We start from the raw sequence: 51270 nt of genomic DNA on the forward strand, positions 1-51270 counted from the left end.
ACGATCGGCTTGTCGAAGTCGCCATCCTTCATGCCGGTGGCGCGCCACAGGGCGCGGGCCCCGGCCATGTTGCGGCCGTGGGTGGTTGTGCGGGAACGATAGGCAGGCATGATGGGCAGATCTCGCGAACGTTCGTGGAAATGCGAAATCGTACATAATGCGAGCATCAATACCCAGTAGGGGAGGAAGCGTTCATGAAATTCGAGGTCGAGAACATCAAGTGCGGCGGCTGCGCGAGCTCCATCCGCAAGGGCCTGATGCAGGTCGAAGGCGTGGAATCCGCCGAGGTGGACGTCGAGAACGGGGCCGTGGAGGTCACCGCGCCGGAGTCCGCCACCGACGCGATCCGCGAGAAGCTGGCCCACATGGGCTACCCGGAGGTCGGCTCGGTGTCCGGATTGCGCTCCGCCGGCGCCAGGGCGAAATCGTTCGCCAGCTGTGCCGTTGGCCGCATGAGCGGGGACAAGTGACCCCGTGATGAGTCGCCGGCCGGCGCACGCCGGATTCGCGCATGGCATGGCCGCGTTCGGGCTGGCGGCCCTGCTGGTGTTCGGCGGCCCCGCCGCCGCGCAGAACACCGCCCCCTCCGGCCTGCCGGAAACCGCCCTGGAGATCGGCGGCCGGACACTGACGGTGGAGATCGCCGCCGACGATGCCAGCCGCCGGCAGGGTCTGATGTTCCGTGACGAACTCGCGGAGGATCGCGGCATGCTGTTCGTCTGGGACCGCGCCGACCGCCGGGCGATGTGGATGCGCAATACGCTCATCCCGCTGGACGTGGCGTTCATCGACGGTGACGGCGAGATCACCAACGTCGAGACCATGGCGCCGGAGACCACCCGCATGCACTGGTCGGCGGCACCGATCGAATACGCACTGGAGGTCAACGCGGAATGGTTCGCGCGGCACGGGATCGAGGCGGGTGACCGCATCCCCGGCCTGGACGCCGCGCGCGAGGAGGCTGCCCGGGGCCGCTGAAGGCCACGCCGGGCGCCGACCTGGCCCCGCGCATCGCCGCCGGAATCGACTCAAGCCACCGGGGACGAGGCCATGGCTCGTCCGCCATATCGCGCAACTTGTCGCCCAACCGGATCGTCCAATCGTATTGCGAGGGAGCCGCGTGAACCCGCCAGACCACCCAACCCGCCCGCATCCCGCACGTCGTGCCCCGGCTCCGGGGGAACTCGCGTGGTTCCGCGACGCCGTGCCATACATCGCCGCGCACCGGGGCCGCACGATGGTCATCGCACTGGCCGGCGAGGCCGCGCAGGCAACGGAGTTCCCGGCCCTGATGCGGGACATCGCCAAGCTGCACGCACTGGGCGTGCGCGTGGTGCTGGTGTACGGGGCACGCCCGCAGATCGAGGCGCGCCTGGCCGAACGCGGCCTGCAGCCGCAGTACGCCGAGGGTCTGCGGATCACCGATGCCCCGGCGCTGGATGCCGTGCTGGACGCGGTCGGCCGCCTGCGGCTGCAGATCGAGGGCCTGTTGTCCCGCAGCCTGGGCCAGCCGGGCACCGGCAACGCACGCCTGCGGGTGGCCGGCGGCAACTTCGTCACCGCCCGCCCATTGGGAGTGCGCGACGGGGTCGATTTCCATTACACCGGCGAGGTGCGCGGGGTGGACATCGCCGCGCTCACCGCGCTGCTGGATCAGGAGCAGGTCGCGCTGGTCTCGCCGCTGGGGTATTCACCCACCGGCGAGGTCTTCAACCTGTCCGGCGAGGAGGTCGCGACCCGCGTGGCCATCGCCCTGGACGCGGACAAGCTGATTTTCCTGACCGAGGCCGGCGTGCTCCGCGGGCCGCAGGACGACGTGCTGGATCAGCTGACCGTGCCCGCCGCGGAGCGCATCCTCGCCGAACGCGACGACCTGCCGCAGGAACTGGCCAGCCACCTGCGCAGCGCAGTGGATGCCTGCCACGCGCGCGATCTGCGGGTCCACCTGGTCGACCGGCGCGACGACGGCGGGCTGCTGACCGAACTGTTCACCCGCCAGGGCATCGGCACCCTGGTCTCGCGGGAGCCGCTGGAGCGCCTGCGCCCGGCGACCCTGGACGATGTCGGCGGCATCCATGCGCTGCTGGAGCCACTGGAGGCCGAGGGCGTGCTGGTGCACCGCGCCCGCGAGCACCTGGAACTGGAGATCGACCGCTTCCACGTGCTGGAGGTCGACGGCCTGATCATCGGCACCGCGGCGCTGTACCCGTTCGGCGACCACGCCGCGGAGATCGCCTGCCTGGCGCTGCACGCCGAATACCGCGGCCACGGCCGGGGCGACCGGCTGCTGACCGCGATGGAAGATCTGGCGCGCGAACAGGGGGTTCGCCGGGTATTCGTGCTCACCACCCGCACGGCGCAGTGGTTCCAGGAACGCGGTTACGCCCCCGGCAGCGTCGACGACCTCCCGCCGGAGCGCCGCCAGCGCTACAATCAGGCGCGCAACTCGCGGGTCTTCACGCGCGAGCTGGAGGGCTGACCCGGGGCAACGCCGGGCTCAGCGGCCGCGCGCCTCGTCGCGCTCATGGGCCTCCTGCGCGGCCACGCTGAGGGTGGCGATGGGACGGATCTCCAGGCGTTCGAGGCCGATCGGCTCGCCGGTCTCCTCGCAGTAGCCGTATTCGCCGCGCTCGATGCGCGCCAGCGCCTCGTCGATCTTGGTCAGCAGCTTGCGCTCGCGGTCGCGGGTGCGCAGCTCCACGCCGGCATCGGCCTCGTGGGTGGCGCGGTCGGACGGGTCCGGCTCCTGCCAGGTCTCGGTGCGCAGATGCTCGAGGGTCTCTTCCGACTCGGCGATCAGCTCGGCCCGCCACGCCTCGAGTTTGCGCCGGAAATAGTCCAGCTGGCGCGGATTCATGTAGGGTTCGTCCTCGGAGGGACGATAGTCGGGATCCACCATGTTGCACCTCCGGATCGTGGCCCGAGCCACGGGCCCGCCACAACGGGTAAACCTGCACTAGAACACATGTGCCGGACTCAGTACAGACCGCCAGACCACGGGGATCGAACATGCACGAACCGCTGCGCCTGATCCAGGTAACCGACAGTCACCTGGGGACCGAGCCGGGCCCGGTGCGCGCGGGCTACCCGGACAGCGACCTCGCATTGCGCCACGTCCTGGAAACCGCGCGGGCGCGGGAAGGCCTGCCCGACCGCCTGCTGCTGACCGGCGACCTCGCCGAGAACCCGTCGCCGGAGACCTATGGGCGCCTGAAGGCACTGCTGGACGAAACGGGACCCTGGCCCACCAGCGCGCTGGCCGGCAATCACGACGACGCACGCGAACTGGCGGTGACCCTGGAGTCGGTCGGCCACGCGGTCCATCGCAGCGAAGGCCTGGGCAGCTGGCAGCTGATCGCCCTGGACTCCTCGCAGCCCGGAGGGCCGGCCGGCCATCTGTCCGACGCCGAACTGCAGCGCCTCGAGGGTGCCCTCACCGCGCACCCGGAACGCCCGGCCCTGATCGCCGTACATCATCCGGTGGTACCGGTGGGCAGCCCGTGGATGGACGGCATGGGCCTGACCAATGCCGACGCGCTGTTCGCCGTGCTCGACCACCATCCGCAGGTGCGGGCCTGCGTGTTCGGCCACGCGCACCAGGTGGTCGACACCTTTCATGGCGACGTCCGCCTGCTCGGCTGCCCCGCCACCTGCGTGCAGTTCCGCCCCGGGGCCACGGAATATCAGCTCGACGATGATCCGGACACCGGGCGTCCGGGTTACCGCGTGCTCGAACTCTATCCCGACGGCCGCCTGGACACGCGGGTCGAGCGGCTGCCTGCGCCGCCCGCCTGAGGGCCGCATGAGCGCGTCTTCGGTGCCGGAGGATACCCGCGCCGCCGCCCTGCAGGCCTGGCTGGCGCAGCGCCCCGGGTGCTTCGAGGGGCTGCAACTGCTGCGCGCGGATGCCAGCTTCCGCCGTTATTTCCGCGCGCGACGCGACGGTGAGCCGGTGGTCATCATGGATGCCCCGCCGGAACGCGAACCGGTGGCCCCGTTCCTGCGCATCGCCCGTCTGCTGGAGGCCCTCGGCCAGCGTCCGCCACGCATCCATGACGAGGACCCGGACGCGGGGTTCCTGGTGCTGGAGGACCTCGGCGACCGCACGTTCACCCGGGCACTGGCCGAGGGCGAGGACGAGAAGGCCCTGTATCAGCGGGCCATCGACCGGCTGGCCGACCTGCACCGGGCCTGGCCACAGCGGCCTGCGGAGGCCACACCCGCACTGCCCGCCTACGACACCCCGCGCCTGCTGGACGAGGCGCGCCTGTTCATCGACTGGTATGTCCCGGAACAACAGGGCCATCCGCCGACGGAGGCCGCCCGAGGCGCCTGGGAAACGGCCTGGACGCAGACCCTGGACGCCCTGCCGCGCCTGGAGCCCACCCTGGTTCTGCGCGACTTCCACGTGGACAACCTGATGATCCCGCCGGAAGGCGCGGGCTGCGCGCTGCTGGATTTCCAGGACGCGGTGCTCGGGAGTCCGGCCTACGATGTGGTATCGCTGCTGGAGGATGCGCGGCGCGACGTTTCACCCGCAGTCGCGCGGGAGGCCCTCGCGCGCTACCTGCAGGCCACCGGGTGGCCCGATGAGGCCTTTCGGGTGCATTACCGGGTGCTCGGGGTCCAGCGAGCGATCAAGATCCTCGGCATCTTCACCCGTCTGGGCCGGCGCGACGGCAAGCCCGACTACCGCCGCCACGAACCGCGCCTGCAGACGCTGGTGCGGCGCGGACTGGCCCACCCGGACCTGGCCCCGGTGGCGGACTGGTTCCGCCACCACATGCCGGAGGATCCCGCCGCACCCGGTGACGTCGGGGACGAAGGCGCATGATGCGGGCCATGATCCTCGCGGCCGGGCGCGGCGAACGCATGCGACCGCTGACCGACGAATGCCCCAAGCCCCTGCTGGAGGCCGGCGGCAAACCGCTGATCGTCTGGACCCTGGAACGCCTGGCCCGCGCGGGGTTTGGCGAGGTCATCATCAACACCGCCCACCTGGGTGAGCAGATCCCCCGGCGGCTGGGCGACGGTTCGGCCTTCGGGCTAAAGATCCGCTATTCGCCGGAACCCGCCGGCGCCCTGGAAACCGCCGGCGGCATCCGCCAGGCCCTGCCCCTGCTGGGCCCCGAAGCCTTCCTGGTGATCAACGGCGACATCTGGTGCGACCACCCGCTCGTACCCCCCTCGCGGCTGCCCGGGGCCATCGAAGAACACGATGCCCCACTGGCCCATCTGGTGCTGGTGGACAACCCGCCGCAGCATCCCGACGGGGACTTCGCGCTGGGCGCCGACGGCCGCGTCACCACCGACACCGGCCCGGGTCGCCTGACCTTCAGCGGCATTGGCTGGTATCACCCGGCCCTGTTCGCGTCGCTGGAACCGGGCTGCCGCCCGCTGGGCCCGGTGCTGCGCGAGGCGATCGCGCAGCACCGGGTGAGCGGCGAACACTACACCGGAGACTGGCGGGACATCGGCACGCCGCAGCGCCTCGCGGCGCTCGACCGCGATCTCGCGACCACGGATCAGGGCTTGATGTAGGTGAACCCCTGACGCTGCAGGCGGTAGAGCTCAGTGATGCCGCTGCCCACGACCTCCTCGCGAATCACGTCGTGCAGGTCGCCACGCTCCAGCCCGCGGACCTCCATGGAACGCCGACTGACCAGGAACCTGAAGCCCTGCAACCGCAGGGTGTCGATGCGGATGGCGGTGGCGGTGTCCATGGACTCCGCCTCCAGCAGCCGCACCCCCTCGCCGTGCAGAACGATGCGCACGTCGGCCGCGTCGCGCTCCGACTCGGCCAGATGCTCCTTGAGGTAGCGCAGGACATTGGAGAAATGAGCCCGGTCAGCAGAATCCAGGTGGTAGACCACACGTGCGACCGGGGTATCGCCGTCACTTCCCGCCCCGGCTGCCGGGCCGGCCGACAGAAGGGCCGCAAGCAGCAGGAGCGGGCCTGCCCACCATGCGGAACGCCGGATCGGCGCAAGCGCTCGTGAAGGAATCACTCCACGCTCCCGCCACCCCGGCTCAGACCTTGATATAGATCCAGCCTTCCGCCTGGCGGCGGGCTGCCTCGGCCACGCCCGAGTCGATGCGCTCGGCCTGCGGCAGGATATCGATCCGCGGCTTGCCCTCCTCGCGCGCCAGACGCCCCAGGGTTTCGCTGCAGGCGGTGAAACGCAGACCGGAGTGTTCCCGGCTCAGTGTCGCCACGCGATCCGGGAACGGGGCCCGATCGGCACGCAGCATGTTCATGGCCTTGTTGTGCACCACCACCTGAACGTTGAGGTTCCGGCCATCGCGCGCGGCCTCGTCGAACATCGCCTCGATGTCGTCCAGCAGCTCTTCCATCGCGACCCGGTCGGCGTCATTGACATGCAGAAGGATCTGATCGGTCTCGCTGGCTGCATGGACCGGCTGCGGTGCGGCGGCTCCGCCCGCGGATTCGGCTTCCGCCATCTCCGTGAACAGGGCGCTGACGGTGTCGTCGAGCTCGGGCACCCCCTGGCCTTCGGACGCCGTCGCATGGGCTGCGGAGCCGGTCCCGGCCCCGTCCACGAACCAGCCGGCGTCACGGGTCACCTCGTAACCGGCCACCGAGCCCAGCACCAGGGCCACGACACCGGCGGCCACCGATGAGAACCAGCCGGTACGCCGGGGACCACCCCTCGGCGAGCGGAGCAATCCCGCACCACCGGAGCGGCCGCCGGCACCGCCGTGGTCATCCTCCCCGCTACGGTAATCCCGGGCCGGCGGTTCCACGTCCTCGTACGCCATCGCCACCAGCTCCTTGAGCTGGTGCATGTCACAGACCTCACGGCTCAGGTGCGCGCTGGAGGCAATCGCCTGCAGGGTCTGCAGCCGGTCCTCCGGGGAGAACTCGCCATCCACGAAGGCATTGAGAATCTCTTCGCTCGGACGGTCCTGCGCCTTGAGTCGGTCTTCAGCCATTCTGGCTCCTTACTACCCTGAGTTGCGGCCCCTCTTCGGCGGGTTCCGCGGCAATGCCCGTCGCCGCTTCAGCCTCCGGGACCTGCTGTTGTTCCAGCAACTGCTTTTTCAACTGCGCCCGGGCCCGGCTCAGGCGGCTCATTACGGTACCGATCGGGACATCCAGCACCTCGGACACCTCCGCATACGCGAAGCCTTCCAGGTCCACCAGGGACACCACCTGCCGGTGGTCGGAACTCAAACGGGCCATCGCCCGGTGCACATCGGACACCCGGCGGTCACGCTCCGTCTGCTGCTCCGGGCAGTCCTCGCAGGCCAGCTCCATGTTGTCGACGTCCACCGTGTCTTTCTGCCGCCGCCCCCAGTCGCGGTAGCAATTGGTCATGATGCGGAATACCCATGACTTCAGTGCGTTTTCGTCCTGCAACGACTTCAGCCGGGTGAGGGCCTTCATCATGGCCTCCTGCACCAGATCGTCGGCCAGCGCACCGTCGTGACACCACGCATAGGCCATGCGGTACATCTGCGGTCGCAGGTCGCAGACCTGCTGGCGCAGCCGCCTTTGAGCGAACCAGGTCGCCATTGTTCTGTCTCCTCACATCCTGCAGGCCGTCTGTGCGGCCCTGCTTGTTCTTGTACCCTGTAGGACGTCGTCCCCGGGGGCGCTATTCCCGGTCTCCGGGCCGGGCTGCCGCGCGCACGCGACACACTTCTTCAGTCAAGGATACGCAATGCCCTTCGATCCGCAACAACTCGAGGCCTCTTTCGCCTTTGACCCGGACACCACCGCGGATCTGCGCGAGCGCTGGGCGCAACTGATGAACGACGCGGTATGGGCCGATCTCAAGACCGGCACCATCGGCGCGGTGCCCCGCCTGCGCAAGCGTCTGCTGGAGCTGGGCGAGAACCTGCGGTCCATGCTGTCCGATCGCGCCTGGATTCCGCACGAGCGCGAACGGGTGAAAGGGGCGATGGCCGCCAGCCTGAACCTGCGTGACAGCCTCAACCAGACCGACCGCGCGGCGAAACTGCTCAACGGCGGCGAGGATTTCGAGCGCTTCGAGGCCGACTACCTGGCCTTCCGCAAGGCGCTGCTGGCGTTCATCGAACACCACGAACAGCTCTGGGGAGACCTGCTGGAATCCCTCTACGACGACAGCCCGGACGCGGAAGAGGACTGATCAAGTGGGCGAGGAGATCGGGTCCGAGTGCTTCACCCCGGAGGATCGCGAGCGATTCCGCCAGGCCCTCGACCGCGAGACCGATCTGCTGCTCGCCTGGCTGGACACCCACCGCGATACCCCACGGGGCCCGACCACCCTGGGCTTCGAAATCGAGGCCTGGCTGTGCGACGCCGAGGGCCGGGCGCTGGCGGAGAACGATGCCTTCCTGGAGGCGATGGACAGCCCGCTGGTGTCACGCGAGCTCGCACGCTTCAACGTGGAACTGAACACCAGCGTGTTCACCGCCGGGCCCGGCAGTTTCACCGCGATCCTGCAGGAATTGCGCGACACGGTGAAGCGCGCGGGGCGAGCGGCGGCGCGCTTCGACGGGGGCGTACTGATGGCCGGCAGCCTGGCCACCCTGCCCCCGGAAGCGCTGGGACTGCACCACATGTCGCCCCAGGCACGCTTTCGCGCACTGAACGAAGCGGTGCTGGAGAACCGCGCCCGACGCCCGCTGCACGTCGACATCCGCGGTCGCGAACACCTTCAGCACGACCACGACGACGTGATGCTGGAGTCGCTCGCGACCTCCTTCCAGATACACATCGGCAGCGCCCCCGGCGAAGCGCATCGCAGCCTGAACGCCGCCATGGTGGCCAGCGCGCCGGTACTCGCGGCCGCGGGCAACACGCCCTATCTGTTCGGGCACGACCTGTGGGAGGAAAGCCGCATCCCCCTGTTCGAGCAGGCGGTGGAAAGCGGTGGCTTCGCCGACTCGGCCCGCGGGCCGATCCGCCGGGTGACCTTCGGCAGCGGCTATCTTCATGACTCGGTCGGCGAGCTGTTCCGCGAGAATCGGGATCATTTCCCGGTCATGCTGCCAGTCGACCTGCACCACCCGCCGGAGGATCTCGCCCATCTCGCGCTGCACAACGGCACCATCTGGCGCTGGAACCGGCCGATCGTCGGCACCGATGCCGGGGGCCGGCATCACCTGCGCGTGGAGTTTCGCTGCCTGCCCGCCGGCCCCTCGCTGATCGACATGCTGGCCAACGCGGCCTTCGCCCTGGGCCTGATCGAATGGCTGCGCGATGCCCCCGGGGACGGCACCGCCGGCACCCCGTTCGCCGAGGCCCGCGACAACTTCTATCATGCCGCCCGCGAAGGCCTGCACGCCCGGCTGCGCTGGGGCCATGCGGACCCGCTCCCGGCACCGCGCCTGATCCGGCACCAGCTGCTGCCACGGGCCGCCGAAGGCCTGGAGAACCTGGAGATCGACCCCGGCGAGCGCGACGCACTGCTGGGCATCATCGCCGCGCGCGTGGACAGTGGCCAGACCGGAAGCGCCTGGCAGCGTCGCTGGGTCGCGCAACACGGACGCGACTGGGCCGGACTCGTCCGCGCCTATCGCGGCTGGCAGAACACCGGCGCCCCGGTACACACCTGGGGCCTGTAACCCGAGATACCGAACCATGCCGCAAGACCGACCCGCGATCCGCGAATATTTCGAGCTGCCCGACGGTTTCCTCGACGCCACACCGCGCACCCTGAGCCAGATCGTGCCGGAGCCGGCTCTGATCCACCTGGCCGGCCGGCGCGAACCGGCCGTAGCCGTGGTGCTCCTGCTGCACGGCAATGAACCGGTGGGTCTGCATGCCATCCAGCAGCTGCTGCGCCACTACACCCACCGCGAGCTGCCGCGCGCGCTGACCCTGGTGATCGGCAACCCGCAGGCCGCCGCGCTGGACCAGCGTCACCTCGACCAACAGCCGGACTTCAACCGGATCTGGCCGGGCACCGAACAACCGGGGTCACCCGAGGCGGAGGTCTTCGACCGACTGGTGACCCGGCTGCGCGAGCGGGGGCTGTTCGCGGCCATCGACCTGCACAACAACACCGGGCGCAATCCGCACTATGCCTGCATCAATCGCCCCGACCCGGCGTTCATGCAGCTCGCCGCCCTGTTCGGACGTACGGTGGTCTACTTCACCCGCCCGCGCGGCGTCGCCTCCATGGCCCTGGCGGAGCTGGCCCCGTCGGTCACCCTGGAATGCGGGCATCCGGACGATACCGCCGGGGTGCAGCACGCCTTCGAGATGGTGGATGCGGTGCTGCACCTGAGCACCTTCCCCGGCCACCCGCCGGAGCGCGACGCGATCGACATCTACCACACGGTGGCGCGCGTGCGGCTGCGTCCGGGGATGCGGGCAAGCACCGGAACGGATGGGGACATCCGCCTGGAACCCGATCTGGACCGGCTCAACTTCCAGATGTTGCCGGCCGGTTCCTGTCTGGTGCGGCGCCGGCCGGAAGTGGACGACCCGCTGGTGGTTACCTCGGAGGACGGTGCCGAGGTGACCGGTCTGTATCTCGAAACCCGGGGGGAAGAAATTCGCCTGCGGCGCGACGCGATGCCATCGATGCTGACGCTCGACAGCCGGGTCATCACCCAGGACTGCCTGTGCTATCTGATGGAGCCCATGGACATGGAGGCGCTCGCCGCAACCGCCGGCTGAGGGAGCAGCGCCCGCGCGCGACAATCAGGCGTCGCGATCGATCCGCTCGACGATCTGGGCGGGGCGGTCACCCTTGCGGTAGTTCGAAAGATCCGCAGTGGTCTCGGCAAAGGCCTTTTCGCGGGCCTCTTCGGTCTCGTACCAGCGACAGGCCTCCCAGTCGGGACCCAGCAGATGCGGCATGCGGAAGGTCGCGTCCTCGGGCATGCGAATGCGAATACCGTAACGTTTCATGGTTCAGGCCTGCGCGGGTAGTGGAATCAGCGGCGCCAAGTGTAGCCATCCCCCGGAATCGCGGCAATATCGGCCCGTGCGCGGCCGCCCCAGCTTCAGAAACGTCCCGTCACCACCCGGTTGCGCCCCTCCTCCTTGGCCCGATAAAGGGCCTGGTCGGCCCGCAGCAGCAGACGCTGCCGCGTATCCCCCGGCTTCCAGGCCGTGACACCAAAGCTCAGAGTGACCGGCCCGATGCCCTCCCCCGGTCCGGTCTCACGATGCGCGAACGCCTCACGCAGTCGTTCGGCCAGGGCCGCTGCCTCGTGCAGATCGGTCTGCGGCAGCAACAGAACGAATTCCTCGCCGCCCCAGCGGGCCGCCCGATCGGGCCGGCGCAGCTGTGCCATCAGCTCCCGGGTCACCTCGATCAGCACGCGATCACCCGCCTCATGGCCATGGGTGTCGTTCACGGCCTTGAAATGATCGATATCGCAAAGGACCAGCGCACAACTGTTGCCGTAGCGCTGGGCCCGCTCGATCTCCTCGTCCAGGAATGCCTCGAACTTCAGCCGGTTGTACAGCCCCGTGAGATGGTCATGCGTCGCCTGGCGTTCCAGCTCGCGGGCCTTGGCCGAGATCTCGTCCAGCGCCACCTCCAGCGCGCGGGTACGCTCCGCCACCCGCCCCTCCAGACGATCACGCTCCCGGCGCAACGGCGCCAGCCCCATGCGCTCGATGGAATACCACAGGATCAGTGCGAACAACAGGACACCGAAGCCTCCCCACATCGTCAGGGAGACGCGCAGGTTGTCCACCGCAGAACGCACGTCGGGAGTCACCACCTCCATCCGCAGCAGGACGGACCGATCACGCCCGTACTCCACCCGCTCCTCGAGATGGAAGCGGGGCACCCCGGACTCGGGCGACGGCCCGCCGTAGTCCAGCCAGGTGTAGTTGCCGTTCCCGCTCTCGACCACCAGTCGATGGACGTCAGGACGCCCCTCGGCATAATTACGGAGGAAACGCTCCAGCACGGAATAGTCGCCGCGCGCCAGGCTCTCCCGCGCGAACCCGCCGATCACTTCCAGCTCCGACTGCCCGGCTTTTCCAGCCTGCCGCTCCAGCAGCACCCTCTGCTCATTGAGCACCAGCAGAAGCCCCATCAAAGTAAAGAGGCTCAGGACCAGAAGTAACACCAGAGGCAGGCGCCAGATTCGCAGCCGGTTGCGGAATCCGCGGCCGGGAACCTGCGGCGCGTTCACCGTGTCACCTCCAGCATTTCCCGCAGTCCGCGATATTCTTCCGCCGTGCCGGGGACGAACTCCGCCACATTGCCACCCAGCGCCGCGAACACCGCAGGGCCGTCCGCATGTCCGGACAGGCCGATCAGGATCGCACTCCATTGCTCCCGGCGTTCGGCATCAAGCCCCCGACGGGCCACAAAGGGATGCCGTGGCACCGCGGGCGTGTACGCGAGCGCCCGCAGCCCGCGCCCTTCGAAACGTTCGAACATTTCCTCGCGCATGGCCGCCACGTCCGCATCACCGAGGAGCACGGCCGAGGCCGTATCGAAATGGTTGCCGAAGAACTGCTTCTGCCCGAGATCGTCCGCGGCCACGCCCGCCCGCTCCAGCAGGGCCATGGGCATGCGATACCCCATGGTCGAATCCACGTCGACAAAGGCTACCGAATGCCCCGCGACCTGCGCCAGGGTCTCGATTACATGATCCTCACGCACCACCAGCACGCCACGGAAACTCGCCCCGCTGCCCAGCACCTCGCGCGCCAGCACCGGGTGCTCCCCGTGGGTTTCCCACAGGCGCACGAACCCCGCCGGCCCGATGTAGGCCAGATCGACATCCCCGTCCCCGACCGCCCGCACATGGGCACCATAGGAATTCGCCACATGCAGCTCGAAGGCCTCCCCGGTCTCGGCGGACAGGTGATCCACCAGCGGCCGGAACCGCTCCATCACTTCGGTGGTCGCGACGAAGGGATGTACGCCCAGCCGCCAGGGTGCGTCCTCTCCTGTCTCCGCCCCGGCGGCCGTGGCCAGTCCGAGCAAAAGAGGCAGGAGCCACCCGCGCCGCGGACGGACACGCCACCTCATTCCCGACCCCGTCTCACCGTCCCGTACGCACCCCTCCCCGCGTGGCAAACGCGCCAAAGATCATGCCGCAATCGCTTCCGCTCATTCTGCACGCCACCGGCTGTCCGTACCCTGACCCGGAGCAGCCCCTCGTCACCAACCCGGTTCGCCGAGCAATCCGGGGGGGGGTTAGCGCCTCCCGTCCGGGCTTCCCGCCTTCCAGTCCAGGTAACCTCTGATCAATGTACACGTTCGCGTTGGCAGCCCGGGTTTTCTGACACCACCCGCGAGGGGTAACGCGGACCAACTCCAGCAGGAAAACTGACGGCCGAGTGGCAGACGCAAGTTCCGGGAGAGAGGACAGGAAAAGAAGGGGGAGGAGACGGCACAGTCCCTGCAGGCCCCCGCAAGCCACGGCGGGGACCAGGCAGGAGCCTGAATGTCGGAGCGGATGTGGGCACGGGGCTGGTGCATACCGTGAAGGGGACGGCGGCGAACGTCTCGGACGTGTCGCAGGTGCCGGACCTGCTCCACGGCGAGGAAGACAGCCTGCATGGCGATGCCGGCTACATCGGTGCGGAGAAGCGGCTGGATGGGCATCGCCCCGAGACCCACATCGCGCGCAAGCGTGGCACCGTGCGCGCAATGCCGGAAGGCCCGGCGCGCGAACGCGTGCGCGCCGCCGAACGGCACAAAACCTGCGGACTGCGGACGCTAAGCCACGGGCGATCAGGGTGCGACGAGTGCCAGGCGTCTCTGGAGCTCGGCGGCATTGTCGGAGGCAATCCTGCGAAACGTGGAGCTGACGCGGGTGTCATCCGCCACGGTTTGCCAGTAAGCGATGGCGGTGTGGCAGGCGGCGACCCACACGCCATGTTCACGGGGTAATGGCATGGCGGGATCGAATGTCACTCGCGGGAGTTCGCCCCCCGGGAGCGGCGCGTACGCCATCGGGAGCATATCGTAGACCGGGCACAGGATGAGCCGGCCTTCCTCCGGGCGAAAGGCGAGGTTGCCCGGGTGCATGTCGCTATTGGAGATCAGCCGGCCGAACCAGGTGATGTGACGGATGGCTGTAACAGCTTCCGCTGCCAGCAGACGCTTGTCGGCGAGCCCCTGGGCCAGGCTGTCCCATGCCGAAGGCGTATGGCCGAGCAAGACCGCGTTCACGGTCTCCAGCGTCACCACCGGGCTGCGGCCGAACAAGCCGTGGCGATCGAAGCGCTCGACTTCCAGAAACGTTCGGCCCTGATGCTGAAGGATGCGGCCGGGAGGGGTTTGCACGCCGGGGAGCGCGGAGGCCGCCTGGAGTGCCAAATGCTCCGCCACCAACAGATCGGACCAGCGCTGCACGGTCGTGGAATCATCGGCACCGGAGAATTTCACGATGACATGCGGCGTGTTGCTGTCCTGCAGATCCCGTAGGGCGGTGAACTTCGGGAATTCACCCGCAGCGCTGGAGCCCGCAAGGCCCAGCGAGACGGCCTCCTCCGCCGCCTTCACGTACATGCGTTCGATATCGTCCGCCTTGAGGATTGCAGGCGGGTCCAAGCGGGCCTTCTGCCAGGCCTGGAACGCGGCATCGCCGACAATCAGGTTGCCCGGGAGATCGGACCCCACGCGACTCAGAACCCACAGGATATCGTCGTCACTCCAGGTATCGGGATTGGGCGACACCGCAAGGGTGTCCTGGAAGCGATGTGCCAGCTGGCGTCCGAGATAGCCCTGGGGGCGTATGTCGTACAGCGGATATGGCAGCCCGTCCCACCACCCATCGAGGGTCTGGTCATCATCCTCCAGAGGCCAATCCGAGCCATCGAAATCAGCATGACAGCCCTGCGGCTGGATGACCGAGAGTTCCGTGAGCTCGTGCGGCTGGCCGGCCTCGTCAATCGCACGGATGGGGAGGGGCGAGAGATCGCCTCGCAGGGCTCGGCGCAGAGCGTAGCGAGTGCGCCGGGCCCGGCCGGCGGACAGAACGGGCTCAGTCGTCTCCTGCAGCAGGCGGTGCAGGGTGGGAACCGACAGCCCCAGTTCGCGGGCAAGATCAGCCGCGCGCGCCGGGGCGAATTTCGCAAGCGCCAGGCCGAGCTGCTGATGCGCCGCTTGTCGCTTGCTCCTCATCCGAACCCGCCCAATTGAAATGATTATTGAGAAGATACTAACTCATTAAGGGTTTGATATATATAGTTTCAAAAGCCCGCCAAAGCATGTACTGCAACAATCCCATGGCCGAAGCGAGCCCTGGCCAGGAGGGGTCCCGACCTGCCGCGTTAGATCAACGATCGGGCATGCCGAGAATGGCCGCGACCACCCGCTCCTCCGCAGAGCTTTGAAGCGGGAGGCTGGCAAACGCCTCCAGTACCTCGGGGCCAAGCTCCGACTCCGCCTCAATGAGTTCCTTGCGCAGATCCCGCAGGCGAAGGACCCCCCGGCGCTGCTGGGTCAGGCGGCGATACCAGTAGGGACGGATGAGCTCCAGCCAGCGATTGGCAAGCGCCTCCCAATCCGGTTCTCCGCCCGTCAGCGTTTCCGGCTTGCGTTCCAGTAGATTGCGCAGAGCGAGATAGGCGTCAAGGCGCACTTGCTCCCTCTGGCGGGCCGCCTCCTCGCAAAATCCATTGAGGACCCTGGTCATCTCTTGCAGGGCGCGTTGCTTGCGCAGTGGTAACTGCGCCCGTTCGGCCTCCGGGAGGCGCTCGGAAAAGTGCGCCAGCCACCTCGCGGCCGAATCGTCGATTTCACCGTTGGGCGGATCCGGCGCCAGTCGCTCGCGCAGCACCGCGGCCACCTTGTCCAACGAGGTCGTTGCCTCGGCATCCGGGCCCGAGAAGAAGAACCAGCGCGGCGCCCGGTCCGCACTGCCGGCCAGACAGAAGAAGGCCCAGACGGCGTCGCTGGCCACCACGCTGACCCTTGAGAGCACCCGTACGGAGCACTCCCGGTAATACTCGTAAATATCCGGTTCGACCAGGGCACTCGAACCTTCCACCAGCCCGCGCACCGCGGCAAACGCATCATGCGGTTCCGCTTCCTCGATCGAACGGGCCGTACGCTCGTATTCGCGGATCAGGGTGTCGGCGTCAACGCTTTCCCGGGACTGCTGCTGCAGGTCTTCCGGCAACGGGAGATTGGTCCCGAGGAGTTCCGTCACCGCGCCGACTCGATCCAGGAATCGAGCATCGGCACTGAGAGCAAACTCCTCGGCATCCCCGGGCCACCAGACTTCGACCTCGGCATGGGGGCTGTCGAGACGATCGACGCGTCCGGTTCGCTGTTCGGCCACGCGTATCACCGAGGGCATGTCGAGATGAACCAGCGCCGAGGCCGCCTGCAGGTTCACCCCTTCGGACAGGCTGTCCGAACACAGCGCCACACCGGTCTGCTCGTCGCCACCCGGCCGAAACGCACGGAGTACCGCCTGGCGGCTTCGCTCATCGCTGCCCGTAGCCTGCCAGATCTCGACGCCCGGCAGCCGCTCTTCGAGCTGGACGCTCAAGGCCGCACGCGAAGATCGCAGGGCCGCCATGACCCGGTAGCGGACCAGCTTGTGAGGCCCGAGCAGCAGGTTGTCGCGATACTGGTCCTCGGTGAGTCCCTGCTGCCTTTGTACGGCGCTCAGTTCCAGGACCGCCGGAACCTGGACCACGCCGAAGAGCTGATCGAGAAGCTCCCGGATCCGACCGGCGCGTTCACGGTCGGCAGCCGGTTCGTTCAGGGAATAGCTGTACGAGCGGTGCTCCGGATAGCGGCAGGGCCGGCCCGTGTGATCCCGATAGGCCCCGGGCGCGCGATCAATCAGCGCATTGAACATGCGCTTGGTACGGCGAATGGTGAATGTCCGGATTTCATCGCGCAGCTGGGCAGCCTCGTCCTCGCCCAGACCGTGCCAGCGACCGGGACGATTGACCCGTTCCAGGGCCTTCAGCGTGCTCGGCTGCAGGTTGTCGGCACCGAGCAGATCCGCAATCCGGACCAGGTCATCGACATTCCGGTTGATCGGCGTAGCGGTGAACAGCAGAACGTCATCGGCAAGGTGATTGGTAAACAGCCGCCGTGTCCTGCGCGAGCGGCGATTGTGGAAATTGTGGCACTCGTCCACGGCCAGCAGGCGCGCCCGCCTCAGGGCATCATCCAGCTGCCATGCCTTGCGGCTGCCGTGACTGAGAAGGCCAACCGAAAAGACATCCAGCGCGGTGTCGGCCCGGGAGGCCTCCCGCTCCCACTCCTCCACGACGGTCGAGGGTGCAATCATGACCGAGCGGGGCATCCCGCCCACCCCCTGGATCCGCGCCTGCTGCGCCCGCAGAAGATGCGCACCCATGCGCGTCTTGCCCGACCCCGTCGCATCCGCAATCAGCACCGCTCCCTGACGGTCCAGCAGATACAGCGCCTGTGCGATCCCTTGGCGCTGGGCCGGCCACAGCGCACGGAAAGCCTCGCGGTCGACCTGCTGCAGAAAACCCTTCGCCCAGTCACCCTCCAGCAGCTCCCCGCAGGCGCGGGCCAGCGCATCGCGCCACCCGACGACATGCAGCAGACGCTCGAGCAGCGCCAGCAACGCATCGGTGTAGTCCTCTCCAAAAGACCAGAACTGTTCGGCCAGCGCCGCGGCCTCGCGGTAACGCCTCGGTTCACCCGTTGCAGTGAACCGCGCATTCGCCTCGTGCTGACGTTCCAGCCCGTTCCGGCTGAAGTTGCTCGAGCCCAGCGTTACCGCCCCCGCCCCAAGATAGATCTTGGCGTGCAGTGGCCGCTGCGTGTCGGGCCAGTACCGCGCCTCGACGGCGCCCTCGCGTAGTCGCTCCCGAAAATGGATCAGCCGGGCCGACAGGCGCAGGGCGATTCCTCGATCCAGCCAGTACTGCTCGACTTCCTCGGGGAAGCTCGGCGCCTTCAGACTGCGGTGACCTCCCTCCCCCACGCTCGGCTCGTTACCCAAGAGAATGCGAAGGGGCCGAACCTCCCCCAGGTCACTCTCCAGACGAACGAGCTCTTCAAGCGCCCCGTAGCCCGTCACCACCAACGGCGAGTCCGCAGACACAAGGTCCGCAATCACCCGTTCGCGCACCGTCCGCCCGTCAACGTTCAGCGGGAAACGATCCGGCGGTGGCCAGACACCCTGCCCCTCGCGCGACTCTTCCGGGAAGTCGCTAAAGAGATCAGCGGTGCGCGCCGTATCCGGAAGGGGATCGCGAAACACAGTGACCCCGTTCTCGGCACCGAAGCGCGGAACAGGTCCTGATGAAAGGGGAGCTATCTCGGCGGTGGCCACGCACGATGGCGTGGCTGCACGAAACGGTGGGAGACCTTCAGCGAAGCCCCGGGCACCGAATGGGCACGGTGCCCAAACGAGAAAGGGGCTGCCGAGGCAACCCCTTGAATTGGTGGTGGCTACGCCCTGATTCGAACAGGGGACCCCATCATTATGAGTGATGTGCTCTAACCAGCTGAGCTACGTAGCCACGCGGGATGCGGATTTTCCCGGGGCAGGCCGGCGAAGTCAAGGCCCCGGAAGCGGGCCCGGCACCTCAGATCTGCAGCCGTTCGACCACCCGGCCATTGGCGAGGTGCTCTTCCAGGATCTCGTCGATGTCGCGCTCGTCCTGGTAGGTGTACCAGACCCCTTCGGGATACACCACGGCCACCGGACCCTCGTTGCAGCGATCCAGGCAGCCGGCGGTGTTCACCCGTACCTGCCCCTTGCCGTGGATGCCCATCTCCTTGGCCCGGTTCTTGGCGTACGAGCGCATCTCGGTCGCCCCGTGATCCTCGCAGCAGTTGCCGTCTTCCCGGCAGTTGGTACAGAAGAAGATGTGCCGCTGGTAGTAGCCCATGCGATGCTCCCGGATCAAATCGGCTTCATCATACTGTGTCCGGCCGGTTCAGCGAAAACGCCAGACCAGGCTGACCTCGCTGATGGTGTCGGTGTTTTTCTTCCCAGGCTCGACATCGGTGTTGTGCTTGACGGTGAAGCTGGTCCGCAAAGCCATGCGGTCGGTCATGTCGGCGGTCAGGGCGAGGATGTTCTCGACCTCGGTGTTGTCCCGACCGCTGATGATCAGCAGCTCGTCGGTCAGACGCGCACTCTGGCTGATGTCCCAGCGCAGGTTGCCCCCGATCCGGCCGACCGCGTCGGTGTCGGACTCCCCGGATTCGGCCAGGCGTGCCTGGCGGGCGCCGACGCCGATCTCGCCATCCAGTCGCACGCGCTCGCGATCCACCAGACGCCGGCCGTAACCCACGGTCTGCGAGGCCTGATAGTCATAGCTGCTGAAACGGTCGCGTTCGTAACGCAGCGCGCCGAACACGTAATCGTGTTCCGCCAGACGCCGGTCAAGCTGGTACCCCGCGACGTAACGCTGCCCCGTGGTCTCGCGGTCTTCCTCGGTGAACAGCGCGTCGCCCCGCAGCCGGTTGCGCCACAACTCGGCGGTATGCTCGGCGCGGATCCGACCGCTGGCGGTGGCCGACTCGGTATTCCCGGTCGTCAGCGAGGCCCCGGCCTCCAGCGTGGTTTCCCATCCCTCCGCATCCCAGGCCTGAGCTTGCGAGACTGGTATGCTGACAAGCATGACGGAAGACAACAGTACGGCGGCGGAACGCGGTACACGCGACAACATGGGACCCTCCGGGTCAGCAAACGGGCCCGGGACCCTAGCAAAGCCGCTGGGGAGCTCCGACCTACCCCCGAAGTACACGGGGCTTTCGGCGGTGGATCAGTGCGTGCACTGCGGTCTGTGCCTGCCCCACTGCCCCACCTACGAACTGCACCGGCAGGAAGGCGACTCCCCGCGAGGTCGCCTGACCCTGATGCAGGGCCTGGCCCGCGGCGAGCTCGATCCGCAGTCACCCCGCCTGCGCAGCCATCTGGAAGGCTGTCTCGGCTGCCGCTCCTGCGAGGCCGTGTGCCCGGCCGGAGTCCCCTTCGGTGCCCTGATGGATCGCACCCGCGAAATCCTCCTTCAGGAATCGGACGAGCCGGAGGGCGCCCCGCTGCCCATGCCGCGCATGCTGCACGACCGCCTGCTGGGATCGCCCCGGCTGCGGCGACTCGCCGGCCTCGGGGCCCGGGCCGCCGCACGGCTGCCGCGCGCCGGGCTCCCGGGACTGGACGCCACCGTGCGCCGGGCCCTGGAACATGCGCGCCCCAGCCTCGCCCCGCCTCCGCGGCTGCGCGCCGACGGCCCGCCCGACGCGGTCGACGTGCTGCTGTTCACCGGCTGCATGGACGCCTTCTTCACCGGGCCCGACCTGGAAGCGGCCCTGACCGTCCTGCATGCGCTGGGTCTGAAGGTGGGCATCCCCTCCTCCCGGACCTGCTGCGGCGCCCTGGACCGACACGCCGGACGACCCGCGGCGGCCACGGAACTGGAGCGGCACAATCGCGAAGCCTTCGGTGCGGCCGAGGATGGCCCGCCGGTGATCGTCCTCGACAGCGGCTGCGAGGCGACCCTGCGCGAGGCCGCTGACAGCTTCCCGGGGACCCGCGCGACCAGCCTCACGCGCTTCGTCGCCCGACACCTGGAGGAACACGGCCCGCCCCGTGAAGGCTGGCGCGAAGAGCCGGTGCGCGTCGCCCTGCATCGTCCCTGCACCCAGCGGAACGTCACCCGCGAGGGCGAGATCCTGCCGACGCTGCTGCGCGGCCTGCCCGGCGTGACCCTCACCGGGACCCCGTCCCTCCCCAACTGCTGTGGCGCGGGTGGCACCGCGATGCTCGCCTGGCCGGAACAGGCCGATGCCCTGGGGCAGCAAACCCTGCAGGCCCTGGGCACGGAGGCTCCTGACTGCATCGTCTCCGGCAACGTGGGCTGCCGGGTGCATCTGCGCGCGCTGCAGCCGCAATCGCCTGAAGACCCGCCGCTGCTCTCCCCGGCCCGTTTCCTTGCGGGGCGCCTCGCGGTAACCTGAGACAAAGCCCATACCCGAGCGCCCGCCATGCGCCGACTCTCCCCGCTGGATCATCTGATCACCCAGGCCGACGCCCTCGTCAAGGTCGTCTCCGGGCATGCCCGCTCCACCGGCCGCCCGTCGCCCGGTGGCGACGAACCCGGTCCGATGCTGGACGACCATGACCGTCAGGAAACCGGGCGCCTGATGCGGGTCAACCATGCCGGCGAGGTGGCCGCCCAGGGGCTCTATCAGGGGCAGATGCTCACCGCCCGTACCCCGGCGATCCGCGCGCAGCTGGATCAGGCGGCGCGCGAGGAAGGCGACCACCTGCACTGGTGCGCGCGGCGGGTTCACGAAATGGGCATGCACACCAGCCTGCTGACGCCCTTCTGGTACGTGAGTTCGCTGGGCGTGGGTGCGCTGGCCGGACTGTCCGGGGACCGCTACAGCCTGGGGTTTGTCGACGAGACCGAGCGCCAGGTGGAGCAGCACCTGGACCGGCACCTGGACCGCCTGCCGCCGTCCGACACGGTGTCGGCACGCATCCTCGAGCAGATGAAGCAGGAAGAGGTGGAACACGGGGCAAAGGCCATGGCGATGGGGGGCCGGACCCTGCCGTGGCCGGTGCGCAGCGTGCTGATGCCACTGACCTCGAAGATCATGACGCACACCGCCTACCGGATCTGAGCCCGGTTTCCCCGGGCCGGGCATCCCCGCGGCGCGTCAGCTTCCGCGGCTCATGTTCTTGCCGTAGAAGATCTCCATCATCTCGTGCTTGAGCAGCTTGGCGATGCGCTTGGCTTCCTTCGCCGAGTAGTCGTCCTTGCCCAGGCCGAACAGATAGTTGTCCAGATCGAAGTCCTTCAGCACCATCTTCGTGTGGAACAGGTACTCCTGGTACACGTTCACGTCCACCATCTGGTACTTGTCCTTGGTGTCGCGCGACAGGAAGTCCTGGATGGAGTTGATCTTGTGATCGATGAAGTGCTTCTTGCCGCGCACGTCCCGGGTGAACCCCCGCACCCGGTAGTCCATGATCACGATGTCCGACTCGAAGCTGTGGATCAGGTAGTTCAGCGCGCGCAGCGGTGAAATGCGCCCGCAGGTGGACACGTCGATATCCGCGCGGAAGGTCGCGATCCCGCCCTCCGGATGGGCCTCCGGATAGGTATGCACGGTGATGTGGCTCTTGTCGAGGTGACCGACCACGGTCTCCGGCAGCGGTCCCGGACCCTCGGTGTAACCGATCTGCTCGGTGGCCACCGGCTCCTCGGAGATCAGCATGGTCACCGACGCGCCCTGCGGGTCGTAGTCCTGGCGCGAGATGTCGAGAATGTTGGCACCGATCAGGTGCGCCACGTCCGTCAGGATCTGCGTCAGACGCTGGGCGTTGTAGGCCTCGTCGATGTAGGCGATGTACTCGTCGCGATGACGATCGCCCGACGCATAGCAGATGTCATAGATATTGAAGCTCAGGCTCTTGGTCAGGTTGTTGAAGCCGTGGAGCTTGATCTGCTTCTTGTGACGCGACATGGCGTACCCTCTTGCCCGGGCCGTAAGGAGCGGCGAATTGTAGAGACATCACGCGGCGAGTCAACGGCTTGCACCCGCCAGCGGCTCAGCGCGGAGCCGGCCCTTCCACGATCTCGAAATCATGGGTCACGCGGGCCGACGCCCCCAGCATCATCGACGCCGAACAGTATTTCTCGGCGGAGAGCTGTACCGCCCGTGCGACGTGCTTTTCCGACAGATCGTTCCCGTACACCCGGAAATGCACATGGATGTCGGTGAAGACCTTCGGCACCTCGTCGGCGCGGGTGCCGTCGATGTCCACCTGACAGTCGAGCACATCCTGCCGCGACTTCTTCAGCATCGCCACCACGTCGAAACTGGTGCAGCCGCCCAGCCCCAGCAGCAGCATCTCCATCGGACGCGCCCCCAGGTTGCGTCCGCCGGCGTCCGGCGCGCCGTCCATCACCACCGCGTGGCCGCTGTCCGTCTCGCCGACGAAAGCCACGCCGTCCAGCCATTTCACTCGTACTTGCATGTCCCGTCCTGCCCGATGTTTTTGTGAACCCGTCGAAGCAGAATCGTCACCGAACCACCCGCCGGGTGCATTACACTCTCGTGGACTACACTTTAACGTGTTCTCCCGATCGAACCGGTAATCATGAGCAAGCCTTCCCCAGCCCAAACAGCCATGCCCAACCATTCTCCGGCGATGGAACGCCTGCTGGAACACTGCCAGCGCCGCCACTATCCGCGCCGGACCACCGTGATCCAGGCGGGCACGGTACCGGACACGCTGTACTACGTACTCGGCGGCTCGGTCTCTGTCCTGGGCGAGAACAACGGCCACGAACTGGTGCTGGCCTATCTCAACCGGGGCGAATTCTTCGGCGAGCTCGGGCTGTTCGAGGATGATCCGCGCAGCGCCACGGTCGTCACCCGCGAGGACACCGACACCGCGGAGATCCCCTACACCCGCTTCCGCGAGCTGGCGATGCGCGACCCCGAGATCCTGATGCTGCTGACCCGACAGATCGCGGCCCGGCTGCGCCAGACCTCGCGCAAGGTCATGGACCTCGCCTTCGTCGATGTCACCGGCCGCATCGCGCACACCCTGCTCGACCTCGCTCAGCAGCCCGACGCGATGACCCACCCCGACGGCATGCAGCTGCGCATCACCCGCCAGGAACTGGCGCGCATCGTTGGCTGCTCGCGCGAGATGGCCGGCCGCGTGCTCAAGGAACTGGAAGAACGCGGCCTGATCAGCGCGCACGGCAAGACCATCGTGGTCTACGGCACGCGCTGATCCCGCAGCCCCGGCTCAGCCCTCGCCGCGGAACAGCCGCCCGAGGGCTGCGCCCGGATCCTCCTCGCGCATGAAGGCCTCGCCCACGAGGAACGCATTCACGCCCGCATCGCGCATCCGCTGCACGTCCTCGACGCTGTGGATGCCGCTCTCGGTCACCAGCAGCACGTCTTCCGGTACCCGGTCGAGCAGCTCCAGGGTGGTCTCCAGACGCGTCTCGAAACTGCGCAGGTCGCGGTTGTTGATGCCGATCAGGTCCGCACCCAGGCGCACCGCACGCTCCAGTTCCTCGGCGTCGTGCACCTCCACCAGCGGATCCATGCCCAGCTCGCGGGTCAGGAAGATCAGTTCGCCCAGGTTGGTGTCATCCAGCACCGCCGCAATCAGCAGCACCGCATCGGCCCCCAGCACGCGCGCCTCGTAGACCTGATACAGGTCGATCACGAAATCCTTGCGCAGAATCGGCAGCTCGCAGGCCACGTGCGCCGCACGCAGGTCACCGTCGCGGCCCTTGAAGAAGCTCACGTCCGTCAGCACCGACAGGCAGGTGGCCCCGTGCTCGGCATACGAGCGGGCAAAGGCATCCGGGTTGAAGTTCGGACTGATCTGCCCCTTGCTGGGGCTGGCCTTCTTGATCTCGGCGATCACCGCGGCGCGCCCGGCGTCGATGTCCGCCTGCAGCGCGGCGCGAAAACCGCGCGGCTCCTCCGCCGACGTCAGCCAGCCACGCAGTTCGCGCAAGGGCTGCACATCGGAGCGCTCGATCAGTTCCTCACGCTTGCGTTCGAGGATCCGCTCGAGGATATCGGGGGTGTCGTCACTCATGTTTCAACTCTCCTTTTGTGCCAGCCGCGTGGAGACGGCCTGCAGCTGTTCCAGTCGTTGGCGGGCGGCGCCGCTGTCGATCACCTCGGCGGCCCGGCGTACGCCCGCCTCCAGGCTGGGCGCTCCGCCGCCCACGAAGATCGCCGCGCCGGCATTGAGCAGGACGATGTCGCGCGCGGGTCCCGGCGTACCCGCCAGCACGTCGCGCAACATCGCCGCCGAGGCCGCCACGTCGGCGACCCGCACGGTGTCCAGGGCGGCCGTGGTCAGGCCGACATCCTCCGGCCGCAGGGTATATTCCGTAATCTCGCCGTCGCGCAGTTCCGCCACCCGGGTCGGCGCGCCGATGCTGATCTCGTCCAGCCCGTCCTCGGCGTTCACCACCATCACGTGTTCGGAACCCAGGCCCTTCAGGGCCTCCGCCAGCGGTCGCAGCCAGTCCGCGGAGAACACCCCCAGCACCTGGTTGGGCGCACCGGCCGGATTGGTCAGCGGCCCCAGCACGTTGAACAGCGTGCGCACGCCGAGCTCCCGGCGCGGCCCGATCGCATGGCGCATCGCCCCGTGATGGGCCGGGGCGAACAGGAAGCCGACCCCGACCTCTTGGATGCAGGTCGCCACCGCGTCGGGGCCCAGCTCCAGGCTTACGCCCAGGGTTTCCAGCACATCGGCGGAGCCCGAACGCGAGGACACCGACCGGTTGCCGTGCTTGGCCACCCGCACCCCGGCGGCCGCGGCCACCAGTGCCGAGGCGGTGGAGATGTTGAAGGTCCCGGAGGCATCGCCCCCGGTCCCGCAGGTATCCACCAGGCCGGCGCGCGGGACGTCCACCCGCGTCGCCAGTTCCCGCATCACCCCGGCGGCGGCGCGGATCTCGTCGATGGTCTCGCCCTTCATCCGCAGGGCGACCAGCAGGCCGCCGATCTGGGCATCGGTGGCCTCACCGCCCATCACCGCGCGCATCACGGCGGTCATCTCGTCGGCGTCCAGGTCCTGGCGTTCAACCAGCTTCGCAATGGCTTGGGGCAGGGTCACGTTCGTTCTCCGGCTGCTGGGCGGTCAGGGATCAACGGGGGCACAGTTTAGGGAAACGCGCGGCTTTACGCAGGTCGAACGGCCGCCGGGGCGCGCGGCACGTCGCGCGGACCGCCGCCCAGCCACCAGATCAGCGCCCCGACCGACCACACCACCAGAGCCCCCGCCACCAGGTGGCGCGGATCATCATCCAGATGGTCGACCAGGAACAGCGTCAGCAATGCACTGATGCCCAGCTGCACGAAGGCCTGCATGGCCGAGGCCATGCCGCGTGCCCCGGGGTAGCAGTCCAGCGCCAGCAGGGTCAGCGACGGCATGGCCGTGGCCAGGGCGAAACTGTACAGCGCGAACGGCCCGGTGATCGACACCACCGGTCCGTCCAGCCAGGCACCGACCCCGATCAGCACCAGGGCCGTTCCGCTCAGGCCCAGGCCGATGCTCACGGCGGCCTGCGGCGTCAGGCGCGCGGCCGTGCGTCCGGCCACGAACGCCCCCAGCAGCAGCCCGGCCACCAGCGGCAGGAACAGCCACCAGAAATCGCGTTCGTCCCCGCCCAGATGCTCGTAGATCAGCGTGGGCGAGGCCGCAATGAAGATGAACATCGCCCCGAACATCGCCGCGTGCACCCCCACCGGCCGCAGGAATCGCGGGTTGCGCAGGGTCCGCAGATAACCCTGCACGATCGCCGGCGGCCGGCTGCGCACCCGCCCGACCGGGGGCAGCGTCTCCGGCAGGAACGCCCGCGCCGCCAGCAACAGCACGCCGCCATACAGCGCGAGAAAGGCAAACACCGAGCGCCAGCCAAAGCCGGCCTGCAGCCAGCCCCCGATGATGGGTGCGGCGGCCGGCCCGATGGAGAACACCATGGTCACCAGGGCAAAGACCCGGCGCGCATCGGTGGGGTCGAAACGGTCGCGCACCAGCGCCCGTCCGACCACCACCCCGGTGGCCGCCGCCAGGCCCTGCAGGATGCGCAGGGTCACCACCTGCCAGTAGGCGGTGGCCACCACCAGCAGCGCGGAGATCAGCAGATAGGCGAACAGCGCCCACAGCACCACCGGACGGCGCCCGAAGGCGTCCGACAGCGGACCGGTGACCAGCGTGGACAGGGCAAACGCCACCAGGTAGGCGGACAGAGTGGCCTGCATGGCCGCGGAGTCCACCGCCAGGGATTCCGCCATCGCCGGAAACGACGGCAGATAGGTATCCAGTGAGAACGGCGCCAGCATCACCAGCGGCGCCACCAGCAGCGCATAGCGCAGCCGGAGACGGCGATCGGCGCGGTTCACGCCGGCTGTGGCAGGCGGCGCAGGAAGTTGTCCAGCAGCTCGTGGCCCTGACGGGTGAGGATGGACTCCGGGTGGAACTGCACGCCTTCCACGTCCAGTTCACGGTGACGCAGTCCCATGATCTCGTCACGCGTGCCGTCGGCGTGTTCCGTCCACGCGGTGACCTCGAGGCAGTCCGGCACCGAGCCGGCATCCACCACCAGCGAATGATAGCGGGTGGCCTCCAGCGGATTCTCCAGCCCGGTGAACACGCCCTGACCGGTATGGTGCACCGGCGAGGTCTTCCCGTGCATGATCTCGCGCGCACGCACCACGGCCCCCCCGAAGGCCTGCCCGATGGCCTGATGGCCGAGGCACACGCCGAGGATCGGGATCTCGCCGGCGAAGCGCTCGATCACCGCCAGCGATACCCCGGCCTCGTTGGGCGTGCAGGGGCCCGGCGAGATGACGATCCCGGCGGGGTCCAGCGTGGCGATGTCCTCCGGGGTGATGCGGTCGTTGCGATGCACGGCCACCTCCGCTCCCAGCTCGCCCAGATACTGCACGAGGTTGTAGGTGAAGGAATCATAGTTGTCGAGCATCAGGATCATGTCGGGCTCCCGGATGGCCTGGACGGCGGGTTGCGGACAAGCGTAGCGCGGCGCGAGGAACGAAGCCCGGAAACCCGGGGAACAGGGGGGGCCACCCGCGCCGGCGGCGAAATCAGCGGCGGTGGCGGCGCGGTCCCAGCCCGCCCAGCGCGGTTTCCGCCGCGCGCACCACGGCACGGCCCTTGTTCAGGGTTTCCTGCCACTCGTTCTCGGGCACCGAGTCGTGCACCACCCCGGCCCCCGCCTGGATGTGCAGCTCGCCTTCGTGCAGCACCGCCGTGCGGATGGCGATCGCGGTGTCCATGTTGCCGGACCAGGAGAGATACCCCACCGCACCGGAGTACGGCCCGCGCTTGACCGGCTCCAGCTCGTCGATGATCTCCAGCGCGCGGATCTTGGGCGCGCCGCTGACCGTGCCGGCGGGGAAGGTCGCCCGCAGCACGTCCATCGCCGACAGCCCGGGCGCCAGCTCACCCTCCACGTTCGAGACAATGTGCATCACGTGCGAGTAGCGCTCCACCGCCATGGTCTCGGTGACCCGGACCGAGCCCACACGGCTGACCCGGCCGGCGTCGTTGCGCCCCAGGTCGATCAGCATCAGATGTTCCGCGCGCTCCTTGGGATCGGCCAGCAGTTCGGCCTCCAGCGCGCGGTCCTCGTCCGGATCGCGCCCGCGCGGCCGGGTCCCGGCGATCGGGCGCACGGTCACGCGTTCGTCCTCCAGGCGCACCAGGATCTCCGGCGACGCGCCGACCACGTGGTGATCGCCCAGGTCCAGGTAATACATGTAGGGCGACGGGTTCAGTTCGCGCAGGGCGCGGTAGAGATCCAGCGGCGGCGCGGAAAACGGCACGCTCATGCGCTGCGCCAGCACCACCTGCATCACGTCGCCGTCGAGGATGTACTGCTGCGCCTTCTCCACCGCGGCCTGGAAGCCCTCGGCCGACCACCCGGGAACGTATTCCGGCACCGCGTGCGGATGCGGCGGATCGTCCGGCGGAACCAGCGGTTCGCCCAGACGGGTCTCGAGTTCATCCAGGCGCTCGGACGCCACCGCCTGCCCGTCCGGCCGGGACGCATCGGCGTGCACGACCAGATACGCGCGACTGGACAGGTTGTCGTAGACCACGACTTCCTCGGAGACCAGCAGCAGGATGTCCGGCAGGCCCAGTTCGTCGGGCTTGTCCGGGCCGTCCAGGCGCGGCTCGATCAGGCGGACGGTCTCGAAACCGAAGTAGCCGACCAGCCCGCCGGTGAAGCGCGGCAGGCCCGGCAGATCAGCGACACGGAAACGCGCCTGATAGGCCTCGATCCAGGCCAGCGGGTCGGCCACGGTCTCGCGTTCGACCACCTCGCCGTCGGTCTCCACCGTGATCTCGTGGCCGTGCACCCGCACCAGGGTGCGGGCCGGCAGGCCCACGAACGAATAGCGCCCCCAGCGCTCGCCGCCCTGCACCGATTCGAACAGATACGAATACGGCCGGTTGGCCAGCTTGAGGAAGATCGACAGCGGGGTCTCGAGGTCGGCCAGGACCTCGCGCACCAGCGGGATGCGGTTGTGGCCTTCGCGGGCCAGCTCGTCGAACTGTTCGGGCGTCATGGCGGACATTTCCTGGCAACGGGTCGGATGAAGGACGGCGGTTCAGAGGCCGTCGCGCCATCGTCCGGTTGCGGGGAAGCAGGCGTCCATGACCGGCCTCATGCCGCCCGTGCCGGCAGTCGCGCAGGGAGCTCGTCCAGACGGTCCAGCACCGCGTCCGGATTCTGGTCGCGGATGTCGTCCCCGTGATTGTAGCCGTAGGTCATGCAGACGATCTGGAATCCCGCCGCGCGCGCCGCCTTCACGTCGCTCTTCGAATCCCCGACCATCAGCGAATCCTCCGGCTTCACCCCCAGCTCGCGTGCGGCATGCCACAGGGGCTCCGGGTCCGGTTTTTTCTTCTCCAGGTCGTCGCCGGCGACCACGATCTCGAAGTCGTCGAGGATGCCCTTCTCCGCCAGCAACGGGCGGGTGAAGCAGCCCGCCTTGTTGGTCACACAGCCCAGGCGGTAACCCTCGGCCTTCAACCGGTCCAGGCCCTCGCGCACGCCGGGATACAGCGGGCTGCGCCCGGCGGTATTCTCCTGGTAGATCCGCATGAACACCGGCAGGGCCCGCTGGTACAGCTCCGGGTCGGGCTCGCCGTCGAGATCGTTGACCAGCGCACGCTGCACCAGCCGCTCGACGCCGTTGCCCACCCAGTTGCGCACCGCGGCCTCACCGCGCTCGGGCAGGCCGAGCTCGCGCATCATCGCGTCCACGCTCCAGGCCAGATCGGGCACGCTGTCGATCAGCGTGCCGTCCAGGTCGATCAGGATCATGGCGGGGCGCTTCAGGCTCACGGGACCCTCAGGCGCCGGCCAGTTCGTCACGCATCTTCTTGAGGATGCTGTCGTAGCGGTTGGGATCGGAATCCTCGCCCGCGCCGAAGATCGCCGAGCCGGCGACGAAGGTGTCCGCGCCGGCCGCCTTCACCTCGCGGATGTTGTCGGCCTTCACGCCGCCGTCGATCTCCAGGCGGATGTCACGGCCGGAGGCGTCGATGCGCTGGCGCGCCTCGCGCAGCTTGTCCAGCGTGCCGGGGATGAACTTCTGCCCGCCGAAACCGGGGTTCACCGACATCAGCAGGATCATGTCGACCTTGTCCATCACGTAATCCAGATGCGACAGCGGGGTCGCCGGATTGAACACCAGCCCGGCCTTGCAGCCCTCGCTCTTGATCAGCTGCAGGGTGCGGTCGATGTGGTCGGAGGCCTCCGGATGGAAGGTGATGTAGCTGGCACCGGCCTGGGCGAAATCCGGGATGATGCGATCCACCGGCTTGACCATCAGGTGCACGTCGATCGGCGCCTGGATGCCGTGCTTGCGCAGGGCTTCGCAGACCAGCGGGCCGATGGTCAGGTTGGGGACATAATGGTTGTCCATCACGTCGAAGTGGACGATGTCGGCGCCCGAGTTGAGGACGTTCTCGACTTCCTCGCCCAGCCGGGCGAAATCGGCGGACAGGATGGACGGAGCAATCAGGTCGGGTTGTGCCATGCGGTGCCTCGTGAAAGTTGCATCGGGAAGGAAACCGGACACGGGCCGGTTCTTCTGAACCGCAAAACTTTACCCGAAGGCGCGGCCCCGGGCAAAAAAACCGGGACCGCGCCGCGGGGCCGGCGGGAACCGCCCCGGGAAGGTAACGCGTGCCTTACTCGGCGAACTCGGTGTCGATAAAGGCCGCCACGTTGGCGATGTCCTCGTCGCTCAGCGACTGCGCGTGGGGGCGCATCAGTGCGGTATTGTCTCCCACTTGTTCGCCGGCGCGGTAGCGTTCGAGCTTGTCCGTCACGTAGGCGGCGTCCTGGCCCTTCAGGGCCGGGAAGATCGCCTGACCACGTCCGTCGGCCTGGTGGCAGCTGGCACACACGGCCTGATACATGGACTGCCCGGCCTTGATGTCGGCCGCCTGCGCCGGGAGGGTAAAGGCGAGGGCCAGACCGGCCCCGGTCATCAGCGCGAATACATTCTTCATTGTTGTTGTCTCCTGCTGGATCCTTCGGGTTTTGTGCACAGGGTCTCAGCCGCTGCGTGGAAGGAACATTAGCAGGCACTTCCTGAACGGTTCATTAAACAAATGCTGATTTGATCGGGGCAGGTCAGCGTCCGTGGAGATAGCGCTCGTCCGACCAGGTGGCCAGCCAGCCCGGGCGCAGGACCACCAGGGCCGTGACCACGATGCCGTTGACCACCGACTCGGGCAGGATCAGCAGGGGGAGATAGCGCACGTAGTCGCGATAGACCTCGTGCCAGGCCAGTTCGGTGAACAGGCCGTACACTGCCGCGGTACCCAGCACCGCGACCACCGCCGACAGCGCCCCTCCGAGGAAGGCGACCCCGTAGAGATAGATGAACATGTGCGGCGGCAGGCGGGTTTCGGTCAGGCGCAGCAGCCCCCAGGTCACCGCCACCGGCAGAATGCCGGCCAGCAGCACGGTCAGGGGCACGGTCGACATCGGCAGCACGCCGAACAGTCCGAGCACGCCCACCACCAGAAACGCCAGCAGGATCGCCAGCTGCCAGCCGAACACCAGGGTCACCGCGGTCATGCCCATCAGGTGGAGGGCCAGACCGTCCACGGTCTGCGCGCGCAGGGTCCAGATGACCAGCAGCGCGATGAATGCGCCGGCGAACAGCTGCGCGCGACCGGGAAAGAAAAAGGCCTCCCAGGGCATGCGACGCAGCATCAAGACCAGCCCCGCCCCGGTCAGGAGGGCCACCAGCACCTGGAGCGCGACGGGCAGATCGGCCGCACCCTCGGCCACGGGTCAGCCCTCCTCGCGGCGCGCCAGGGCGACGGTGTAGTCGCGCCCCTGCTTGAGCTTGTCGTAATTGCCGAACACCTCGCGAAACCCCTTTTCGATGAAGCGTCGCAGCCCGGTAATGGTCACGACATACAACCGCCCTCCGGGGTTCATCTGCTCGTGCGCATCCAGCAGCCAGGTATAGAGCAGCTCGCGCCCGACCTTGGCCGGGAGATTGGAGGCGACGACATCGAAGCGACGGTCGCGGATATGCGAGAAGCCGTTGCTCAGCACGCATTCGACGTTGGCCAGCCCGTTACGCTCGGCATTCGCGCGGGCGTATTCCACCGCCATGAAGTTGGTGTCCACCAGGGTGCAGGCCCCGGGCTCGGCCTTGTGCGCCATCACCAGGCCGATCGGGCCGTAGCCGCAGCCGAGATCGAGGCAGCGATCACCGGATCCGATCTCGGCGTGCCGCAGCAACAGCCGGGTCCCGTCGTCGATCCGCCGCGGCGAGAACAGGCCCCAGGTGGTCCGCAGGCGGAGCGGCACGCCTTCCAGGGTCTCCTCGATCTCGAGGTCCTGTTTCAGTTCGGCCTGACGCGCGCGCCGCGCGGCGGCATCGGGAAAATGGTTCCGGCTCATTGCGATGGTTCTCCGGCGAGGCCCCGCCACAGGGATTCGGCGACGTCGGCCACTGCGTCGGCGTCGTCCTCGTCCGGCAGGCCGACCACGTTTACATGCCCCATCTTGCGCCCCGGACGGGCCTCGGCCTTGCCGTACAGATGCAGCCGGGCCCGCGCCTCGCCGAGCACGCCGGTCCAGTCCGGCGCGGTGGCCGCCGGCCACAGGTCGCCCAGCAGGTTGACCATGGCCACCGGGGCCGTCGCCCGGGCCGGGGCCAGCGCCAGGCCACAGACCGCGCGCAGCTGCTGTTCGAACTGTGACACGCTGCAGGCATCCAGGGTGTAATGGCCGGAATTGTGGGGCCGCGGGGCGATCTCGTTGACCAGCAGCTCGCCGCCGGCGGTCACGAAGAATTCCACCGCCAGCACCCCGCAGTAATCCAGATGATCGGCCACCCGCAGCGCGACGTCACGGGCCTGCTGCTCCAGTGCGGCGGACAGACGCGCCGGGACCCGGGTCAGGTGCAGGACGCCGTGGCGATGATGGTTCTCGGCCACCGGGAACACCTCGCTGTGCCCGTCGGGCGCGCGCGCCACGATCACCGAAACCTCGCGCGCCAGCTCGACCTGCTCTTCCAGCACGCAATCCACCCCGCCCAGCCCGGCATGGGCCGCGGCCAGGTGGTCCGGATCCTCGAGACGGGCCTGCCCCTTGCCGTCATAGCCCAGACGAGCGGTCTTGAGCACCGCCGGGAAGCGCGGCTCGCCGGCCCCGGTGGCCGGGGGCTGCGGATCACGACCGGCCAGCACCGGTCGCCACGGCGCCACCGCGATCCCTGCCTCGGCGAGGAAGCGCTTCTCCGCCAGCCGGTCCTGAGCGATGGTCAGCGCGCGTGGCCCGGGGCGCAGACAGCCGCGCGCCGCCACGCGTTCCAGCGACGCGGCGGGGATGTTCTCGAACTCGGCGGTGACCACCGCGCAGGCATCGGCCAGCTGATCCAGCGCCGCGTGATCGTCGAATGCGGCGACGCGGTGCCAGTCCGCGACCGCTCCGGCGGGGCTGCGCGGGTCCGGGTCCATCACCATCACGGCGTAGCCCGAACGGCGCGCGGCCAGCACGAAATAGCGGCCCAGCTGGCCGCCGCCCAGCAGGCCGAGGGTGGCGGGCGGAGCAATCATGGACGGTTCACGCCGGATCCGGCGGCAGGCTCTGACCGAGAACGGCGTCGCGCTGTTCGGCGCGGAAGGCGTCCAGCCGCGCCGCGAGATCGGGGTCGCCGGTGGCCAGCATCGCGGCCGCGAACAGCGCGGCATTGGCGGCACCCGATTCGCCGATGGCGAAGGTGGCCACCGGGATCCCGCGCGGCATCTGCACGATGGACAGCAGCGAGTCCTCGCCCTGCAGGTGACGCGAGGCCACGGGCACGCCCAGCACCGGCACCGGCGTCTTGGCGGCCAGCATGCCCGGCAGGTGCGCGGCGCCGCCGGCGCCCGCGATGATCGCGGACAGACCCCGCTCGCGCGCCTGTTCGGCATACTCGAACAGCAGATCCGGCGTGCGATGCGCGGACACCACGCGGGTCTCGTGGGGAATCTCCAGGCGCGCCAGCAGTTCGGCCGCACGCTCCATGGTTCCCCAGTCCGAGGTGCTGCCCATGACCACGCCCACGCGCGGCGGTGTTGCGGTGTCGGTGATATTCATCCGCGCAACCATAGCGGGAGCGCCGTGTGGCGACAAGCCGGCCGGCGCTCTTCGGCGGCGCGTTCCCTGTGTCGCCACAGCCGCTACAATACGCGGATGGACGATACCCTTCTTGAAAGTGACATCCCCGACCTGGAATGCGTCCACCGCGGCAAGGTGCGCGACCTGTACCGGGTGGACGACGACCACTGGCTGATGGTGACCACCGACCGGCTGTCGGCATTCGACGTGATCCTGCCTACGCCGGTGCCGGACAAGGGACGGGTGTTGACCGCGATCACCGTGTACTGGATGCGGCGCATCGAGCGCGAGCTGGGCATCCCCAATCAGCTGACCGATATACCGCTGGCCGAGGTGGTGCCGGACCCCGGGGTGCGCGCGCCGCTCGAGGGGCGCAGCCTGGTGGTGCGGCGACTGGAGGCCCTGCCGGTGGAAGCGGTGGTGCGCGGCTACCTGATCGGCTCCGGCTGGAAGGACTATCAGGCGACGGGTGCGGTCTGCGGTCTCCCGCTGCCACCGGGCCTGGAGCTGGCCGGGGCACTGCCGGAGCCATTGTTCACGCCCAGCACCAAGGCGGCGGTCGGGGATCACGACGAGAACGTCGACTTCGACCATGTCGCCGCTGCCATTGGCGAGGAGCGCGCGCGCGAGGTGCGTGACGCCAGCATCGCGATCTACAACCTGGCGCGCGAGCACGCCGCCGCGCGCGGAATCATCATCGCCGACACCAAATTCGAATTCGGGCTCGACCGCGAAGGCCGCCTGCATCTGATCGACGAGGTCCTGACACCCGACTCCTCGCGCTTCTGGCCGGCGGACGAATATACGCCGGGCCGTAGCCCCGCGTCGTTCGACAAGCAGTACGTGCGCGACTATCTCGAAACCCTGGACTGGGACAAGACGGCCCCGGGGCCGGCGCTGCCCGCGGAGATCGCCGAGCAGACGGCGGCGCGCTATCGCGAGGCGCTGGAACGCCTGACCGGGTCGCCGCTCGACCGGCCATGAATCCCGCGGGCCTGTTCGTCAGCGCCACCGACACCGGCGTGGGCAAGACCTTCGTTGGCTGCGCGCTGCTGCGGGCCTGGTGCGCGGCGGGGCTGAGGCCCGTCCCGTGCAAGCCGGCGGAATCCGGCTGCGAGACAGGGCCGGACGGCCTGTATCCCGCCGACGGCGTGGCCCTGACCGCCGCCGCGGGGCTGCCCCCGGCGGCAGTGGCACGGGTGACCCCCTGGCGATTCCCCGATGCCCTCGCCCCGGACCAGGCGGCGCGCAACATCGGCCACCCGCTGTACCTCGCGGAACTGGTCGACGCCTGCGAGGCACAACGAAAAGGAGCGCAAGGGCCGCTGCTGGTGGAAGGCGCCGGCGGCTTCTATTCGCCGCTGGCCGAAGAAGCGCTGAACGCCGACCTGGCCGTGGCGCTCGGCCTGCCGGTGCTGCTGGTGGCGGAAGACCGCCTCGGGACGCTGAACACCTGCCTGCTGACGCTGGAGGCCCTGGAGCGGCGCGGACTCGCACTGGCGGGGATCGTGCTCAACCGGCGCCAGCCCGACACCGATCCACAACTGGACAACGCATCCGCCCTGCAACGGCGCACGCACGCGCCGGTGATCGAACTGGCCGAGGGGATTACCTCGGACCGCGCCGGTCAGAGGGTCTCGACCTCCATCGCATCGGGCCTGATTCCGCCTTCGGCCGGATCGGCCTCCGGCCGCTGATCCTCACCGCCCCGCGCCGGGGCCTCGTCGGCTTCGTCGCGGCGGAGCTCGAGCAGGGCATCCCGCAAGGCCTGGGTGCCGGGGTGATCCACGCGACGGCTCTCGAGGATGTGCACCGGCCGCAGATCCTCGCGGTAGTAGGCCTCGTTGAAGTCTTCGCGGACGGTCAGGCGCGAGCCTTCGAAACTCATGCCCAGATACGCCCCGCGCGCCCGCGCGTAAGAAATGAAATCCGCATTGACGGAAGCGCTGCGCCCGGCGCCCACCGGGCCCGCGGCGACTTCGGCATCACCTCCCAGGCGCATGGACGAGGCGAACAGCGAATCGCGGGCATCGGGCCGCCGTGCGACCATCACCACCTCGGCGGCGTCCCCGCCGATCTGCACGCCGAAGCTGACGGATCCCAGAGAATAGAAACCCACTGGACTGTAGTCGCCCTCGTCTTCGTCCCAGGCCAGGGCCACGCCCAGCCCGCCGGATCCGCCAATGAAGAACCCCCCACGGATCACGCGCGGGAAGATCACCACCGCATGCGCTTCCCGCAGGTCGGCACGCAGTGCGGGGTAGTCGGGGTGCCCGGCCATGCGGGTGAGGGTGTCCTTGGCGCGGTCGACGATGTCCTGCGGATCGACGTCCCGCGCGAACGGATTGGCGCTGGCCGGCGGCGCCAGGGAAAGGATCAGGGCAAGGGCGAGGAGCAGGACTGCGAAATGACGCATCGGGACCTCCGGGGAGGGGCCGTTGTTCGGAACAGGGTGGCAATGATCGCACAAAAAAAGGGGGCCGAAGCCCCCTTTTTCGTGCATCCGTGCGCGGATCGCGAGATCAGTTGATCTTCGGATCCAGATCGCCGTTGTTGTAGCGGGCGACCATGTCGTCCAGCGACATCGGCTTGATCTTGGACGCCATCCCGGCGCAGCCGAAGGCTTCGAAGCGCTGCTTGCAGACGTCCTTCATGCCGGCGGTCGAGGCCTTCAGGAACTTGCGCGGGTCGAATTCCTTCGGGTTCTCGGCCAGGAACTTGCGCACCGCGCCGGTGGAGGCCATGCGCAGGTCGGTGTCGATGTTGACCTTGCGCACGCCGTGCTTGATGCCTTCCTGGATCTCCTTGACCGGGACACCATAGGTCTCGCCCATGTCACCGCCGTACTGGTTGATGATCTTCAGCCATTCTTCCGGTACCGAGGAGGAGCCGTGCATCACCAGGTGGGTGTCCGGGATGCGGGCGTGGATCTCCTTGACCCGCTCGATGGCCAGGATGTCACCGGTCGGCGGACGGGTGAACTTGTAGGCGCCGTGCGAGGTGCCGATGGCGATGGCCAGGGCGTCGCACTTGGTCTTCTTGACGAAGTCCGCGGCCTCGTCCGGGTCGGTCAGCAGCTGGTCGTGGGACAGCGTGCCTTCGGCGCCGGAACCGTCTTCCTCCCCGGCCTGGCCGGTTTCCAGGGAGCCCAGGCAGCCCAGCTCGCCTTCCACGGACACACCGCCGGAATGGGCCATCTCGGCGACCTTGGCGGTCACGTCGACGTTGTAGTCGTAGGTCGACGGGGTCTTCATGTCGGGCATCAGGGAGCCGTCCATCATCACCGAGGTGAAGCCCGACTGGATGGAACGCAGGCACACCGCCGGCTCGGAGCCGTGGTCCTGGTGCAGCGCGATCGGGATGTCCGGATACTGCTCGGCGGCCGCTTCGATCATGCGGCGCAGGAAGGGCTCCCCGGCGTACTTCCGCGCACCGGCGGACGCCTGAATGATCACGGGGGAGTCCACTTCCTTCGCGGCCTCCATGATCGAATGGATCTGTTCCATGTTGTTGGCGTTGTAGGCCGGCATGCCGTAGCCATGCTCGGCGGCATGGTCCAGCAGCTGGCGAAGCGAGATCAGTGCCATGGTTCCTCCTTACGGGATTCGCACTTCAGGTTGGGAACTGGACGTCCGGGTGACGGTCGCCGTCAGGCGACTTCGCCGGCCCGGACGATTTTCATTGCGTTGGTGCCGCCATGGGCACCCTGCAGGTCGCCCTTGGTGATTATGACCAGCTGGCCATCCTGCACGACCCCCTCGGCCTTGAGCAAGTTGACCGCTTCGCGGTTCAGGCTCTCATGGCTCTCCGGCAGCGAGTCGACATACACCGGGTAAACACCGCGGTACAGGCTCATGCGCCGGCTGGTGTCCATGCGCCGGGTCAGCGCGTAGATCGGGATCCCGGAACTGATCCGCGACATCCACAGCGCGGTGGCGCCGGACTCCGTGAGGGCCGCGATTGCCTGCACGTCCAGGTGGTTGGCGGTATACATGGTGGCCATCGCGATCGCCTCGTCCACCCGACCGAAGGTCGAGTCCATTCGGTGGTCGGACTGCCGCGCGGCACGCTGGCGCTCGGCGGCTTCGCAGATCCGGTCCATGCTGGAGACCACCCGTCCGGGATAGCGTCCGGTGGCGGTCTCGCCCGACAGCATCACCGCGTCGGTCCCGTCCAGCACCGCGTTGGCCACGTCGAAGACCTCCGCCCGCGTGGGGATCGGATTCTGGATCATGGTCTCCATCATCTGGGTCGCGGTGATGACCAGACGGTTGAGAGCACGCGCCCGCGAGATCAGGGTCTTCTGCACCCCGGGCAGTTCGGCGTCGCCGATTTCCACGCCGAGATCCCCGCGCGCGATCATGATCACCTCGGTTGCCGAGATGATTTCGTCGATCACGTCCAGGGCCTCGGAACGCTCGATCTTGGCGCAGATCCCCGCCTCCCAGCCGGCCTCCTTCAACAGGCCGCGGGCAAGGTGGATGTCCTGCGCCGAGCGCGGAAAGGACACAGCCAGGTAGTCCACCTCCAGCTCGGCCGCCAGGCGGATGTCCTCGCGGTCCTTGTCGGTGATCGCCGGGGCGGACAGGCCTCCCCCCTGGCGATTGATGCCTTTATTGTTGGACAGCTCGCCGCCGACCACGACTTCAGTTTCGACCCGGCTGGCCGCGACCGCGGTCACCTTGAGCACGATACGACCATCATCCAGCAGCAGGATGTCATCCGGGCGCACGTCCTTCGGCAGGTCGGTGTAGGTCAGGCCGACCTGGGTGTCGTCACCGTCGTCGCGGCCCAGACCCGCGTCCAGCGCGAACGGTGCGCCTTCTTCCAGGTGCACCTTGCCATTGGCGAAGCGCTCGATGCGGATCTTGGGCCCCTGAAGATCGCCCAGGACGCCGACCACGCGATGGGCACGCTCGGCGGCCGCGCGCAGTCGCTGCACGCGGGCACGGTGGTCATCCGGATCCCCGTGCGAGAAGTTGACGCGCACGACATCGACGCCGGCCTGGATGATGGCATCCATGGCTTCGTCGCTGTCGGTCGCGGGGCCAAGGGTGGCTACGATCTTGGTGCGTCTCACGCGGGGCTCTCCGATGTTGGATGACGTAGCATTCAAGGCCGTTCAGCCCTTCGCCCGCTCCTCGAGCATCGCCACGGCCGGCAGCGTCTTGCCTTCCAGGAACTCGAGGAAGGCACCGCCGCCGGTGGAGATGTAGCTGATGCGCTCGGAGAGATCGTATTTGTCGATTGCCGCCAGTGTGTCGCCGCCGCCGGCAATGGAGAACGCATCGCTTTCCGCGATCGCCTCGCCCAGGGCCCGGGTGCCCGCGGCGAACTGATCGAACTCGAACACGCCCACCGGGCCGTTCCACACGATGGTGCCGGCATTACGCAGGGCTTGTGCGTAGGTGGAGGCGGTGTCCGGACCCACATCGAAGATCATGTCGTCGGCGCCGATCGCGTCCACCGCTTTGGTCTCCGCCGGCGTGCTGTCGGAAAACTCCTTGCCCACGGTGACGTCGGTCGGCACCGGGATCTCGCCGCCCTTGGCGCGCGCGGCTTCCATCAGCCGCTTCGATTCGTCGACCAGATCGGCCTCGTACAGCGAGTTGCCGACATCATGGCCCTGGGCCGCAATGAAGGTGTTGGCGATGCCGCCACCCACGATCAGCTGGTCCACGACCTTGGACAGGGATTCCAGCACGGTCAGCTTGGTCGAGACCTTGGACCCGCCGACGATTGCGACCAGCGGGCGCTTCGGGTTGTCCAGCGCCTTGCTCAGGGCTTCCAGTTCGCGGGCCAGCAGCGGACCGGCGCAGGCCTGCGGCGCGAACTTGCCGGCCCCGTGGGTGGAGGCCTGGGCGCGGTGAGCGGTACCGAAGGCGTCCATCACGTAGACGTCGCACAGCGCGGCGTACTTCTTCGCCAGCGCCTCGTCATCCTTCTTCTCGCCCTTGTTGAAACGGACGTTTTCCAGCATCACCACCTCGCCGGGCTGGATCTCCACCCCGTCGAGATAATCCCGCACCAGACGCACTTCGCGGCCGAGAAGCTGCCCCATGTGCTCGGCGACCGGGGCCAGGGAATCCTCCTCGGAGAATTCGCCCTCGGTGGGCCGGCCCAGGTGCGACATCAGCATCACGCCGGCGCCGCCTTCCAGGGCCTTCTGCACGGTCTCGAGACTCGCGCGGATACGCGCATCGGACGTGACCTTGCCGTCCTTGACGGGGACGTTCAGGTCCTGGCGCACGAGCACGCGGCGACCCTGCAGATCGAGATCGGTCATCTTGGTGACGGACATGGAATACCTCGCGGAAAAGGTTGGAACGAATAAAGTCTTCGGTGCAGCCCCCCTGGCGGGGAGGCTGCGCCCAAGACTCTGGCGGGATGCCGCCGGGAGCGGCACGCGCCCCGGCGGACTCCCCGCAGGTCTTATTGGGCGACGTGCTCCACCATGCGAAGCATGTTGCAGGTGTAGCCGTACTCGTTGTCGTACCAGGCCACGACTTTCACGAACGTCGGGTCCAGCTGGATGCCGGCGCCGGCATCGAACACCGACGGGGCGGTGTAGCCGCGGAAGTCGGTGGAGACCACCAGGTCTTCGGTGTAGCCCAGCACGCCCTTCAGCTCGCCCTCGGAGGCCTTCTTCATGGCCTCGCAGACGGCCTTGTAGTCGGCTTCGCCGTTGAGCTCGGCGGTCAGGTCCACCACCGAGACGTCGGAGGTCGGCACGCGGAAGGCCATGCCGGTCAGCTTGCCGTTCAGCTCGGTCAGCACCTTGCCCACGGCCTTGGCGGCACCGGTGGAGGACGGGATGATGTTCTCCAGGATGCCGCGGCCGCCGCGCCAGTCCTTCATGGACGGGCCGTCGACGGTCTTCTGCGTGGCGGTGGCGGCGTGCACGGTGGTCATCAGGCCGCGCTTGATGCCCCAGTTGTCGTGCAGGACCTTGGCCACCGGCGCCAGGGCGTTGGTGGTGCAGGAAGCGGCGGAGACCATGTTCTGGCCGCTGTAGTCGCCGTGGTTGACGCCGTAGACGAACATCGGGGTGTCGTCCTTGGACGGGGCGGACATCACGACCTTCTTCGCCCCGGCGTCCAGGTGCTTCTGCGCGGTGTCGGCGGTCAGGAACAGGCCGGTGGACTCGATCACCACGTCGGCGCCGATGTCGCCCCACTTCAGGGCGGACGGATCCTTCTCCGCGGTCAGGCGGATGCGGTTGCCGTTCACGACCAGGTCATTGCCCTCGACGCTGATGTCGCCTTCGAAGCGGCCGTGGACCGAATCGTAGCGCAGCATGTAGGCCAGGTATTCCGGATCCAGCAGGTCATTGATGCCGACCACCTGCAGGTTGGGGAAGTCCTGGGCGATGGCGCGGAAGGCCATGCGCCCGATGCGGCCGAAACCGTTGATACCAACCTTGATAGCCATGGGAGTCTCCTCTTTTCAGCTCTTATTGAAAATCGTCGGGGCTCAGCCGTTCAGCACGTCGCGGGCGATCTGCGCGACATTCTCCGGCTTGAAGCCGAAGTAATCGAACAGCGCACCGCCCGGGGCGGATTCGCCGAAGCAGTCCATGCCGAACACCGCGCCGTCCATGCCGGTGAACTTGTACCAGCCCGCGGTGGCGCCGGCCTCCACGGCCACGCGCTTGCGCACGGCGGACGGCAGCACGGATTCGCGGTAGGCCGGATCCTGCTGTTCGAACAGTTCCACGCAGGGCATGGACACGACGCGCGCCTTCTTGCCCTCGCCGGCCAGCGTCTCGGCCGCCTGCACGGCCAGCTCGACCTCGGAACCGGTCGCGATGAAGATCAGATCCGGGGTGCCGTCGCAGTCCTTCAGCACGTAGCCACCGCGCGCGATGTTGGCGAGCTGTTCGCCGTCGCGCTCCATGTGCGGCAGGCCCTGGCGCGACAGGATGAACGCGGACGGGCCGTCGGTGCGCTCGATGCCGGCCTTCCAGGCGACAGCCGTCTCGACCGCGTCACAGGGGCGCCACACGTTCAGGTTGGGGATCAGGCGCAGGCTCGGGGTCTGCTCGATCGGCTGGTGGGTCGGGCCGTCCTCGCCAAGGCCGATGGAATCATGCGTCAGCACGTACATCACGCGCTGCTTCATCAGCGCGGACATGCGGATGCCGTTACGCGCATAGTCCGAGAAGATCAGGAAGGTCCCGCCGTACGGGATGAACCCGCCGTGCAGCGCGATCCCGTTCATGATCGCGGCCATGCCGAACTCGCGCACGCCGTAGTACACGTAGTTGCCCGCGGCGTCTTCCTTGCTGACGCCCTTCGAGCCGCTGTACATGGTCAGGTTGGAGCCGGCCAGGTCGGCGGAGCCGCCCAGCAGTTCCGGCAGGGCCGGGGCGTAGCCACCGATGGTGGCCTGCGACGCCTTGCGCGAGGCGACCTTCTCGGCCTTCTCTACGGTCTGCTTGATGAAGGCATTGGCCTTCTCGCTCCAGTCGGCGGGCAGATCACCGGCCATGCGACGCTCGAACTCGGCCGCCAGCTCCGGATGCGCCTGCTTGTAGGCGGCGAAACGCTCGTTCCATTCGGCTTCGGCCCTGGCCCCCTTGTCCTTCGCGTTCCAGCCGGCGTAGATGTCGTCCGGGATCTCGAACGGGCCGTGTTCCCAGCCCAGTTCCTTGCGGGTCAGCGCGACTTCGTCGTCGCCCAGCGCGGCGCCATGGCACTCTTCCTTGCCGGACTTGTTCGGGGAACCGAAGCCGATCACGGTGCGGCAGCAGACCAGGGTCGGCTTGCCGGTTTCCTTGCGGGCCTGCTCGATCGCGGCCTTGACCGCATCGGCGTCATGGCCGTCCACGTCGCGCACCACGTGCCAGCCATAGGCCTCGAAACGGGACGGGGTGTCGTCGGTGAACCAGCCTTCGACCTCGCCGTCGATGGAGATGCCGTTGTCATCCCAGAACGCGACCAGCTTGCCCAGGCCCAGGGTGCCGGCCAGCGCGCAGGCCTCGTGCGAGACGCCTTCCATCAGGCAGCCGTCACCGAGGAACACATAGGTGTTGTGGTCGACAATCTCGTGCCCGGGCTGGTTGAAATGCGCGGCCATCATCTTCTCGGCCAGCGCCATACCCACGGCATTGGAGACACCCTGGCCCAGCGGGCCGGTGGTGGTCTCGACCCCGGCGGTGTAGCCGTACTCCGGATGGCCGGGGGTCTGCGAATGCAGCTGACGGAACTGCTTGAGCTCGTCCATCGGCAGGTCGTAGCCGGTCAGATGCAGCAGCGAGTACACCAGCATCGAGCCGTGCCCGTTGGACATCACGAAACGGTCGCGGTCGGCCCAGTCCGGGTTCGCCGGGTTGTGCTGCATGTAGTCGTTCCACAGCACCTCGGCGATGTCCGCCATCCCCATCGGGGCCCCCGGGTGACCGGAATTGGCCTTCTGGACCGCGTCCATGGAAAGGGCGCGGATGGCATTGGCAAGCTCTCTACGGGTGGGCATGCGGGTCTCCTGCTCAAGTGATGAAAGATTCTGGCCGGGGCGGGAGCCGGTCTGACGGCTCCGGCGCTGCAGCATCAAGGCGCGCCGGGCGGACCGGACATGGGACGGACGAGGCCGCACAACCCCAGCAACGGCGGAGCATTTTGGCCACTTTCAAGCAGCGGGGCAAGTCGCGCCCTCGCGCGCCTCGGCGGCCGTCACACGGCATTGGGCGGGAGGCCTTCACGAAGGCTTCACCCGGGGGGGCTTAGAAATTCCCGGCGAGTCGCGTTACACTAGCGGTCGTTTTGCGCAAAACTAAATCGAAACGACAGAAAAGGAACGCTTAATGTCCAACTACATCTTCACCTCGGAATCGGTCTCTGCGGGTCACCCCGACAAGATGGCCGACCTGGTCTCCGACACCATCGTCGACGCCATCATCGAGCAGGATCCGCACGCCCGCATCGCGTGTGAAACCGCCACCAAGACCGGCATGGTGATGCTGCTGGGCGAGATCACCACCGGCGCGCAGATCGATTACGAGCGCCTGGTGCGCGAGACCGTCTGCGAGATCGGCTACGACGATTCCCACAAGGGCTTCGACGGCAACACCTGCGCCGTGCTGAACGTGCTGGGCGAGCAGTCCCAGGACATCGCCATGGGCGTGGACCGTGACGTCTCCGACCGCGCCACCCAGGGCGCCGGTGACCAGGGCCTGATGTTCGGCTACGCCGCGCGCGAAACCGATACCCTGATGCCCGCCCCGATCTTCTACGCCCACAAGATGGTGCGCATCCAGTCCGAGCTGATGAAGAGCGGCAAGCTGCCGTGGCTGCGCCCGGACGCCAAGAGCCAGGTCTCCCTGCGCTATGAAGACGGCAAGCCGGCCGGCCTGGACGCGGTCGTGCTGTCCACCCAGCACAGCCCCGAGATCTCGCAGAAGGACCTGCAGGAAGCCATCTATGAAGAGGTCTTCAAGAAGGTCCTGCCGGCCGAATGGCTGAGCCAGGTCTCCAACGACCAGATCCACATCAACCCGACCGGCAAGTTCGAGATCGGTGGCCCGGTGGGCGACGCCGGCCTGACCGGCCGCAAGATCATCGTCGACACCTACGGTGGCATGGCCCGCCACGGTGGCGGTGCGTTCTCCGGCAAGGACCCGTCCAAGGTGGACCGTTCCGCCGCCTACGCCGGCCGTTACGTGGCCAAGAACGTCGTCGCCGCCGGCCTGGCCGACAAGTGCGAGATCCAGGTCTCCTACGCCATCGGCGTGGCCGACCCGACCTCGATCACGATCGACACCTTCGGCACCGGCAAGATCGACGACCGTCGCATCGAGACGCTGGTCCGTGACATCTTCGATCTGCGCCCGTGGGGCCTGATCCAGATGATGGATCTGCTGCGTCCGATCTACAAGGCGACCGCCGCCTATGGCCACTTCGGCCGCGAAGACGTCGACCTCCCGTGGGAGCGCACCGACAAGGCCGAGGAACTCAAGAAGGCCGCCGGACTCTAAGAGAGTCCATATTACGTAAGCGAAACACCCATCCGGCTGAGGAGCGCTGCAGCGGTTCCACCGTCAGGCTCAGCCGGATGTTCCCCTGAAGTAACACGGCGCTCATCCAGACCAACGGAGAAGTAACACCATGAATGCTGTGATGGATGCCAAGAAAACCGGCGATTACGTCGTCAAGGACATCAACCAGGCCGAGTTCGGCCGCAAGGAAATCGCGATCGCCGAGACCGAAATGCCCGGTCTGATGCAGACTCGCGAAGAGTACGCGGCCTCCCAGCCGCTGAAGGGCGCCAAGATCGCCGGCTCCCTGCACATGACCATCCAGACCGCCGTGCTGATCCAGACCCTGGAAGCGCTGGGTGCCGAGGTCCGCTGGGCCTCCTGCAACATCTACTCCACGCAGGACCACGCTGCCGCGGCCATCGCCGACAACGGCACGCCGGTCTTCGCCGTGAAGGGTGAGACCCTGGAAGAGTACTGGGACTACTGCCACCGCATCTTCGAATTCGACGGCGGTGCCAACATGATCCTGGACGACGGTGGCGACGCGACCCTGCTGCTGCACATCGGCGCCAAGGCCGAGAAAGACCCCTCCGTGCTGGAAAACCCCGAGCACGAAGAGGAAGTGGCCCTGTTCGCCAAGATCAAGGAACGCCTGGCCGAGCAGCCCACCTGGTACTCGGACATGCTGTCCAAGATCCACGGCGTGACCGAAGAGACCACCACCGGCGTGCACCGTCTGTACCAGATGGCGAAGACCGGCGAGCTGGCCTTCCCCGCCATCAACGTCAACGACTCGGTCACCAAGTCCAAGTTCGACAACCTGTACGGCTGCCGCGAGTCCACCGTGGACTCCATCAAGCGCGCCACCGACGTGATGATCGCGGGCAAGATCTCCGTGGTCGCCGGCTACGGTGACGTCGGCAAGGGTGCCGCCCAGTCGCTGCGTGGTCTCGGCTCCACCGTGTGGGTCACCGAGATCGACCCGATCTGCGCCCTGCAGGCCGCGATGGAAGGCTTCCGCGTCGTCACCATGGACGAAGCCGCCGACAAGGCCGACATCTTCATCACCGCCACGGGCAACAAGGACGTGATCACCGAAGATCACATGACCCGGATGAAGGACCAGGCCATCGTCTGCAACATCGGCCACTTCGACTCCGAGATCGACGTCGCCTCGATGCGCAAGTACGAGTGGGACAACATCAAGCCGCAGGTTGACCACATCATCCTGCCGAACGGCAACCGCATCCTGATGCTGGCCGAAGGCCGTCTGGTGAACCTGGGCTGCGGCACGGGCCACCCGTCCTTCGTGATGTCCAACTCGTTCACCAACCAGACGCTGGCGCAGATCGAGCTCTGGAACAAGGGCTCGGAGTACGACAAGCAGGTCTACATCCTGCCGAAGCATCTGGACGAGAAGGTCGCGAACCTGCACCTGAAGAAGCTGGGCGCGAACCTGACGCGCCTGACCGACGACCAGGCCAAGTACCTGGGCATGTCGGTGGATGGTCCGTTCAAGCCGGAACACTACCGCTACTGATCGGCCAGCCTCACATTAGTCAACTGACTGTGTGACAGCCCGGGCGGGCCGCATACTCGTGCGGTCCGCCTTCTTTTTGTCTGGAGGACAAGCAATGAGCAATCAGGAACGCGTCTTCAGCGTTGAATTCTTCCCGCCCAAGGACGAGGCCGGCGCCGACCGTCTGGCCAAGGCCCGCAAACGTCTGGGCGCCCTCAAGCCCGAGTTCTACTCGGTGACCTTCGGCGCCGGCGGTTCGACCCGCGACCGCACTCTCGAGACGGTCAAGGACATCATCAACAACGACGGCATCCCGGCGGCCCCGCACGTCTCCTGCATTTCGTCCACCAAGGACGAACTGCGCGACCTGCTGAACGCCTATCGGGACATTGGTGTGGACCGCATCGTGGCCCTGCGTGGCGACCTGCCGTCCGGTACCAAGCATTCCGGTGGCGATTTCCGCTACGCATCGGAGCTGGTGGAGTTCGTGCGTGCCGAATTCGGTAACCAGTTCAAGATCGAGGTGGCGGCCTATCCGGAGTTCCATCCGCAGGCCCCCAGCGCCGAGAAGGATCTGGACAACTTCAAGACCAAGGTGGATGCCGGCGCCGACACCGCCATCACCCAGTATTTCTACAACGTCGACGCCTATGTCGCGTTCATGGAACGGGTGCAAGCGATGGGGATCACCATCCCGATCATTCCGGGAATCATGCCGATCACCAACTACACCCAGATCGTGCGCTTCTCCGAGATGTGCGGTGCCGAGATCCCGCGCTACATCCGCAAGCGGATGGAGGCGTATGGCGACGACAAGGACTCGATCCGCAAGTTCGGCATCGAGCAGGCCACCCGCTTGACCGACGATCTGCTGGAAAAGGGCGCCCCCGGCATCCACTTCTATTCGATGAACCAGGCCGGCCCGACCGAACAGATCTGGAAGGACCTGGACCTCGACAGCCGTCGCTGACCATGCGCTGCCCCCGTCTGCTGATCGAGAACGCCGATCTGGCGGCGGGGCTGCGTTTGCCGGCCCCGGAGGATCGACTGCATTACGCCACCCGGGTTCTCCGGCTGAAGGACGGCGCCGCGTGCCGTCTGTTTGACGGCCGCGGCAATGAATTCGACGCCCGCCTGGAGACCGCCGGTCGCCGGGCGGGCGTTTTTCATCTGGGGGAACGCGCCACCGAACCGACCACCCCGCGCTTCCCGATCACCCTTCTCCAGGGCATCGCGCGTGGCGATCACATGGATCTTGCGCTGCAGAAGGCCGTGGAACTGGGCGTTTCGCGTATCCGGCCGGTTCTGTGCGAGCGCAGCCGTTCGGCTGGTGGTCACAAGGGCCTGGACCGGCGCCAGAGTCACTGGCAGGGCGTCATTGCGGCGGCTGCGGAGCAGTGCGGACGGAACGAACTGCCGGTGCTGGAGTCCGTCGGCCAGCCGGACGCAGTGCTGCGACGGGACGGTCCCGGTTCCACCGCCAGCCTCGCATTGCTCGCGGATGAAACCGGCGCGCCACTGTCGCGGATCGTGGAATCCCGCCAGTCCGTGGCGACGGAGAACGCCAGCGTCTTCGTGGGCCCGGAAGGCGGCCTGACCGATGCCGAGCGCACCCTCGCTCGCGACCACGGGTTCCACCCTGTACGCACCGGCCCGCGAACGCTGCGCACCGAGACGGCCGCCATCGCGATTCTGACGCTGGTGCAATGGCGCTTCGGTGACCTGGAGCCACCCGGCGAGTAGCCTCAGTCTGCCGGAGCCGGGCGTGTTTCCGAAGTCCCGGACGAGCGGGCGGTCCTGCCCGTACCGGGAAGCTCCCGGAGCCGGGCCTCGACGGTATCCAGGCGCAGCAGGTGCGTGGTCACGCCCGATGCCTTGACCCGCCACGACCACGGTGTGGTCTCCACCCCTTCCAGAGCGAAGATGTTCTGCGGCGTGACACGCACCGGGTGCGGTGTCCCCCTGACCTCCAGCGCGTAGTACGGGAGGGACTCCGGCTCGTCCGCGCCCTGCAGAACGAGAAGACGGGTGAACCGGCGATGATCCTCGCCGGTGTCGCGCGCCGGATCCAGCAGATGATTCACGTTGATCACCGGAATCTGCAGTTCCTTCCAGAGCAGGGGGGCCGCAAGCCATGGCCGTTCGGCCGAAACCTCGTCTTCCTCCAGGCTCGAACCCGGCCGGGTGGTGACCTCCAGCAAGGCGCTGCGCGGCAGCAGGATGGAGCCCGCCTCCAGCTGCACGATCACTGCTTCAACGCGACCTTCGCTCTCGCTCATCGTTCTCCTCCGCCCCCGGCAGGCCTCATGCCGGAGTGCCCTCCAGCTGATGCTCGATCTCGCTGAGCAGGTCGTTCTCGAGGTACGGCTTGCCGAGATAACCGTTCACACCCAGCCGCATGGCTCGCTCGCGGTGCTTGGAACCGCTGCGCGAGGTGATCATGATGATCGGTACGTCGCGGAACTCGGGATGTTCGCGCACATGAGCGGCGAACTCGAAACCGTCCATCCGCGGCATCTCCACGTCCAGCAGGATCAGATGCGGCCGGCGCTCGTCCAGGAGCGTCACCGCATCGAGGCCGTCGCGCGCGGTCACTACCTCGTAGCCCCTGCGGGTCAACAGACGCGCGGTCACCTTGCGAATGGTGATCGAGTCGTCGACCACCATGATGCGCGTCGCGGCGCTTTCGGGCTCGACGGCCTCGGCCTCGGCGGCGGTCGCCACGGTTGCGAACCGCATAAGCATGCTCAGATCCAGGATCAGCATCACCGAGCCGTCACCCTGCAGCGTGGCCCCGGCCACACCGGGGATCCGGCTCAGCACCGGACCGACCGACTTGACCACCACCTCCTGGCTGCCCGCCAGGCCATCCACGCGCAGCGCGACCTTCTGCTCGTCCGCACGTACCAGCAGCAGCGGGAAAGGCTCCTCCGGCAGCGGGTGAACCCCGGCCTGGGTCTCGATGCCAAGGATCTCGCCCAGTGAATGCAGGGCGTATTCCTGGCCCACATAGCTGTAGGTCGGCGCCGCGCCGGAGTCGTCGATCTCCTCGCGCCGCGCGCGTACCACGCCCTCCACCGAGGCCATCGGAACCGCAAAGGTCTCCTCCCCGACCTGCACCAATAACGACTGGCTGATCGCCAGCGTGAACGGGAGCCGCAAAGTAAACCGCGATCCGGAACCCGGGATGGAATCGATGTCCAGCGTTCCGCCGAGCTGCTTGACCTCCGCGTTGACCACATCCATGCCCACACCGCGCCCGGCCACATGGTTCACCGAGGCGGCGGTCGAGAATCCGGACTGCAGGATCAGCTGCAGGGCCTGATTGTCGCTCAGTTCCGCCTCCGGCGTGATGACTCCGCGGTCGATGGCCTTGGCCCGCACGACCTCGGCATCGATGCCGCCACCATCATCGGCAACCTCCATCCGGATCTCGCTGCCGGCCTGCTCCAGGCTTACCGTGATGTGGCCTTCCCGCGGCTTTCCACGTTCTTCCCGTTCGTCGGGCGTTTCGATGCCGTGCGCCACCGCATTGCGCAGCAAGTGTTCCAGCGGGGCCACCAGGCGCTCCAGCAGGGCACGGTCGAGCTCGGAATCCTGGCCGACGAAATCCACCCGGACCTCGCGCTGCATGTCGTCGGCCGCCGCGCGCACCACGCGCCGCAGGCGTGGCGCCATGCGCGCGAACCGGACCATGCGCTGCCGCATCAACTGGTCCTGCAGCTCGGTACCCACGCGTTTTTCCTGCACCAGCACGCCGCCGGCGGTCCGGAGCTCGTCGTCCACCTCCTGCTTCAGGCTGTCGAGGTCGCTCACACTCTCCGCCAGCGCGCGCGAAAGTTGCTGAATCCCGGAGTAGCGATCCATCTCCAGCGGATCGAAATCCACCTGCTCCTCGCCGGTTTCCTGTTCCACCCGGAACAGCACCTGCGCCTCGGTTTCGATCTCGAGCTTGCGCAGCTGTTCGCGCACCCGCGTGATGGTCCGGTCCAGCTCCTCGACCTGGTTTTCTACCCGACCCACCGTCTGCTCGAAACGCCGGTGGAAGGTCGCCAGTTCGCCGGCATTGTTGACCAGGCTGTCGAGCACTTCGGCGTCCATCCGCACCTGGTCCTGCAGCTTGCGGCTACCCGTTTCGGCATCTGCGGCCCGGGTTGCGGCCTCCCCGTCCGCCGGCGCCTCGCTCGGCTCGGCTTCGGCGGTCTCCTCCCCGGTCTGCTCCGCGCCGTCACCATCGGCTTCTTCTTCCAGCGTCCAGCGCCTCAGGACCGCCAGTTCTCGGCTTTCGTTTTCATCCGTCTGCCACGGTCCGACGCCGCGTTCGACCAGACCCTGAACTTCCACCAGGGCCTTCTCCGCCGCGTCGAAGAACGACGGACGGGGATCCTGGCCCGCTTCGGTCTCGATCCCCAGGGTGGTTTCCAGAGCGTGGGCAATCGCGCCCACCACCGTGAACCCCGCCATCCGGGCGCTTCCCTTCAGGGTGTGCACCTCGCGCTGGAAGGCTTCCTGGTCCGGGCCGGGCCGGCCGCCGGCCTCGCGCCAGGCCGCCAGGGTATGGAACGCCTGCTCGAGAATGTCATGGGCCTCCTCGATGAAGACCTCGCCGAACTCCGGATCAATCTCGTCTTCCGCCGGGTGGGAGGCCGCATCGACGGGCTCCGGCTCCGGCTCTGGCTCTGGCTCTGGCTCTGGCTCTGGCTCTGGCTC

At 67.7% G+C, this 51270-nt stretch carries 52 protein-coding genes, 1 tRNA gene, 1 pseudogene and 1 riboswitch (1 of these 55 cut by a window edge); of the genes and pseudogenes, 19 read left to right on the forward strand and 35 right to left on the reverse strand.

Annotation, left to right across the window (positions count from 1 at the left end; translation table 11 throughout):
- Positions 1–110, reverse strand: the 5' portion of a protein-coding gene (gene ilvD, locus D893_RS05545) for a dihydroxy-acid dehydratase (RefSeq protein ID WP_110619323.1). Its footprint begins 1747 nt before the window's first position; 110 of the gene's 1857 nt are visible here — the first part of the coding sequence; its start codon is at positions 108–110; its stop codon lies beyond the left edge, outside the window.
- Positions 111–194: 84 nt separating this feature from the next.
- Here ilvD and D893_RS05550 point away from each other — a divergent pair, with 84 nt between their 5' ends.
- From D893_RS05550 to argA, 3 genes are all read left to right on the forward strand, one after another.
- Positions 195–470: a heavy metal-associated domain-containing protein gene (locus D893_RS05550; protein WP_018947508.1), complete on the forward strand. Its 276-nt coding sequence runs from the start codon at positions 195–197 to the stop codon at positions 468–470.
- A 46-nt stretch (positions 471–516) separates the two neighbouring features.
- Positions 517–978, forward strand: coding sequence for a DUF192 domain-containing protein (locus D893_RS05555; RefSeq protein ID WP_099050000.1), 462 nt, complete (start codon positions 517–519; stop codon positions 976–978).
- Positions 979–1120: 142 nt separating this feature from the next.
- Positions 1121–2479 carry an amino-acid N-acetyltransferase gene (argA, locus tag D893_RS05560; protein WP_077244834.1) on the forward strand — a complete coding sequence of 453 codons (1359 nt, stop codon included), beginning with the start codon at positions 1121–1123 and terminating at the stop codon, positions 2477–2479.
- Positions 2480–2497: 18 nt separating this feature from the next.
- Here the strand turns inward: argA and dksA are convergent, their stop codons facing one another.
- Entirely contained in the window at positions 2498–2899 is a 402-nt protein-coding gene (gene dksA / locus D893_RS05565; RefSeq protein ID WP_077244835.1) for an RNA polymerase-binding protein DksA, read from the reverse strand.
- A 110-nt stretch (positions 2900–3009) separates the two neighbouring features.
- Between dksA and D893_RS05570 the strand changes: the two genes are divergently transcribed.
- The 3 genes from D893_RS05570 to murU are packed head-to-tail and all read left to right on the forward strand — an operon-like array spanning position 3010 to position 5541.
- A complete protein-coding gene (locus D893_RS05570; protein WP_110619324.1) occupies positions 3010–3795 on the forward strand; it encodes a metallophosphoesterase in 786 nt (261 codons plus the stop codon).
- Between the two features lie 7 nt (positions 3796–3802).
- Complete coding sequence (locus D893_RS05575; protein WP_110619325.1) at positions 3803–4834, forward strand: phosphotransferase; 1032 nt, start codon at positions 3803–3805, stop codon at positions 4832–4834.
- On the forward strand, positions 4834–5541 hold the full coding sequence (gene murU / locus D893_RS05580; RefSeq protein ID WP_077244848.1) for an N-acetylmuramate alpha-1-phosphate uridylyltransferase MurU: 708 nt from the start codon (positions 4834–4836) through the stop codon (positions 5539–5541). The genes D893_RS05575 and murU overlap by 1 nt, the downstream gene beginning before the upstream one ends.
- Here murU and D893_RS05585 read toward each other — a convergent pair.
- The 3 genes from D893_RS05585 to D893_RS05595 are packed head-to-tail and all read right to left on the reverse strand — an operon-like array spanning position 5526 to position 7537.
- Entirely contained in the window at positions 5526–6008 is a 483-nt protein-coding gene (locus D893_RS05585) for a DsrE family protein (protein WP_244263450.1), read from the reverse strand. The genes murU and D893_RS05585 overlap by 16 nt on opposite strands.
- Before the next feature lie 22 nt (positions 6009–6030).
- The gene (locus D893_RS05590) at positions 6031–6954 is read right to left on the reverse strand and encodes a hypothetical protein (protein ID WP_110619326.1); all 924 of its coding nucleotides are present in this window, start codon (positions 6952–6954) and stop codon (positions 6031–6033) included.
- Positions 6947–7537, reverse strand: a complete 591-nt coding sequence (locus tag D893_RS05595; protein WP_110619327.1) for an RNA polymerase sigma factor — start codon at positions 7535–7537, stop codon at positions 6947–6949. Before D893_RS05595 ends, D893_RS05590 begins: the two co-directional genes overlap by 8 nt.
- Positions 7538–7685: 148 nt before the next feature.
- Between D893_RS05595 and D893_RS05600 the strand changes: the two genes are divergently transcribed.
- From D893_RS05600 to D893_RS05610, 3 genes are read left to right on the forward strand one after another with little or no spacing between them, the layout of a single operon-like run.
- The gene (locus D893_RS05600) at positions 7686–8135 is read left to right on the forward strand and encodes a hypothetical protein (protein ID WP_110619328.1); all 450 of its coding nucleotides are present in this window, start codon (positions 7686–7688) and stop codon (positions 8133–8135) included.
- A 4-nt stretch (positions 8136–8139) separates the two neighbouring features.
- Positions 8140–9576 carry a glutamate--cysteine ligase gene (locus D893_RS05605; RefSeq protein WP_077244841.1) on the forward strand — a complete coding sequence of 479 codons (1437 nt, stop codon included), beginning with the start codon at positions 8140–8142 and terminating at the stop codon, positions 9574–9576.
- 16 nt (positions 9577–9592) lie between these two features.
- Complete coding sequence (locus tag D893_RS05610; protein WP_110619329.1) at positions 9593–10636, forward strand: M14 family metallopeptidase; 1044 nt, start codon at positions 9593–9595, stop codon at positions 10634–10636.
- A 24-nt stretch (positions 10637–10660) separates the two neighbouring features.
- Here the strand turns inward: D893_RS05610 and D893_RS05615 are convergent, their stop codons facing one another.
- The 3 genes from D893_RS05615 to phnD form a co-directional block, all read right to left on the reverse strand.
- Positions 10661–10870: a hypothetical protein gene (locus D893_RS05615; RefSeq protein ID WP_026289022.1), complete on the reverse strand. Its 210-nt coding sequence runs from the start codon at positions 10868–10870 to the stop codon at positions 10661–10663.
- Positions 10871–10965: 95 nt separating this feature from the next.
- Positions 10966–12114, reverse strand: a complete 1149-nt coding sequence (locus D893_RS05620) for a GGDEF domain-containing protein (protein WP_168409929.1) — start codon at positions 12112–12114, stop codon at positions 10966–10968.
- Positions 12111–12962 (reverse strand): phosphate/phosphite/phosphonate ABC transporter substrate-binding protein, encoded by an 852-nt coding sequence (gene phnD / locus D893_RS05625; RefSeq protein ID WP_110619331.1) that lies wholly within the window; start codon positions 12960–12962, stop codon positions 12111–12113. Before phnD ends, D893_RS05620 begins: the two co-directional genes overlap by 4 nt.
- Positions 12963–13262: 300 nt before the next feature.
- Here phnD and D893_RS14000 point away from each other — a divergent pair.
- A pseudogene (locus D893_RS14000) lies at positions 13263–13535 on the forward strand (transposase); the annotation flags it as partial.
- A 135-nt stretch (positions 13536–13670) separates the two neighbouring features.
- Here D893_RS14000 and yjjJ read toward each other — a convergent pair.
- The 5 genes from yjjJ to D893_RS05655 form a co-directional block, all read right to left on the reverse strand.
- Entirely contained in the window at positions 13671–15065 is a 1395-nt protein-coding gene (gene yjjJ / locus D893_RS05635; protein ID WP_110619332.1) for a type II toxin-antitoxin system HipA family toxin YjjJ, read from the reverse strand.
- A 154-nt stretch (positions 15066–15219) separates the two neighbouring features.
- Complete coding sequence (locus D893_RS05640; protein WP_110619333.1) at positions 15220–18144, reverse strand: helicase-related protein; 2925 nt, start codon at positions 18142–18144, stop codon at positions 15220–15222.
- Between the two features lie 185 nt (positions 18145–18329).
- Positions 18330–18406: transfer RNA gene (locus D893_RS05645), tRNA-Met, on the reverse strand.
- Positions 18407–18472: 66 nt separating this feature from the next.
- On the reverse strand, positions 18473–18778 hold the full coding sequence (locus tag D893_RS05650; protein WP_018947525.1) for a ferredoxin: 306 nt from the start codon (positions 18776–18778) through the stop codon (positions 18473–18475).
- A 48-nt stretch (positions 18779–18826) separates the two neighbouring features.
- On the reverse strand, positions 18827–19564 hold the full coding sequence (locus D893_RS05655) for a DUF481 domain-containing protein (RefSeq protein ID WP_018947526.1): 738 nt from the start codon (positions 19562–19564) through the stop codon (positions 18827–18829).
- Positions 19565–19667: 103 nt separating this feature from the next.
- Here D893_RS05655 and D893_RS05660 point away from each other — a divergent pair, with 103 nt between their 5' ends.
- Entirely contained in the window at positions 19668–20855 is a 1188-nt protein-coding gene (locus D893_RS05660; protein WP_110619360.1) for a (Fe-S)-binding protein, read from the forward strand.
- A gap of 27 nt (positions 20856–20882) precedes the next feature.
- Positions 20883–21524, forward strand: coding sequence for a 2-polyprenyl-3-methyl-6-methoxy-1,4-benzoquinone monooxygenase (gene coq7 / locus D893_RS05665; RefSeq protein WP_018947528.1), 642 nt, complete (start codon positions 20883–20885; stop codon positions 21522–21524).
- A 36-nt stretch (positions 21525–21560) separates the two neighbouring features.
- Here the strand turns inward: coq7 and speD are convergent, their stop codons facing one another.
- Both speD and D893_RS05675 read right to left on the reverse strand, forming a co-directional pair.
- Positions 21561–22370 (reverse strand): adenosylmethionine decarboxylase, encoded by an 810-nt coding sequence (speD, locus tag D893_RS05670; protein ID WP_018869719.1) that lies wholly within the window; start codon positions 22368–22370, stop codon positions 21561–21563.
- A gap of 85 nt (positions 22371–22455) precedes the next feature.
- Positions 22456–22884, reverse strand: a complete 429-nt coding sequence (locus D893_RS05675) for an OsmC family protein (protein WP_018937151.1) — start codon at positions 22882–22884, stop codon at positions 22456–22458.
- Positions 22885–23037: 153 nt separating this feature from the next.
- Here D893_RS05675 and crp point away from each other — a divergent pair, with 153 nt between their 5' ends.
- Positions 23038–23652: a cAMP-activated global transcriptional regulator CRP gene (gene crp / locus D893_RS05680; RefSeq protein ID WP_018947530.1), complete on the forward strand. Its 615-nt coding sequence runs from the start codon at positions 23038–23040 to the stop codon at positions 23650–23652.
- A 15-nt stretch (positions 23653–23667) separates the two neighbouring features.
- On the opposite strand, the gene trpC is transcribed toward crp, so the two are convergent.
- From trpC to purE, 12 genes are all read right to left on the reverse strand, one after another.
- A complete protein-coding gene (gene trpC, locus D893_RS05685; RefSeq protein ID WP_024328287.1) occupies positions 23668–24477 on the reverse strand; it encodes an indole-3-glycerol phosphate synthase TrpC in 810 nt (269 codons plus the stop codon).
- A 3-nt stretch (positions 24478–24480) separates the two neighbouring features.
- Positions 24481–25512 carry an anthranilate phosphoribosyltransferase gene (gene trpD, locus D893_RS05690; protein WP_110619334.1) on the reverse strand — a complete coding sequence of 344 codons (1032 nt, stop codon included), beginning with the start codon at positions 25510–25512 and terminating at the stop codon, positions 24481–24483.
- Positions 25513–25577: 65 nt separating this feature from the next.
- A complete protein-coding gene (locus D893_RS05695; RefSeq protein WP_246863882.1) occupies positions 25578–26801 on the reverse strand; it encodes a multidrug effflux MFS transporter in 1224 nt (407 codons plus the stop codon).
- Positions 26798–27391, reverse strand: a complete 594-nt coding sequence (locus D893_RS05700) for an aminodeoxychorismate/anthranilate synthase component II (protein ID WP_110619335.1) — start codon at positions 27389–27391, stop codon at positions 26798–26800. The genes D893_RS05695 and D893_RS05700 overlap by 4 nt, the downstream gene beginning before the upstream one ends.
- Positions 27392–27503: 112 nt before the next feature.
- Positions 27504–28991: an anthranilate synthase component I gene (trpE, locus tag D893_RS05705; protein WP_018947535.1), complete on the reverse strand. Its 1488-nt coding sequence runs from the start codon at positions 28989–28991 to the stop codon at positions 27504–27506.
- Positions 28992–29089: 98 nt separating this feature from the next.
- Positions 29090–29773, reverse strand: a complete 684-nt coding sequence (locus D893_RS05710; RefSeq protein ID WP_026289027.1) for a phosphoglycolate phosphatase — start codon at positions 29771–29773, stop codon at positions 29090–29092.
- A 7-nt stretch (positions 29774–29780) separates the two neighbouring features.
- Complete coding sequence (gene rpe, locus D893_RS05715; protein WP_018947537.1) at positions 29781–30470, reverse strand: ribulose-phosphate 3-epimerase; 690 nt, start codon at positions 30468–30470, stop codon at positions 29781–29783.
- A 154-nt stretch (positions 30471–30624) separates the two neighbouring features.
- A complete protein-coding gene (locus tag D893_RS05720) occupies positions 30625–30948 on the reverse strand; it encodes a c-type cytochrome (protein ID WP_024328293.1) in 324 nt (107 codons plus the stop codon).
- Positions 30949–31072: 124 nt separating this feature from the next.
- A complete protein-coding gene (locus D893_RS05725; protein ID WP_018947539.1) occupies positions 31073–31738 on the reverse strand; it encodes an energy-coupling factor ABC transporter permease in 666 nt (221 codons plus the stop codon).
- Between the two features lie 3 nt (positions 31739–31741).
- A complete protein-coding gene (locus D893_RS05730; RefSeq protein ID WP_110619336.1) occupies positions 31742–32362 on the reverse strand; it encodes a methyltransferase in 621 nt (206 codons plus the stop codon).
- Positions 32359–33522 (reverse strand): 5-(carboxyamino)imidazole ribonucleotide synthase, encoded by a 1164-nt coding sequence (locus tag D893_RS05735; RefSeq protein WP_110619337.1) that lies wholly within the window; start codon positions 33520–33522, stop codon positions 32359–32361. The genes D893_RS05730 and D893_RS05735 overlap by 4 nt, the downstream gene beginning before the upstream one ends.
- A gap of 7 nt (positions 33523–33529) precedes the next feature.
- A complete protein-coding gene (gene purE, locus D893_RS05740) occupies positions 33530–34045 on the reverse strand; it encodes a 5-(carboxyamino)imidazole ribonucleotide mutase (RefSeq protein WP_019022698.1) in 516 nt (171 codons plus the stop codon).
- A gap of 96 nt (positions 34046–34141) precedes the next feature.
- Between purE and D893_RS05745 the strand changes: the two genes are divergently transcribed.
- Together D893_RS05745 and bioD are read left to right on the forward strand one after the other, a co-directional pair.
- On the forward strand, positions 34142–35050 hold the full coding sequence (locus D893_RS05745; protein ID WP_110619338.1) for a phosphoribosylaminoimidazolesuccinocarboxamide synthase: 909 nt from the start codon (positions 34142–34144) through the stop codon (positions 35048–35050).
- The gene (bioD, locus tag D893_RS05750; protein ID WP_110619339.1) at positions 35047–35763 is read left to right on the forward strand and encodes a dethiobiotin synthase; all 717 of its coding nucleotides are present in this window, start codon (positions 35047–35049) and stop codon (positions 35761–35763) included. The genes D893_RS05745 and bioD overlap by 4 nt, the downstream gene beginning before the upstream one ends.
- Here bioD and D893_RS05755 read toward each other — a convergent pair.
- The 6 genes from D893_RS05755 to tkt all read right to left on the reverse strand — a co-directional run bounded on the left by D893_RS05755 (position 35694) and on the right by tkt (position 43540).
- The gene (locus D893_RS05755; protein WP_018947545.1) at positions 35694–36482 is read right to left on the reverse strand and encodes a lipid-binding SYLF domain-containing protein; all 789 of its coding nucleotides are present in this window, start codon (positions 36480–36482) and stop codon (positions 35694–35696) included. The two genes, bioD and D893_RS05755, sit on opposite strands and share 70 nt — an antisense overlap.
- 106 nt (positions 36483–36588) lie before the next feature.
- Positions 36589–37653, reverse strand: a complete 1065-nt coding sequence (fba, locus tag D893_RS05760; protein WP_018947546.1) for a class II fructose-bisphosphate aldolase — start codon at positions 37651–37653, stop codon at positions 36589–36591.
- Between the two features lie 62 nt (positions 37654–37715).
- A complete protein-coding gene (gene pyk, locus D893_RS05765; protein ID WP_110619340.1) occupies positions 37716–39146 on the reverse strand; it encodes a pyruvate kinase in 1431 nt (476 codons plus the stop codon).
- Positions 39147–39188: 42 nt separating this feature from the next.
- Positions 39189–40367, reverse strand: a complete 1179-nt coding sequence (locus D893_RS05770; RefSeq protein WP_024328302.1) for a phosphoglycerate kinase — start codon at positions 40365–40367, stop codon at positions 39189–39191.
- Positions 40368–40498: 131 nt separating this feature from the next.
- Positions 40499–41497, reverse strand: coding sequence for a type I glyceraldehyde-3-phosphate dehydrogenase (gene gap, locus D893_RS05775; RefSeq protein ID WP_077244762.1), 999 nt, complete (start codon positions 41495–41497; stop codon positions 40499–40501).
- 42 nt (positions 41498–41539) lie between these two features.
- Entirely contained in the window at positions 41540–43540 is a 2001-nt protein-coding gene (gene tkt, locus D893_RS05780; RefSeq protein ID WP_018947550.1) for a transketolase, read from the reverse strand.
- 328 nt (positions 43541–43868) lie between these two features.
- Between tkt and metK the strand changes: the two genes are divergently transcribed.
- The 4 genes from metK (at position 43869) to D893_RS05800 (ending at position 48303) form a co-directional block, all read left to right on the forward strand.
- Entirely contained in the window at positions 43869–45038 is a 1170-nt protein-coding gene (gene metK, locus D893_RS05785; protein ID WP_018937129.1) for a methionine adenosyltransferase, read from the forward strand.
- Between the two features lie 32 nt (positions 45039–45070).
- Positions 45071–45149, forward strand: a riboswitch (S-adenosyl-L-homocysteine riboswitch).
- Between the two features lie 19 nt (positions 45150–45168).
- Positions 45169–46581, forward strand: coding sequence for an adenosylhomocysteinase (ahcY, locus tag D893_RS05790; RefSeq protein ID WP_026289028.1), 1413 nt, complete (start codon positions 45169–45171; stop codon positions 46579–46581).
- A 94-nt stretch (positions 46582–46675) separates the two neighbouring features.
- Positions 46676–47530, forward strand: coding sequence for a methylenetetrahydrofolate reductase [NAD(P)H] (gene metF / locus D893_RS05795; protein WP_018947553.1), 855 nt, complete (start codon positions 46676–46678; stop codon positions 47528–47530).
- Positions 47531–47532: 2 nt separating this feature from the next.
- The gene (locus D893_RS05800) at positions 47533–48303 is read left to right on the forward strand and encodes a 16S rRNA (uracil(1498)-N(3))-methyltransferase (RefSeq protein WP_077244764.1); all 771 of its coding nucleotides are present in this window, start codon (positions 47533–47535) and stop codon (positions 48301–48303) included.
- Positions 48304–48305: 2 nt separating this feature from the next.
- Here D893_RS05800 and D893_RS05805 read toward each other — a convergent pair whose 3' ends face one another.
- Together D893_RS05805 and D893_RS05810 are read right to left on the reverse strand one after the other, a co-directional pair.
- Positions 48306–48839, reverse strand: coding sequence for a chemotaxis protein CheW (locus tag D893_RS05805; RefSeq protein ID WP_110619341.1), 534 nt, complete (start codon positions 48837–48839; stop codon positions 48306–48308).
- A gap of 25 nt (positions 48840–48864) precedes the next feature.
- The coding region (locus tag D893_RS05810; RefSeq protein ID WP_146220542.1) for a response regulator at positions 48865–51270 on the reverse strand (2406 nt) is incomplete at its 5' end.

Origin of the sequence: Thioalkalivibrio sp. ALE21, from assembly GCF_003208255.1 — a bacterium.
Lineage (GTDB): Bacteria > Pseudomonadota > Gammaproteobacteria > Ectothiorhodospirales > Ectothiorhodospiraceae > Thioalkalivibrio > Thioalkalivibrio halophilus.

Bases quoted from the DNA above. Each gene is read 5' to 3' on its own strand.
- D893_RS05550 (WP_018947508.1), top strand. From the start codon at position 195: ATGAAATTCGAGGTCGAGAACATCAAGTGCGGCGGCTGCGCGAGCTCC.
- D893_RS05555 (WP_099050000.1), top strand. From the start codon at position 517: ATGGCCGCGTTCGGGCTGGCGGCCCTGCTGGTGTTCGGCGGCCCCGCC.
- dksA (WP_077244835.1), bottom strand. From the start codon at position 2,899: ATGGTGGATCCCGACTATCGTCCCTCCGAGGACGAACCCTACATGAAT.
- D893_RS05570 (WP_110619324.1), top strand. From the start codon at position 3,010: ATGCACGAACCGCTGCGCCTGATCCAGGTAACCGACAGTCACCTGGGG.
- D893_RS05575 (WP_110619325.1), top strand. From the start codon at position 3,803: ATGAGCGCGTCTTCGGTGCCGGAGGATACCCGCGCCGCCGCCCTGCAG.
- murU (WP_077244848.1), top strand. From the start codon at position 4,834: ATGCGGGCCATGATCCTCGCGGCCGGGCGCGGCGAACGCATGCGACCG.
- D893_RS05590 (WP_110619326.1), bottom strand. From the start codon at position 6,954: ATGGCTGAAGACCGACTCAAGGCGCAGGACCGTCCGAGCGAAGAGATT.
- D893_RS05595 (WP_110619327.1), bottom strand. From the start codon at position 7,537: ATGGCGACCTGGTTCGCTCAAAGGCGGCTGCGCCAGCAGGTCTGCGAC.
- D893_RS05600 (WP_110619328.1), top strand. From the start codon at position 7,686: ATGCCCTTCGATCCGCAACAACTCGAGGCCTCTTTCGCCTTTGACCCG.
- D893_RS05610 (WP_110619329.1), top strand. From the start codon at position 9,593: ATGCCGCAAGACCGACCCGCGATCCGCGAATATTTCGAGCTGCCCGAC.
- D893_RS05615 (WP_026289022.1), bottom strand. From the start codon at position 10,870: ATGAAACGTTACGGTATTCGCATTCGCATGCCCGAGGACGCGACCTTC.
- phnD (WP_110619331.1), bottom strand. From the start codon at position 12,962: ATGAGGTGGCGTGTCCGTCCGCGGCGCGGGTGGCTCCTGCCTCTTTTG.
- yjjJ (WP_110619332.1), bottom strand. From the start codon at position 15,065: ATGAGGAGCAAGCGACAAGCGGCGCATCAGCAGCTCGGCCTGGCGCTT.
- D893_RS05650 (WP_018947525.1), bottom strand. From the start codon at position 18,778: ATGGGCTACTACCAGCGGCACATCTTCTTCTGTACCAACTGCCGGGAA.
- D893_RS05655 (WP_018947526.1), bottom strand. From the start codon at position 19,564: ATGTTGTCGCGTGTACCGCGTTCCGCCGCCGTACTGTTGTCTTCCGTC.
- coq7 (WP_018947528.1), top strand. From the start codon at position 20,883: ATGCGCCGACTCTCCCCGCTGGATCATCTGATCACCCAGGCCGACGCC.
- speD (WP_018869719.1), bottom strand. From the start codon at position 22,370: ATGTCGCGTCACAAGAAGCAGATCAAGCTCCACGGCTTCAACAACCTG.
- D893_RS05675 (WP_018937151.1), bottom strand. From the start codon at position 22,884: ATGCAAGTACGAGTGAAATGGCTGGACGGCGTGGCTTTCGTCGGCGAG.
- crp (WP_018947530.1), top strand. From the start codon at position 23,038: ATGCCCAACCATTCTCCGGCGATGGAACGCCTGCTGGAACACTGCCAG.
- trpC (WP_024328287.1), bottom strand. From the start codon at position 24,477: ATGAGTGACGACACCCCCGATATCCTCGAGCGGATCCTCGAACGCAAG.
- D893_RS05700 (WP_110619335.1), bottom strand. From the start codon at position 27,391: ATGATCCTGATGCTCGACAACTATGATTCCTTCACCTACAACCTCGTG.
- trpE (WP_018947535.1), bottom strand. From the start codon at position 28,991: ATGACGCCCGAACAGTTCGACGAGCTGGCCCGCGAAGGCCACAACCGC.
- rpe (WP_018947537.1), bottom strand. From the start codon at position 30,470: ATGGCACAACCCGACCTGATTGCTCCGTCCATCCTGTCCGCCGATTTC.
- D893_RS05720 (WP_024328293.1), bottom strand. From the start codon at position 30,948: ATGAAGAATGTATTCGCGCTGATGACCGGGGCCGGTCTGGCCCTCGCC.
- D893_RS05730 (WP_110619336.1), bottom strand. From the start codon at position 32,362: ATGAGCCGGAACCATTTTCCCGATGCCGCCGCGCGGCGCGCGCGTCAG.
- D893_RS05735 (WP_110619337.1), bottom strand. From the start codon at position 33,522: ATGATTGCTCCGCCCGCCACCCTCGGCCTGCTGGGCGGCGGCCAGCTG.
- purE (WP_019022698.1), bottom strand. From the start codon at position 34,045: ATGAATATCACCGACACCGCAACACCGCCGCGCGTGGGCGTGGTCATG.
- D893_RS05745 (WP_110619338.1), top strand. From the start codon at position 34,142: ATGGACGATACCCTTCTTGAAAGTGACATCCCCGACCTGGAATGCGTC.
- bioD (WP_110619339.1), top strand. From the start codon at position 35,047: ATGAATCCCGCGGGCCTGTTCGTCAGCGCCACCGACACCGGCGTGGGC.
- D893_RS05755 (WP_018947545.1), bottom strand. From the start codon at position 36,482: ATGCGTCATTTCGCAGTCCTGCTCCTCGCCCTTGCCCTGATCCTTTCC.
- fba (WP_018947546.1), bottom strand. From the start codon at position 37,653: ATGGCACTGATCTCGCTTCGCCAGCTGCTGGACCATGCCGCCGAGCAT.
- D893_RS05770 (WP_024328302.1), bottom strand. From the start codon at position 40,367: ATGTCCGTCACCAAGATGACCGATCTCGATCTGCAGGGTCGCCGCGTG.
- gap (WP_077244762.1), bottom strand. From the start codon at position 41,497: ATGGCTATCAAGGTTGGTATCAACGGTTTCGGCCGCATCGGGCGCATG.
- tkt (WP_018947550.1), bottom strand. From the start codon at position 43,540: ATGCCCACCCGTAGAGAGCTTGCCAATGCCATCCGCGCCCTTTCCATG.
- metK (WP_018937129.1), top strand. From the start codon at position 43,869: ATGTCCAACTACATCTTCACCTCGGAATCGGTCTCTGCGGGTCACCCC.
- ahcY (WP_026289028.1), top strand. From the start codon at position 45,169: ATGAATGCTGTGATGGATGCCAAGAAAACCGGCGATTACGTCGTCAAG.
- metF (WP_018947553.1), top strand. From the start codon at position 46,676: ATGAGCAATCAGGAACGCGTCTTCAGCGTTGAATTCTTCCCGCCCAAG.
- D893_RS05800 (WP_077244764.1), top strand. From the start codon at position 47,533: ATGCGCTGCCCCCGTCTGCTGATCGAGAACGCCGATCTGGCGGCGGGG.
- D893_RS05805 (WP_110619341.1), bottom strand. From the start codon at position 48,839: ATGAGCGAGAGCGAAGGTCGCGTTGAAGCAGTGATCGTGCAGCTGGAG.